The following is a 50,436-nucleotide window of genomic DNA, read 5'->3' on the forward strand; positions in this document are numbered from 1 at the left end:
TTCTAATGTCATATCACGCTATGGCAAACACTTCTCTAATCATAACGTACTCTGATCCTTTCCTTCAGGGCACTACCGTTTTTTATAGACCATCATATTTTTGGCTTTTTGTCAACCTCTTTTACTGGACTGGCGCTCTAGGCGGGTTTACTCTCATCTCGGATTTGTATTAGAGAGAAAGTCTGAACCCGCCCAAAAATTTACTTTTTGGCAATCCTTTCGGTAAACGCGCAACTGGCTTTTTTTCACGCTCGCGGTTATTTTACAGGAATAAATATTATCCAATATTTATGCAACAATGCTGCCGTCAGGCATGATTGTTCTTTTCAAAAGAGCTTCGCCCAGATTAGCTCCCGCCAAGTTCGCACCTCTGAGATTTGCCCCGGTCAAATTCGCCCCTCTCAAATCAGCTTTGCCGAGGTTTACCCACCGAAAATCGGCAGCGCTCAACTCTGCAAAACTGAGATTTGCCCTGAAAAGATATGCTCCAGTGAAGTGAGCTTCTCCGAGGTTAGCTTTAGAGAAATTCGCTGCATAACAATGTGCTTCAATCAATTCGGCTTGAGGGAGATTGGCTTGACTGAGATTAGCACAGTTGAAGTTTGCACCGATCGCATTAACTCGAAACATCACCGCACCGATTAAATTCGCATCACCTAAATCAGTTTGTTGGAGATTGGCACCGCTAATGTCCGCCCCAATTAAATTAGCACCGCTCAAATCAGCTCCTCTGAGGTCAGCCGCTTGGAGGTTTGTGCCAGTTAAGTTAGCTTTAATCAAATTAGTTTCTAACAGTTGCGCTCCGGAAAGATTTGCTAAACTGAGGTTAGATTCGGCGAAGTTTGCCGCAATTAATTTAGCCTTAAACAAGTCGGCTTTACAAAGGTTCGACCGCCAAAGATGCGCTCCTCTGAGATTTGCTTGTGCGAGATTAGCTTCGCTGAGATCCGGTTCTAGATTCGGGTTGAGATTTCTCCACTCAATCCAAGTAACTGCACCTTTTTTCAGGAGCGCTAAATGCTGTTTGTTTGCCATAATTACATCTCCTTTAACGGCTATTCCTTGCGACCAAAAATTGCTGGATTTTCCCTACCAGCCACGCTTTCCACCGCCGCAATTGCTGCCTGGGAACCTGCTATAATATCTCGTTCTGCGCCGCCGAGGTAAAGCCGTCCGAAACTACCGACAGCCTGAACCTCTAAGATGTTAATAGATGCGCCTTTTTCTGCTTCATTGGCCGCCAGCGCTGCATAGGCCGCCGGTTCTACTTCTAAGACGTAAAGCGTTTGTCCCGCCAGCAGCAACTGTCCGCGGCGGGTGCGGTTAATTAATTGTGTTTGGTGGGCGTCAATATTGCGAATAATTTGACTGGAAATCACTCGCGGTTTGATACATTCTTCTCTGCGGACTCCGATGAATTCTAGAATTGCTTTACCTGCGGCCCGCGTTTCCCCCTGCTGACTCGAGTGTACTTCCAGAAGGCCGTACAAGCGTTCGACTATCTGCACTCCCGGGCGCACGGAGGCAGATTTGAGGGCGACATCGGTAATTCGGTTAATTTCGATACCGGGCGAGATTTCTATCCACAGCGACGCATCCCCCGGCAGCGGCAAGAATCCGGCGGCGACTGTACCGATGTATGCTGCGTGCTGCGGCTGCAAATTGTCTAGAAATACGTAGCTGCGTAGCTCTATTCCCAAAAGTTTTTATCTCCGTCGATCGAGTTCCAACTGTTCTCTGTGCAATTGTTTGTGCAATATCTGAGTTTACCTTTTTTTGTCAACAACACCTTGTCTGTTGTCGGGAAATGCCGGAGTGCCTCACAACCTAGTGAGGTGCCAGACCCGCGATTTCTAGTGCCCGAGTGCCTCCGCGAGCAATTTTTAATTTCGTGCGCCTGCTAAAAATTTGATATCAATCTGTAGTTATACGTGGAACTTAGCAATGTTTACTGCTAGAGGTGGATTTAACTTTAAAAGCCGATCGATATAGTTGTGATAGTTAAAGATTTTTCCCAACGCAGAGAGCATTTGAATTATGAAACGTTCTGATTTATCCAAAGCAATCGGTGCAGGTATTATAGCTGCTGGTTTAGCCATAGCACCAGCTCATCTGCCTGCTTCTGCTCAGACAGATACAACTGGCGGTACTAACAGCACCACCACCACAACCACTCCTCGCTCCGATGTCTACAATACAGAAACCGATCGCGATTTTGATTGGGGATGGTTGGGATTGCTAGGCTTGTCTGGTTTGTTGGGTTTGATTCCCCGCAAACGCGAAGAAAATGTCCGCTATACCACTACAACTGGCGACCGCGACCCCGCCGTTCGCACCGACTACCGCTAAGAATCGAGTCTTAGGGCTGTGGGCATGATGCAGGGACGGGATGTTTTAACCTGTCCGACCAGCACAAATAATCATCAAAAAACCTCCATCGGTGGGGTTTTTTTGTTTGACATGATGCGCGATGGAACGACAATAGCACCCTCAAAATCAAGAGACATAGGAGTAAAAAGCAAGTCTTGAACCTGCAGGATGCTTGTTCCACAATTATGGGAGATGTCTAATCAGACATAACCAGACTTAAGATTACTGATATCAAATCCGGTAGCATCGGAATTGTCGCGGGCGGGGGCGGGTTTATTATATTGTAGATTATGGGCAATTATTGTTGGCAAACCCGCCCCTACAAAATTTAACATCATACAAGTCCAAGTCAAACGGAAATAATATTACCTCTTCCTTTCTTCTTCCCTTCTTCCTTCGCGTTCTTTGCGTCTTCGCGGTTCGTTAAATAAAGACTTTTCAGACACAAAAAGACCTTAAAAAATGTTTTTGCCAGAACGGTCAAGCAAATCCAAAATCGCCTGCACCAACTTGTCGGGCTCTAAAGGCTTAGCAATGTGGCGGTGGAACCCCGCAGCCAGGGCCTGCTGATAGTCAATTTCTCCAGCATAAGCGGTGAGGGCGATCGCCGGAACCAGTCCCCCTCGGTCGGGCGCCAGAGCCCGAACCTGCCGCAGCAACATATAACCGTCAGTGTCGGGCATTCCAATATCGCTCAACAGCAAATCCGGCACAGACTCAGCTAAAACCGCCAAGGCATCGGCGGCGTTAGCAACTGCTGTAACACTTGCCCCACAATCCTCAAGCATAAAAACCACCAAATCTCGCGCATCGGCATCATCATCCACCGCTAACACCCTGATACCGCTCAAATTGAAGGATTGTTCCGGCGGCGCAGTTCCCGCAGGACTTCTGTGAGGTTGCACGGGCATCAGGGGTATCCAGACGGTCAAGGTTGCGCCTTGGTCTTCGCCGGAACTGGCGGATTTCACCGTGCCGCCGTGGAGTTCGACGAGATGGCGGACGATCGCCAATCCTAAACCCAATCCGCCAAACTTGCGCGTCATCGTGCTGTCAGCTTGGCGGAAGTAGTCGAATACATAGGGCAGAAAATCAGGTTCGATACCTTTTCCGGTATCAGTTACAGTAATTTGGGCCAAGGTGTCAACCCGATCGAGAACGACTTGGATTTTGCCTCCCGGCGGGGTGAACTTGACGGCATTTGACAGCAAATTCCAGACTACCTGCTGAAGTCTCCCCGCATCCCCCAACACCGGGCCGAGATTCGGTGCAAATTGAGTGCTGATTTGAATCGATTTGACTTGGGCCGCCAGACGCACCGTTTCAATGGCAGCGCCGATGACCCCGGCTAAATCCACAGGTGCAATATTCAAGCTGACCTTGCCTTGCAAAATCCCCGACACGTCGAGCAAATCTTCGATAAGCTGGGTTTGCAGTTTGGCGTTGCGCTCGATCGTCTCTAAGGCGTAACGCTGCTTGTCCGGTGTCAGAATGTTCGATTGCAGCAGCTTCGTCCAGCCCACAATCGGGTTTAAGGGAGTCCGCAATTCGTGGGACAAAACAGCCAAAAATTCGTCTTTGACGCGGTTAGCCTGTTCTGCCTCTTCCCGCGCGGCCTTTTCCCGCGCCAGAAGGCGTTCCCGTTCCGCTGCGGCAAGTTTGCGATCGGTAATGTCAGTGTTGGTGCCGCACCAGCGCAGCACCTTGCCTCCACCGTCGCGAATCGGCACGGCGCGGGAGAGAAACCAGCGGTACGATCCGTCTTTGCCGCGCAAAGGGAAAGTATCTTCCCAGAGTTCGCCTGTTTCAATGCAGCGCCTAAATTTTTCGACAACCCGATCGAGGTGTTCCGGGTGCTGCACCTGCTGCCAGCCCCAGCCCTGCATTTCCTCTAGGGTGGTGCCCGTGTAGTCAAACCAGCGCTGATTGTACCAGAAAATCCAGCCGGTGGCATCTGTCATCCAGGCCAACTGAGCGATGTTGTCAGCTAGAGCGCGGAACCGAGCCTCGCTTTCGTGCAGCTCGTGCAGTGCTCGCGCGTGCAGGATCACCGTCCAGAGGCGAGCCACCACTTCTTGCATCAGCCAAACTTCATCGGGCCGCCAGTGCCGAACCACCTTTGATGTCACCAGCAAAAGAGCCACCCAGCGCCCTTCCTCAAGGCAGGGAACATCGACCAAAGCGCGAATCCACACGGCATCGTAGTTATCGAATAAAGGCGCTGTATGGGGGTAATTAGCGATATCTGAGATGACAAGTGTTTGACCTGCCATAGAGAGAGCTTTCAGTTCTGGGGTCTTAAAGTCTGAGATGGGATAGGTGCCGGCGGCGCTGGCAAGGTCGGACTGGTGCCAGTCTTGCCGGACAATTGCCCGATCGGCTTCTAAATCGATTTCATGCCACATGCAGCGATCGGCATTTAAATATTCTCCCAGACTGTGCATGGCTTCCCACATCATTTCTGCGGGGTCAGAGCGCTGCCGCAAGCGGAGTTCGAGCTCGGAGAGAAACTGCTCGTTGAGTTGGGCTTGTTTGCGATCGTGAATATCGGTATTCGTGCCGATCCACTCGACAACCTGGCCCCCCGCGCCGCGAATTGGCACGGCGCGGGACAAATGCCAGCGTTCCATTTGGTCTGCTGCCCGCCGCAGGCGCAGCTCAAGTTGATAAACTTCTCCGGTGATTTGACATTCTTGCCAGCGGGCAAAAGCTTCTGCCGCATCGGACGGCGGCACCAGGGACTCCCAATTGTTGTGAGCGGCTTCCTCGTAAGACATTCCCAGATATTCCAACCATTTTTGTTGATTGGTAAAACGAATTTCTCCGGCGGAGTCTACGTTCCAAATCAGGTGGGGCAGCGACTCAGCCAGGAAGCGAAAGCGGCGGTCGCTTTCTGCTAAGCTTTCTTCTGCTCGTTTGCGATCGTCAATATCAATCCCGATTCCCGCCCATTGCACCACCTGTCCCTTCCTGTCTTTGACGGGCACAAGTCGGGCTAAATGCCAGCGGTAGGTGTTGTCAAACCTGCGCACCCGACACTCAAATTCGTAGGCTTCCCCTGCTTCAATAGCCTGGGTGCGCGTAGCGACAACTGCTGGCAGATCGTCAGGATGAAATAAGTGCAGCACCGGCGCAGCCAGCGGCAATTCTGGCATCATGCCCGTATAGGTTTTCCAGTGTTGGTTGCAAAACTCTAACCTGCCGTCGGCAGTGTTGATCCACATTAATTCCGGGACGCCATCGGCGAGGGTGCGGTAGAGATTTTCGCTTTGCCGCAGTGCTTCTTCTATTTGCCGGCGCTCGGTTTTGTCCTGCATAATTTTCAGCAAACCTTGCACCTCGCCGGCGGCGTCGCGCAGGGGCCTCACCAGCCCGCTGCCCCAAAAGCGGCTGCCGTCTTTGCGGACGTGCCAGCACTCGTTTTCTGCCTTTTCCTGAGTCAGGGCGATGTGCCTTTCTGCTTCTGCCTTTCTAGCAGCAGAGTCTTCTGGGGTGAAGATGATTCGTCCGTCCTGCCCGACGATTTCAGCTTCGGTATAGCCCAGCAATCTCTGGGCGCCTGCGTTCCAACTGGTAACGTGTCCGTCGGTGTCGGTGGTGAAGATGGCGTAGTCTTTGGCACTGTCGAGAATCAACTGCAGGTGGGTTTCACGATCGCGCAGTGCTGCTTCTGCTTGTTTGCGTTTGCTAATGTCGGTTGTGAAGCCGACAACTTTGGTCGCTTCGCCTTGCTGGTTGCGGATCAAACAGGCGCGTTCCCAAACATCGATCCAGCGCCCGTCTTCGTGCCGGACTCGGTACTCGCTTTCGTAGCGCTCAACAGTCAAGAGTTCTGCCGTCTCGGCTTGGATGCGCGCCAAATCGACGGGATGGATGCGTTCTCTCCACCACTCTGGTGTTGTCTGTGCATCCTCTGAGCGGACACCGACGAGGGAGTACAGTCCCTCGGAACGGTAAACCGTGTTCGCTGCGAAATCCCACTCAAACACGATGCCGTCGATCGCCCTTGTGGCTAGCTGAAAGCGGTTGTTGCTTTCTTGCAAGGCGAGTTCGGTGATTTTGCGATCGGTAATTTCCTGTACCGCGACATTAATCCCGACAATCTCAGAGCCCCTGTCTTTGAGCGGCCACCAATTCTCCAGCCAAGTGCGAACAACACCGGGCTGAGCCTTGGTTTCACCCGTGAGTTCCAAATTCCGCATCGGTTCTCCGGTTTCGAGAACGCGGCCCAACAAAGGTTCGGCTGTGTCTGCCAACTCGGGGACAATTTCGCGCACGGTGCGGCCGATGTGCGCTTCGACGGACAAGCCGTTGATTTCTGCTAACTGCTGGTTGAGCCGCACGTACCGCAAATCTGTATCTAAAACGGCCAAACCGACGGGAGTTGTTTGGTAGAGCGACTCTATCTCTAGAAGTTGACGGCGCACGGTTTGCTCGCTCTCTTGTAGGGCGAGTTCGGCGTTTTTGCGATCGGTAGCGTCAAATAATACTCCGATAAACCGCACTGCTTCGCCTGCGGTGTCGTAGAGATAGCGCCCGAACGATCTCAACCAGCGGATTTCTCCGCTGTCGGCCCGGATGATGCGGTATTCGGGGGAGTAGAGCGATCGGGTTTGCCGAGCTGTTTCTATTGCCTCCAGGACTTGCTTTAAGTCGTCTGGATGCACGCAGTTTTGCCACACAGCCACGGTTGTTTCGCCGCTCGGTACCGGTTCGCAGCCCAAAATGCTGAAATGGGTCGCCGACCAAATTACTCGATTTGTTCGCACGTTTAAATCCCAGGTTGCCATGCCTGAGCCTTCGATGGCGATGCTCAAACGTTCTTCGCTTTGTTTTAAGGCAATTTCAGTTTGTTTGCGATCGCTGATATCTGTGAGGGTACCTACGGCCCGCACGGGATTGCCTGATTCGTCCCAAATTGCTCGCCCTCTAGCTAAAACCCATTTGTAGCGCCCGTCCCGACAGCGGATGCGGTACTCGCAGGAGTAATGTGAGGTTTCTCTATGCAAGTGCTGCTGCCAATTGCTTTGCATTATCTCCACATCATCGGGATGAATGTAGCTCAAAAATTGGCCCAAGTCCTTGAGTTCTTCGGGCTCGCGTTCCAAAATCTCTAAACCGCGATCGCTCAAAATCTGGCAATTGGTTTGCAGGTTGCGATCCCAAATGCCGTCGTTGCTGCCGGCACAGGCTAGCTGCCAGCGTTGTTCGCGATCGAACAAAGCTTCTTTGGTTCGATTGGCGCGATCGATTTGTACGGCGGCAACGGCAAAGTCTGCTAGGGCGAGCGCGATCTGCAAGTCTTCGGCATCGAATTGGCGGTCGGCCTGGTGAGATACAATCCATATTGCCCCCAGCGGTTGATTTTCTGCTTGCAGCGGCACGACTAACGCTTCGGCGATCGGCAATTCTAGCTGCTGCAAGTCGGTAAAGTATTGTTCGGGAGCGAAGTAAAGCTGGGGAGTTTGGCGATCGAACCAGGTTCCTGACAAACGCAATTTGCGGGGTGTGTTTCTATGTTCTGCTGCTTCCCAGGCTCCCGCCAAGGCTTCCCACTGAAAGATTTGTTCGGAACTGGCATTTTCTTCTAGCAAGCAGACTCCCACGCTTCCTGCGGCGCACAAATCTTTAGCGATCGCCACCAGTGTTTTGAGCAGCCTGTGGGGTGAGGTTGCCAATTGTCTGGCCAGCGTTTGCAGCGCTCGGTTTTCTGCTTTTCGATCGTGCGATCGAGGGGTGCGGCGCGACAGTTCATCGGCGATCGGAATATCAGTTAAATTAGTTTGTGGGGTTTGCCAAGCTTCCATCTATTAGTCGTCTCTATGTCTTTCGGTCTGAGCTGGCGATCGTATATCAGCGCCCTCTTAAAGCATTTGCTATAAATTATAGCATCTACCGAAAAACATAATTAGTTATCTCTCTTGGGAATTACTTTTTTGTTTTCAGGCTAGTTGATTGCCTTTGTTGCCTTTACTCTTGTCGCCACCTTATGCACAATTTTATTCTAAAATTGCGCTTTTTTCCAGAGCTAACTCGCACAGAAATTCCGTCTGTGCTGGCTTGGGAAAGTACTGCGATAGTTCAGTCGCTAGGTGCGATCGAACAGCACGGCCACCATTAACCTTTAATTGTAGATGTCCCAGGGCGGCGGTGACAGGTAAAGCGCTGGCAAAGTTGGATGCAAATATTCCCGCTTAGGCTTTGTCGCCTTTGCAGTCTGGCAAGTCGAACGAACACTGCCATTTTCCCGGTACAATTATGCTCAGCGATCGAACGCTTTTAGCAGTAATCGGGGAAATGGCAGACAGTATTTACCATGTTTGATTGCGGAAGTTAGTGTTAATGAATTGCCGCAGCGGACAGCCGCAGGTAATGGAAATGGCGGCGCGGGACATTCATCGCAAATATCAGGATTTTTCGGTTTTTCCGCTGTTTGTTTGGGGGGTTCCAAATGTGGCTGCTGAATTATTAACTGCGAAGGAGTTAGAGTTTGGGATTCACGCGGACGATGCAGAAACGAGTTTGATGTTGGCAATTTTGCCGTCGCAGGTAAAAATGGAACTGGCTGTTACAGAATATCCCAAAAATTTGCCTGGGAGCATCTCATATTTGTAAAAATACTTCTTTTGGCTCCTTCCTTCTGCCTCTTTCCTTCTGCCTCCTGCCTCAAAACTCCAATTTCTAGCTTGGCTGCAAAACTGAGATGCTCCCATTTGCCTTTTGCTTGGCTGACGCGAGAGTTGACTGCAAGCGGTGTGTTGGGCGATGCGACGGCGGCGGCGAAAGAAAAGGGAGATCGTATTCTCGAATCTCTCTCAGACGGCTGGGCACAAGTTATCAAAGATGTTTGCAAATTTCGACAGCCGCGCAGTAATTCGATTTTAGATTTTAGATTTTAGATTTTAGATTGGGGAATTGGGAATGACTGATTGTGTAGGAGTTGGGACTTTGCGTAGAGTTGCATTCTTTTTGAAGGGTGTAATTAAAAATTAAGAATTAAAAATTAAAAATAATTCTAATTTGTGTCAAAATGAGTCTAAGAAAATTTTTGAGTTGGAAAACTGACGATGAGTGTAAATTCTAAATTGCAGCGCGCATTTGAGCAAGGTCGCGCCCTGAAAATTATCAGCGGTTTAAATAATTTTGATGCCGCAAACGTTGCGGCTGTCGTCAAAGCAGCGGATCTCGGCGGTGCTTCCTTTGTCGATATTGCTGCCGATCGAGATTTGGTATTGATGGCAAAACAATTGACAAATTTGCCAATTTGTGTATCGGCTGTGGAACCGGAAAAGTTTGTGCCTGCGGTAGAAGCTGGCGCTGATTTGATTGAAATTGGCAACTTTGATGCTTTCTACGCAGTAGGCCGCCGCTTTGAAGCTGAGGAAGTTTTGCAGTTGACTCGCGAAACTCGATCGCTATTTCCGAACATCACTCTTTCTGTAACAGTTCCCCACATTTTGGCACTCGACAAACAAGTGCAATTAGCAACAGAATTAGTCAAAGCTGGGGCTAACATCATCCAAACCGAAGGCGGCACCAGCGCCCAACCAATTCACGCCGGCACCTTGGGATTAATTGAAAAAGCAGCGCCTACTTTGGCCGCAGCCTTTGAAATTTCCCGCGCCGTATCAGTCCCCGTACTCTGCGCTTCCGGCATCTCCAGCGTCACCGCACCCCTCGCTATTGGAGCCGGCGCTGCGGGTATTGGTGTCGGTTCTGCTGTCAGTCAACTTAATAGCGAAGTGGCGATGATTGCGGCTGTTCGCAGTTTGGTTGAAGCTTTGGCTTTGGTTTCGCGATCGCACTTGGCGGCTTCAATTTAATTAAGCAGGAAGAAGGAAGAAGGAAGAAGGAAGGAAGAAGGAAGAAGGAAGGAGGAAGAAGGAAGGAGGAAGAAGGAAGATTTTTCCCATTCCCCACTCTCCCCTTCTCCCACTCTTCCATTCTTCCCCTCTTCCCCTACCCCTATTTTCCCGTCTTCCAAAACTTCCTTAATAATTGATAAACCACACAGCATAATCATCTAATAACTGATTGTTTGGGGAACTTGCATCAACTGATTCTAAATCTGATAAAGGCAAGGTAAATTTTCTGCAATCGCCGACGCGCTCGACTTTCACAAAAATGTCGTCTTCCTGAATAACTAAATCCTCCAACCGAGTAATTGTAAAGGTATCGGTATAAGAAGGTTGAGTTTTTTTGAGCTTTGCATATTCTTTTTTGCTCCCTTCACCGATGACATATCCTTCTTCCCATTCAAAATCTTCTATGCCGGTAACGTAGCAGGGAAAGTGAAGATTTTGCTTGAGGTAGTCGAGATATTTGATTAAGTTTTCCCTGCTGACATCAATATCTTGAACGCGAAAAATTTTGCTAATTCTAATTTCAAATTGCTCAGCATTAAATTCAGGTTTTGGAGGGAGACGGCGCAATGCTTCGGGCTCGTAGGTTGCGCTCAATTCGGATAATTCCTCCAGCAGGCGCTGAAACTCGTTTACCGGTTTCGGTCTTCTACCTGCTACAATGGTTTCATCAAGCTGAACTGGAGGAAGTTCGGATTGCGAAGGAAGGGATTTGCTTCGATCGGGGCGATCGTCCAATTTAGATTGGTTAACTTTAGACTTGTTAACTTTAGGCTGGTTAAGTTTAGGCTTGTTAAATTTAGGCATCGCTCGGTCTCGCTGGATCGGTTTATCAATAAAGTATATCTTGGCAGAAGTACATTCGTGTCTGATAGGAGGAAGGTGTAATGCAACTACTGAAATCGCCTGATGAATCGCCAGTCTATCAAGGACAATTCGGCGAGTTTACGATTACTCAAAACGATCGCGCGGGAGTGTTTATTTACCGGGCTGGATTGGGGGTGGCGGCGCTGTGTTTTGCGATCGGCACTACTCTGGTGCTGCAACAGGGCGACAACCCGATGGCAATCCAAGCTGTAACACCTATTTTTGCTTGTTTTTGGATAGCTTTAGGCATCAGCTTAGCAACTATTCACATTTACATGATTGCGCTGCACCGAACACTACAGGCGTTTTGGGCGATCGGCGGCGCGGCAGCACTGTTTGTCGCCGTACAAAGCAGCGAACCCTTAGCTTTAGCAGTGTACGAACATCCAGCCACGTTGTGGGGGATTGGCTTTACTTTTGCCGCCTTAAATGGCATTTATTTTAAAGAAGCTTTCTGTTTCAACCGTCTAGAAACTAAGTTTTTGACTCCCGGAGTTCCTCTCTTAATTTTAGGACATATTTTTGGTTTTTTGTCCCCCGAAAACGAACAATTGTTGCTAGGAGTTTGGGCTATTTTGTTTATCATCTTTGCTGTGCGCAAGTTTTTTCAACCGATGCCGCAGGATATCGGGGATAAGAGCGTTTTTGAGTATTTGAAACACCAATAATTTGGGAATGGGGCATTGGGAATCGGGCATTGAGCATTGGGAAATTCTATCACTTTCCCACTATTTCCCTCTTCCCCAGTCTCGCCGAATCTGCCTCCATACCCGAAAACATCTAGAGCGAGTTAAAATGAGAATTCGTCTAATCCGCCGTCGAGAAATGTGGGCAATTACCAGAGAAGGTTGGGTAATTGCTATCATGGGGTTAATCATTGCAATGCTCTTAATTATCACAAATATTCATCCATTCTTGGCAGTAAATGCGCCGATTAAAGCAGATATCTTGGTTGTCGAAGGCTGGTTGCCGGATTATGCGATAAAAAGTGCGCTCGCTGAATTCAAAAAAGGCGAATACCGCCAATTAATTACCACAGGAGTTCCTTTAACTAAAGGCTTCTATCTCGCTGAATATAAAAATTATGCCGCACTAACTGCCGCGACTTGTATTGCGCTAGGATTTGATAAAAACAAAGTAGTAGCAGTACCAGCAGCGAGTGTTGTCAAACACCGCACTGCTGCTTCTGCGATCGCACTTCGAGATTGGCTGGCTGCTTCTGCGCTAAAAGTTGACTCAATTAATCTTTATTCTTCTGGCCCTCACGCCCGCAGAAGTTGGATTGTTTTCAAAGAAGTGCTAAATCCTGACATTAAAGTCGGGATTATAGCTGCAAAACCGCAAGATTACAACCCACAAGAATGGTGGAAATCTAGCGACGGTTTTCGGACGGTAATCGGAGAAATTATTGCTTATATTTATGCCCGTTTCGTTGATTGGAAAGCTTAGTCAGTAATTGTCAACCTCCCTCTTAATTCCCTTCGCGTTCTTAGCGCCTTCGCGGTTCGTAAAAAAATATTTATATAACAGTTTTAAATCTGTGGAAATACAGGACAAGGCTCTGCCGTTTCCTACCATAATTTAACCAAAAATGATAAAATTCTTCTCAGATAAGTTGAGGGCAACTCGTTGTTAGAAGAACGCGCTTACTGGTTAGCATGGTCGCAAATTAACGGCATCGGGCCGATTTTGTTGCAAAGATTGCACCAACATTTCAATAGTTTGGCAGCAGCTTGGACGGCAAAACCAGTGGATTTAATGCGAATCGAAGGGTTCGGGAAGCAGATAATTGAAACTATTGTGCAAGAACGAACTAAACTCAATCCCGAAGAATTTATCGAAAAACATCTTATAAAAAATCCCTGTTTTTGGACGCCCGCAGATCCAGATTATCCGCGCTTATTATTGGAAATTCCCAGTCCCCCACCAGTGTTGTATTATCGCGGTTTAGTTGATGTAAAAGAGAATCAAGGAATTACGCCGACAGTAGCAATGGTTGGTACTCGCAGCCCTTCGGAATACGGCAGAAGGTGGACTCGCAAAATTAGTACGGCTTTGGCTAAAAGCGGTTTTACTGTTATTTCGGGATTGGCCGCTGGTATTGATACAGAGGCTCATACAGGCTGTTTGGAGGCGGGAGGAAGGACTTTCGCAGTAGTGGGGACGGGAGTAGATATTGTATATCCCAAACAAAATGAGAGGTTGTGCGATCGCATTTTGCAGCAGGGATTGGTAATTAGCGAATATCCGGCGGGCACTCAACCCAATAAAACTAATTTTCCCCGTCGAAATCGCATAATTGCTGGCTTAAGCCGCGCTACAATCGTGATAGAAGCTCCGCACAAATCGGGTGCTTTAATTACTGCTTATCAAGCGAATGATTTTTGCCGGGATGTGTATGTTTTGACGGCAAGATTGGATGATGAGCGTTCTTTTGGGTGTTTGGAGCTGCTGAGTAAAGGTGCTCATCCGATTCTGCCAAATAGCGATCGACTCTTAAGCGAAGACAGGTTGTTGGAAATGCTCGGAGCTATGCCAAAATTGGATAATGCGGAGCAGTTGTCGCTATTTCCGGCAAATCCGACGGTTGAAAACCAAGGGCCGCCGTTGGAGCCGGAATTGGCTAAGGTGTTAAGTGCGATCGAATCTGGGTCGATTTCTTTTGATACAATTGTGGAAGCAGCGGGATTGGAAGCGGGAACAGTTTCTAGTATACTTTTGCAGTTGGAATTGTTGGGATTAGTTTCGCAGTTGCCGGGAATGCGATATCAGCGCTGCTGATTTGAAAAGTTAGGTTGAATCGGGTTTTATTCGTTTGATTATTCGGCGGTTGAAACCGCGTCTACACAGACAAAATCCGCCTGCGCGGATTGAAGATTATTCGGCGGTTGAAACCGCCAAGTGAATATGGCCAGGGGATAAGGGATTGCTCCCCCGGCGCATTCAATCTCAAAGCAATCCGAAATTAACGGCACTAATACTGCTAGCCGAAACTCCGGTCAAAGAAGCTAAAATCTCCCCTGTTTGTGCCAACCGGATTAAAGTTGAACCGCTATCTTCGGCAATTGCCAATTGCGAGAAACTCAACCCGTTACCCAATACTAACAAGTCTTTACCGACTTCAAAATCGGTAATCGTATCAGTACCGGAATTGGTAGAGAGTAGGAATTTATCTACTCCCATTCCTCCTACCAAACTATCAATTCCCAAACCGCCCGTCAGCAAATCATCTCCCTTACCTCCGTAAAGAATATCATTACCATCATCGCCATTCACAATGTCAGCACCGCGGTTGCCAAATAAGGCATCATCACCGCTACTTCCCAGGATTGTATCGCTACCTTTGCCACCGAAAATAGTGTCATTCCCCAGATTTCCGTCAATGGAATCATTGCCCCTCATCCCCATCAAGACATTATTCGCGCTATCGCCCGTCAGGATATCGTCGCCATTTGTACCGAGAATTGCATTCGGGGAATTGCTGCCCAAATCTGCATCACCGGTGACAAGAGGAGTGGCAATCCCAGCCGGCAATGTTACAGATTCAATTCTGCTATCTAAAGCAGTACCAGTGTTGTCAGCAACTAGCTGGGAAATTGGTTTATTTCCTGAACCAACTGATTTGAAGTCTTGAGTTGTTGGGCCCAAAGCTACTTGTTGGACGCGGGCAACTGAGTCAGGAATTGATGTTGCTGTTGGGTTGGAGACAGCCGCATCAATGCGCTGATTGGCTGTTGCCATTACTGTCGCGGATTGCGATGTAATTTGGCTGACTTGTTGACTGTTCAAACTGGGGTCTATTTGCTGGATTTTGGCGGCAGCTTGCTGAATGATTGGTTCTAAGGCTGCGGCATTGCTGAGGTTTAAGACTGTACCGGATTGAATTTGATTGGTAATTGAGCTGACAACAGCTTTGACAATATCGGTATTGACTGCACTGGAAGCACCGTCAATCAAAGCGCTGGTTTGAGTGATGAAGTTTTGGACTTTCACCATTGCTGCTAAGACTTGGACTCCGCCCGGTACGTTGTTGTTGGTAGCTAAGATTGGGTCTAAGGTAGTTAGGTCAATGTCAGCGGGGAGAGAAAGGGCTGCTTTGACTAAAGATTGGGCTTCTTCAGGTGCAATTCCTTGGTCGATTAAGTCGGCGACTAAGGTGGTTAGGAGGGTGACAACACTCGCATCTGGTGGTGCGGTGACTGGTGTTTCTAGGGGTAAGCCGGTGGCGGTGTCAATGCCTCCTATGGCTACTAGATTGCCTTCTGATGGGTCGATTTCTCCGTTTTTGTTGGTGTCGAAAATCTCGAAGGGGATGTTGAGATTAAACTCACCGTTGCTGTTAGTGGTGGTGGATGGTTCGTTGGTGTCGAGGACGCCGTTTTTGTTGGCGTCTAGGAAGAGAGTAGCACCGGAGATATAACCGTCAATTACGATGCCCTCAATGGCATTGAATCGCAGGATAAATTCGTCGCTGACACTGGCACCGGCATTGTCCGTTGCTGTCACCTTAATTGGGAAATCGATGTTTGAGAAGGCTTTTGCCGCATCGAAATTCACGCTAAAGGTCCGCGTATTCGGGTCGAACTTAAGCCAATCGGGTGGAATGATGGTGCCGGTATTGGGGTCGAAGGTCAGCCCGGGGGGGAGGAAGTTCGGGTTTAGATTTATCGAGTACGAGTAAGTGAGGCTGTCACCTGGATCGGGATCAGTAAACGTGTCTGGAGCAAGAGTCAAATTGAAGTTGCCGCGGGGATTGGAACGAAGTTGATTGCTGATGGGATTATTCAACTTCGGCGGGTTGTTGTTGAGTATAGATTCAGCATCGATAATTTTCAGACTGGCAGTGTTTTGGGTGCCAATAATGGAATTATCGCGATTGGTGATCCGAAACGCAATTTCTTCTGTTCCCTCAACTTGACTATCCGGAAAAACGTCAATTGTGAAAGTTTTGGTATTTTCGCCTGGGTTAAATGTGAGTTCAGGAAAGAAATTGGGCGGAACGTCCCAATCTGTTCCGAAAGTCGCTGAACCAGTAGGAGGTTCTAGGTACACCCTGGAAAAGTTGTTTAGATTCCCAGCGCGAGTGAGGGTAATTTGTTGCTGAACGATTCCTGTGCGACTTTCATTGACTTGGTAAGTAGCTTCGGAAAAATTAATTGTAGGAGGCCCCTCAGCATCGAAAATTTGCAAGGTAGCAGTATTTTGGAGACCAATAATGGCATTATCCAGATTAGTAAGCTGAAACGCAATTTCTTCTGTTCCCTCAAATTGACCATCCGGTAAGATGTCAATTGTGAAAGTTTTGCTATTTTCGCCTGGGTTAAATGTGAGTTCAGGAGAGAAGGGCGGAACGTTCCAATCAGTTCCGAAAGTCGCTGAACCAGTAGGAAATGGTAGGTTCACTCTGGAAAAGTTGCTTAGATTCCCAGTGCGAGTGAGGGTAATTTGTTTCTGAACAATTCCTGTGCGACTTTCATTAACTTGGTAAGTAGCTTGGGAAAAATTAATTGTAGGAGGCCCCTCAGCATCCAAAATTTGCAAAGTGGCAGTGTTTTGGGTGCCGATATTGACATTATCCCCATTGGCGATCCGAAACGCAATTTCTTCTGTTCCCTCAAATTGACCATCCGGAAAAATGTCAATTGTGAAACTTTTGCTATTTTCGCCTGGGTTAAATGTGAGTTGAGGAGAGAAATTGGGGGTATTCCAATCAGGCCCCCAAGTCGCTGAACCAGTAGGAGGTTCTAGGTACACCGTGGAAAAGTTGTTTAGATCCCCAGTGCGAGTTAGGGTAATTTGTCTCTGAACTGTTCCTGTGGGACTTTCATTGACTTGGTAAGTAGCTGGGGAAAAATTTACCGTGGGAATACCAAGAATCTGATTGTTAGGTTGCGCTATTCCGAAGGGAGTTTCGTTAGAGTTCGGTAATCCGATCGGGAATATGTTTGGGTTGCCTGTTCCTGTAGTGACTGGCGTCGGTGTCGGAGTGCCAGTTGTCGGCGTTGGTGTTGGTGTCGGAGTACCAGTTGTCGGCGTCGGTGTCGGAGTACCAGTTGTCGGTGTTGGTGTTGGTGTCGGAGTACCAGTTGTCGGTGTTGGTGTTGGTGTCGGAGTACCAGTTGTCGGCGTTGGCGTCGGAGTACCAGTTGTCGGCGTCGGCGTTGGCGTCGGAGTACCAGTTGTCGGCGTCGGCGTCGGTGTCGGCGTCAGCGGCAGTATTTGTATTTCTGGTTGCGGTGTCGGCGGTGTCGGCGGTGTCGGCGGCGGTGGCGGTGGCGCTACATCGTTATCCGCGATCGCCACTGTCACCCCTGGAACCACAACCACATTATACTTAGCATCACCGCCACTCACACTGTGAGTGATAGTACCGCTGTGCGCGCCTTCGACAACCGTATCATCAACAGCTTTCACCGTAACGGGTTGAGCGACATTCCAATTATCGGCCGTGAAATTCACAGGGGCGATCGCCTGAATCTGATTACCTGTTGTGAGAGTGATAGTTACAGGGGCGATCGGCTGCGATGTTAACTTGATCTCATAACTGCCATTCGCGCCGCCTTCAGCAGCACTTGTGCTCGCCGGAGAAATGCTGACACCTGCTGTGTCGTTGTCGGTAATAGCTACATTTACATCCTGAACCGTCTGACCGCTATACTTAGTGTCTGTACTCGTAACAGTGTGAGCGATCGTGCCGCTGTGCGTACCTTCGGCTTTGCTATCGTCGGTAGCGGTGACTGTGACTGTTTTAGCAATATTCCAATTCGTGCTGTCAAAGATAACAGGCGCGATCGCATTTATTTGACTTCCGGTATTAAAGTTAATGGTAACAGGGGCGATCGGCTGTGACGTTAACTCGATGCCATAACTGCCATTCGCCCCACCTTCAGTAGCAGTTGTTGCCGTGGGAGTAATAGAAACACCAGCGGTATCATTGTCTTTATTGGTAATGCTAACATCCGCTACATCTTTGTTGCTGTAATTCGCATCTGTACTAACAGTAGCCGCCGTGATTATTTTGTAATAAATATCACCGTCAACAATGCTATCATTAACCCCGGTTACTGTTACTGGTCGCGCTGTATTCCAGTTAGCAGGAGTGAAAGTTATGCTGGCAGGGGAAACAGTTCCCTCGGCAGCATTGTCACTGTTCAAACCGATAGTCACATCAGCAGTCGGCTGAGTATTTAGAACCACAGTAAAGTTAGCTTCGGTGCCAGATTCACCAGTAGTCAATCCCGCCGTCGGATTCACCGTAATTCCCGGAGTTTCATTGTCACTGTTGGTGACGGTGACATCATCAGGATCGAGGTTATTGTAATTAGGATCGGTGCTGACAGCAGCAGCCGTGACTATTTTGTAAGGTAGAGGGCCATCAGCTACTAAATCGTCAACACCACTCACCGTTATTGGTTGCGGTCGATCGTAGTTAGCGGGTGTGAAAGTTAAGCTATTAGTTGAAACTGTTCCTTCGCCTAGATTTGAACTGCTCAAACCGATGGTAACGTTAGCAGTGGGTTTAGAATTTAGTTTGACTGTGAAGGTAGCAGTGCCACCGACTTCACTTGTAGTTAATGCTGTTGGGTTAATAGTAAAGCCAGCTTTGTCATCATTAGTAATAGTTGTGGTAGCGGTAGCAGTGGTAATTGTTGGTGTTACGCCTGGGCTGGTGGGATTGGACAGGGTGACGGCTATGGTTTCGTCGGGTTCAACTAGGGTGTCGCCTAATACATCAAGAGTAATGGTTTTGGATGTTTCATCGGCGGCAAAATTAATGGTGCCAGTAGCAGTAGTTGCCCCTGAAGTGCCACCGATGTTGTTGTAATCGCTGAGGTTTGTAGCTGTGCCGGTAATGGCATAATTGATGCTACTTGCGCCGCCTGTGTTGCCGCTGCGAGTAGCAGTGAAAGTCAGAGGCTTTGTGCCGCTATTGCCTTCAGGAATGCTGGCAGTACCGGCGGCAATGGCATAAGAAACAGTACCGTTGGCTGCAATAGTTAGTGTTGTTTGTTTGGTTGTACCTGCAATGCCTCCGGTGATTGTGCCCAAGTTGAGGATTGCGGTTTCGGCGTTTTCCGGGAGATTGTCGGGTTTGATCGTGACTGCAACATTCTGAGTGAGAGTGGTAGTGCCGGCGGGGAATATAACAGTTGTAGGGGAAATGGTGTAGTCGGAATTTTGGGTGGCACTGCTGCTGGGGTCGATCGCAATTGGTACTGTTACATCAGCAAAAGGAGTGCCGCTGATAGTAACGGGAATATTGACTGTTGTATCCGCCGTTCCTTCCGTCCCGCTGTAAGTAGCAGCCCCAAAATTTGCGACAACATTGAGCAAAATCGAGACATCGTTAGAACCGCTGTTCGCTGTAGCTAAATCGGAAAATCCGTCAGAATTCAAGTCTGCTACTGCTACGGCACGAGGTCCCGTTCCGACATTAAAGTTGGTAGCACTCCCAAAATTTCCTCCACCATCTCCCGACAGAATTGAGACATTGTTAGAACCATAATTGGCCGTAACAATATCCAAATTTCCGTCGGTATTAAAGTCGCCGACTGCTACAGATTCAGGATTAGTTCCCACACCAAAAGCAACAGCAGGGTTAAAGCTATTTGTGGTAGAATTCCACAACAAAACAGAGACATTGTTAGAGCTATAGTTAGCTGTAACTAGATCCGGTTTGCCATCTTTATTAAAATCCCCTACTGCCAGAGAACGCGGATCGCCTCCTACACCAGTAAAGTTAGTCGTAGGGCCAAAATTACCCGTACCATCCCCTTTTAAAAAGTACACGCGATTGAGCACTCTCTTAGTCGCAACTAAGTCAAGATTGCCGTCACCATCAAAGTCTGCTACCGCAATAAAAGTGTCACTTCCTCCGGGCCCTAGGCTAATGTTGGTGGGAGTACCAAAACTACCTGTCGGTGTCGCCAGCAGGATAGAAATTTGATTATTTCCTGTCGCGAGGTCAGTCCGTCCATCTTTGTTGAAGTCTCCCGCAGCGACAAAAGAGGGATTGACTCCGCTAATGTTGGTAGGAGTACCGAAGCTACCTGTACTTGTCCCCGGCCAAATGACAATATTGCTAGAACCGGGTGGCCCCCCACCAGGACTGGCTATTGCTATATCCGAGAAACCGTCTGGGTTAAAAAAGTCGCCAACAGCAATAGATACGGGAAATTCGCTGCTGGAGTTAGGTAGGGGAGTAGCAGTACCGAAGCTGCCCGTACCCGTTCCCAGCAACGCAGTCGCGTTTTTGGTACTGCCAAGATTTCCAACAACTAAGTCAGGAAAGTTGTCTGAGTTCAACTTGCCGACTGCAAGAGAGTAAGCCCCTGTTCCCCCTGCTGAGAAGGTGGTAGCCTTACTAAAGTTGGCAAAAACATATTCGTAACCTGCTAATACTTCGGGTTCAAATACCAGCGGCGTTTCTATTTTCCCGGTTCTGACTTCCAGTTCCCAGTCGCCGCCTTTGGCTACACTTCCGGTGAGGTTTTGGGAAGCTGCAACATTGGTATTTGTGAGTTGGGCGATCCGCTGGATGAAGGCTACACCATCTATATCTAAATCTACATCTAAATCTCTCGCTTGTTCCCCGATACCGCCGGGGAATGAATTCCCCGTCTCATAGCGAAAGTCCTCTGAAAAAAACTGTTTATTGAGGTTGTTTTCAGTCGGTTTCAACCGACTTGAGCTTTGAGACAGGGAATTCATTCCCTGGCGGACTTTCGGACAAGCGCGAGGTGCTGATGCCACATTACAACCGTAAATCAGAATGTCCGCATCAACAGTTAAAGAACTCCGCCACTGCTGCAATTTCTCGGAATAAGCTTCCACATTATCTGCACTCAAGCAGCCATTACCCAGTTGCAAGCTTCCCGGACTGCCGTGAGAAACAATGTGAATGCTGTCTATATTTGTCCGAAGAGCTAAAATTTGAGTAATTTGGTCGATCGCATCCCGGTTCCCATCCAAAACGACTACTTCCGTACCCGGTGTTACCCCCGCGACTAAACTTTGATAATTTTGTACTTGAGTGTCGATAAAGGCGATCGCACTTGATGAAACTTGATTATTTAAATTTGGCATACTGCACCTACTAATAGCTAAAAAAAGACAAGGATTCCCCTGTTTCGCGACTTGCGTCCGAAACTCTTTCTCAAGGTTGTAGTAACCATAACTGTTTTTTCAGAAAATCTATATAAATTTTTCTTTATAAACCACTATTTAATTAAAGTTTTGATAAAGTTGGGAAATTTTATTAAGTAATATTGCGGATGAGCGATCGCGAGGTGGATTTCGTAACACAAAAAGCTTTTAATAGCAAGTGTGATTAGACTGAAATATTAAGAGCGGGATTTTTGATATATGTGCGATGGGGGGGTTTACTATATTATGGGTTTTAGGCAATTATTGTTGGTAAAACCCGTCCCTATGAGTTATCCGTGACAATCTTTAGGGGCGATTCCCTACGGGATAACTTCGCACGCGCGGACTTACTTCAAACCCGAATCTATCCCCCCTAAAATCACCTCAGCTTCCCTGCACAAAGCAGCGTGACAGCAACCGTTACTCGCCAACAATCCCCCCCACTGACTCACATCTCCCCGGTTATATTGCAAAGTAGAACCGTCAAAACGAGTAAATTGACCGCCCGCTTCCGTCAAAATTAATTCCGGCGCCGCCAAATCCCAATCTTTCGGCGCCGACTTGCCCGAAAGCGCAATATAAACATCAGCCTTTTGTTCCACAATTGTCGCAATTTTACAGCCAATACTGCCGACAGCTAGTTGATTTTGACAAGGCAGTTTTTGTAACAATTGATTAAAGCGATCGTCCCGGTGACTGCGGCTGGTTACTATAGATAAATCTGCCACTATATTTCTGGCAGAAACCTGCAATTTTACCGCAGAACCGTCCCGACTTTCCATAAAAGCACCCGCATCGCGGATTGCGTAATAAATATTTTGCTGTTCGGGCCAAGCCACAACTGCTAATATCGGTCTTCCCTCGAACGCTAAAGCAATGTGAACTGCAAATTCCCCTGTCCTGTCAATAAAATCTCGCGTTCCGTCCAAAGGGTCAATAATCCAAACCCAACTTTGAGGTAAGGGTACTTGACCGTTGGTTTTCAAATAAGATTTGTAAGTTTCCTCGCTAAGATAGCCAAATTCTGCATTCCCTAAAGCCGACTGCAATTCGTCGAGAATGTAAGAGTTGACAGCGACATCGGCGGCGGTGACGGGGCCGTCTTTTTTCTCTTGGATGTCAAGATTAGGAGTGTTGGAATCCTGCCGATAATAGGATTGTAGGATATCTGATGCACTCCAGGCGATCGATCGGGCAATTTCGCTGATTTCTTCGAGATTTTTCATTAATTTCTTTTTTTTGAACCGCAGATGAACGCAGATTTCTGTAGGGGCGGCGCCCCCGTGCCCGCCCCGGGGAACCATACATTAGCAATTACCAATTAATATGAGGATATTTCCATTCATAATAATTGGGAAACACAAAATTAGTAAACGAAACCGAAATGCTAACTTCCAAGGATTTTACATGGTGCCACCAACCGACAGGAATAAAGATAGCCTCTCCCGGTTCCAAAATCACTTCAATAATTTTCGCATCTCTGTAAAGCGGGTATTTGTCATAATCGGGATTTTCGCCGTCCACCTTGCTGAAAACTCCGACATGGTTATAAAGCAGAGGTGTTTGCTGCGGAGAAATCAATTTAATTAGTTTGCGACCCGACACTTGAGCTAAAATTAAATTAACTGGGTCATGGTGCAGCGGCGTAATCGTGCCTTTCGGGCCGAACCAAAAGAAAACTCTGCCTTTTGTATCCGTTGGATTGAGGTATTCTGGGAATATTTCAATGTCGTTAAATAGCGGTTTAAATTCCTCTCTTTCCAGAGTTTGGTTGTTAGCAACCATGTAGTAGTCGTTGCTAGGCCCGCCCTTGACCACCATGTCTACATATTTGCGGAACAAAACAATTTTTTTGTGATTTTCTATCTTGATTTCGTAATTCGGGTCGGAATTGCGGTTGGCTTGAATCTGTACCTCTGCATCGCCATATTTTTGCTGTAAATACTCGGGCGTCCACAACTGCAACGCTTTCCAGTTGTGCATGATGTTGGTAATAATTACTGGAGTATTTTTGGCGTAGTAATTTTCAAGAAAATACTCTCGGGAAAGGCTACTTTTTCGTTCGATTGTGCCAAACTTGGAAGACAGGGCGGCTAATTGACTGTTAATCCTGAGATGCGATTCTAATTTCTGCAATAACTGGACGTAATGGCTGCCTGCTTGAAAGTAAGGATGAGAGGATATTTCTCTAACTTCTGCGGTGGCTGTTTCCGCATCTATGCCGGTACTTATTAGGGCTTGAATGATTTCTGCGTCGGGTTGATTTAATAATTTGTTGGCTGCCACCCACTGTTTCATATTGTCGGGGACTTCTTGTTTGCTTGGGGTGAGTAGATTTGGCAAGTTTTGTGTCAGCCATTCTAGGTTAACTTGCTGTTGTTCTGTTAGGGTAATCCGCAAAGGGGGAAGGGTGATACTTAGAGGTTGGGTGTCAGGCATGATTCGGGTATGTTGTTTTAGGACTGTTTGGTTTGGTTTGAGGTTGTTTCACTAATATAGCAATTTTAACGAACCGCGAAGACGCTAAGTGCGAAGGAAGAGAAGATGGAAGTTCACAACTTTTGTCGAGGTTGCTGTCAGGATTTTAACTTAACAAGTGTTGCCACTTCAACTTTTCTAGCTTTGAGGGGTTTTAACCGGATATTTTGGTTAATTTTAATTTAAAATTAACCCTTATTCATCCAGGCGCGGGTTCCGAAGTTTTGGCAGGAATGGGAAGCGATTTTAGCTGCTGCGGTGAGAGTATCTGTAAAGTTGTTATTTTGCAAAATGTAGTGACAGAAAGCGCCGTGAAAAATATCGCCTGCCCCTAAAGTGTCTGTGGCTTGAATTTGAGGTATTTCTATATGACCGCAAGTGCCATTGCTGAGGTATAAAATTGATTTTTCGCCGCGAGTGATGGCAATATGGGAAATTCCGGCTGCTGACAGGTAAGCAAAGACTTGTTCTGAATTTTCGCACTCTGGTGGATGAAAATTTTCAGAACATACCGCCCATTCAACGAAAGGCAATATTTCTTCTAATCCGGGTTTCCAACTGCCACCGTCGAGGACAATGGGAATGTTTTTTGAGTGGGCAAGTTGAGCAATTTCTTGGCTGGCTGCGATTTGATGTCCGTCAACCAGTACAATACTAACGGATGTTAAAATATCCTGGTTAATTGTTTGACTGTCAACTTGCGATTTTGTAGCATTGATGGAAATTACCGATCGATCGCCCGTTGCTTCAGTTACAATAATCGAGGAAACTGGCGGCGAGTGCGATCGCCCGGGTTCCAAATCAATTATCCTGACATTATACTCCGCTAAGTCTGCACGAATTAATTGAGCGATCGCGTGAGTGCCTAAAACACCAGCCCATACCGCCGCATTCCCCAAATAGCTAAAAGTGACCGCAGCATTTGCCGCCGGCCCGCCCGCAGCAATGGTACAATCAGAAGCAACAACTTTCTGATTTTCACCCGGAGGCTTCCCGGCCAAATAAATTAAATCTAAAGTTGCCAATCCCAAAAACAATCCGGTTTTCATATCTGCGTTAATCCGCGTTCATCTGCGGTTAAAAAATCCCACTCTTAAAATGCAAGCGAATCCCAATACAGGAACACTTTACATCGTCGGAACCCCGATCGGCAACCTGGAAGACATGACATTTCGCGCCATCCGAATTTTGCAAGCAGCAGACTTCATCGCCGCTGAAGATACCCGCCATACAGGCAAACTTTTGCACCATTTCCAAATCAAAACGCCCCAAATTAGCTATCACGAACACAACCAACACCAGCGACTTCCCGAACTCATCGACAAACTGCATTTAGGCAAAGATATCGCCCTCGTCACCGATGCCGGAATGCCGGGAATTTCTGACCCTGGATACGAGTTAGTCAAAGCTTGCGCCGATGCTAATATTAACATCATTCCGATTCCCGGCCCGACCGCCTGCATAGTTGGCATAACTGCATCAGGATTACCAACAGAGAAATTTGTATTTGAAGGTTTTTTACCCGTGAAAGGTCAAGAACGCCAACAGAGTTTAGAAGCTTTGCAAATAGAATCCCGCACTATAATATTATACGAATCTCCCCACCGATTGCGGCAAACTTTACAAGATTTAGCAAATACTTTGGGAAGCGACAGACAGATTGTGCTGGCGAGAGAGTTAACTAAAATGCACGAAGAGTTTTGGCGTGGTAGTATGGAAAGTGCGATCGCACTTTACACCAATCGCGAACCCCAGGGAGAATTTACCCTCGTAATTGCCGGCATCCAAACAGCAGCCCCAATATTTTCCGAAGACGCCATCAAAGCAGAATTGCAAACATTAATTGCAGAAGGCATAACTCGTTCCCAAGCCAGTCGCCAGCTAGCGCAACAAACATCCCTCCCCCGCCGCCAAATCTACCAACTCGCCCTCACAATAGGCGACAATGAATCACTAGAACAACCCTTAGATGACTTGTGAATATCTCTCTTCTCTTCTCCTCTGCGCCCTCTGCGGTTAAATAAAAAAAGCTAGATACTCACACTCAGAATTATATGGTACGCGGAAACTACGATCGACAAAAGCCATATTTACGCAACCCCCACATCAACAAACCAATCGCCGAAATTTATGCAGACTTAGACGCCTTTACCTGGGAGATATTTGAAGACCAACCCCACCGCTTCGATACCGTCAGTTTCTACGTCTTGCTTCCCCCACTGTTTTACGAAGGGCGTTTCATCAAAGGAATTTATTTCAGCGAAGCAGTCGAACTCATCAACAAACTATTTCCCCAACTTTCCTCAGTATTTTTCTCCTTCACCTATTCCCCGGGCACTTCCTATTCGTGGGCCCCCATAGCTGACGCCTACTCCAGTTTATACAAAAACCCGCAGCGAGATAAGTGGTTTCGCGAAACTTATCCCGATCGCGCCCACAAACCAATCATACCACTGCAAGACACCGACTTCATCAACGAATACTTAATTTCCCCGCGCAACGTCCCCGCCAAAGACATCGACTTGCTAGCCGTCGCCCGAATTTCCGAAGAAAAAAATTTGCCAATCATAGCCAAAGCCTTAAAAGTTTACCGCCAAAAATATCCGCAAAAACCGATAAAATTAACAGTCGTCACCGGCCATGACTTTGATGCTAGCAACCTGAGAACCCTCGACGAGTACGCCTTAAAAGAATGGCAACAAATAGAGACAATTTTAGGCAATCCCTTGGACTACATTAACTTAGTGCCTAGAGTTGACTACTACAGCGAAATCCCCACATATTATTCGCGGGCGCAAGCATTCGTCCTCGGTTCCCTCCTCGAAGGAAAAAACCGGGGAATTACCGAAGCCATGAGTTGCAACGTACCAGTAATTTGTTTTGAAGAATTCAACCAATACGCCAGAGGCAACTCGCCAGTTTTCCCCGAAGGTGCGGGTCTTTACGCCAAATTTGACCCAGAATCTCTCGCAGATACTATATATACAGTATTAGAAAATCAAACAGAATTTAAGCCACGATATCAGTATTTAAAGCATTGCGGCCGCAAGAACTTTTTCAATACTTGTATAGACAGTTTTCCTTATTATCAGCACAACATTCCCGACTACAAGCCCGGAGATGCGATTAACAATTTGTGGCTGGATTTAGCAGTTCAACAAAATTATCAAGTTAGTTTAAACAGCTTTTTGTATGGAGGTTCTCCCTTGTCTCATATTCGTGGGATAAATGCGATTCAGCACAATCTTGGCGAGTTAACCAAGTTTCAATGACAGATAATTCGGAATGATGAAACCACAGAGGGCACAGAGGACACAGAGGAAGAGAAGAGAGAGATGAATAATTCTGATGTCAACGGATTTGAGATTAGTCTTCATAGCGAGGACTTTCGCTAAAAGCCCCGTGGAATTCATTCCCTAGCGACTGGTAGATGGTCGGCTTAAGTTGACACCAATGCCCGATGCCCTATGCCCGATGCCCTATGCCCTAAGACAATATCCTCAAAAATCTTACTTGCCAAAACTCTAGCCAAATTCACAGGAACAGCATTGCCGACCATTTTGTATCCATCACCAATATACTTGTACTTAAAAATAAACTCATCCGGGAAAGTCTGAACTCTCGCGCACTCTCGCACAGAAAGCCTACGGTAAGGCAGAGGCGAATTGGGGTCAAAAATGCGTTTGTCTTTGCCAACCAAAATCATTTTACTAGCTTGAGGATGGAGAGGTGCGTGTCTGCCGCTTGCCTGAATTGTAAAAGAAGGTTCTGACCAACTTCGGACTCGATTGCGCGACATATAAATGCTGGAAAACCCCAAATCCGCACATTCGTGATTTGGGACAGAATCGTGATAATTATCTAATTTACCCTTAACTGACATAGGGGCGATCGCCTGCAAATCAAAAATCGCATCTTTCAGCGTCAAAACATCGGTTCCAGGTTCGGGAAACTCAAAACCCAAACCCAGAGTTTCCCGATAACCAACAACAATCACCCTTTGCCTATCTTGCGGAACCCTAAAATTTTTAGCATTTAACAACTTGTACGAAACCCGATACCCGATGTCCTCGAACTGCGATAATATATAAGTAAAAGCATCCTTGTTTCTGGGAGCTAAGATTCCGCTAACATTCTCAGCTAAAAAAAACAAAGGCTGCTTGTCCCGCACAATTCTGATATACTCCCAGAAAAGTTGACCCCGACTGTCATCAATCCCCCGTTTCGCCCCCGCTTCACTCCAACTTTGACAAGGAGGCCCGCCAATTATCCCAATACAGTTAGGAATTTCATCAGAATTAATTTTTATGATATCTCTGCGATCTAAAATAGTTTCAGGATGATTGAAATTATACGTATCCCAAATAGACTTATCATATTCATTAGCCCAAACCGGATTAAACCCAGCTAAGCGAAAACCCAAATCTAACCCCCCACAACCAGAAAACAGAGAAATAATATCCAAAGCCACCTTTTTTCACCAGCAATAAATACAATAACTCAATTATAAACCCCTCTTTTCTTAGATATCTCTCTCTTTCTTCTCTCACTCTGCGCCCTCTGCGCCCTCTGCGGTTAATAAAAAAAATATAATTCACACACAAACAGAATTTATCATCCTCCATGAATGCAGAATCCATCCTCCAATCTTACCAACACTTCGGCGTCCACCTCGGTCTAGAAAGAATTCACCAACTTCTCCAAAAACTAGACAACCCCCACAAACAAGTACCCATTATCCACGTTGCCGGCACCAATGGCAAAGGTTCCGTTTGTGCTTATCTCTCTTCCGTACTAACAGAAGCAGGCTATCGAGTTGGACGCTATACATCTCCGCACTTAATCGATTGGACAGAAAGAATTTGCATCAACCAAAAACCGATTTCCCCAATAGCATTGCAACAGTGTCTAGAACGAGTTGTCGCCGCCACCGAAAACAACACCGAAACTCCCACTCAATTTGAAATAATCACCGCCGCAGCTTGGCTGTATTTCGCCGAACAAAAAGCAGATATTGCAGTCATAGAAACTGGATTGGGCGGTAGATTAGACGCGACTAACGTTTGCGAGACACCTCTCGCTAGCGTCATTACTTCTATCAGTCTCGAACACTGGCAAATACTCGGCCCCACCGTGGCAGATATTGCTGGGGAAAAAGCGGGAATTCTTAAATCAAAGTGTCCGGCAGTTATCGGAGAATTGCCAGAATCAGCTAGAATAGTAGTAGAAAAACGCATTCAAGAATTAGATTGTCCGGCAACTTGGGTAAAACCAGCAATAGATTTAGGACAAGGATTCGCCGAATATCAGTTTAATCAAAATGCGGATAAAATAAAATATCAATTGCCGCTGCTGGGAAAAATTCAATTAATGAATTCAGCAATTGCGATCGCAACTTTGCAAATTCTCCAAAACCAAGGATGGCAAATTTCCCCAACCGCGATCGAAAACGGTATCGCCAAAACCCAATGGCCCGGAAGACTCCAGCAGACAACTTGGAAAAACCGCAACATATTAATTGACGGCGCGCACAACCCCGCCGCAGCCATCGCCCTGCGTGAATATGTCGATCGCCTGAACAATCATTCGTCACCGATTAACTGGGTAATCGGCATTCTGGCGACTAAAGACTGCGATGATATTTTGAAAGCATTACTCAAAAAGGGCGATCGGCTTTACCTAGTACCCGTACCCGATCCAAACTCATCATCCCCCGCAGAATTAGCCGCCCTCGCTCAAATTATCTGTCCCGAATTAACTCTCTGTCAAGCCTTCCCCGACTTAACAACAGCTTTAGATGCTGCTGTTACAGGCGACAACCTAACAATCCTTTGCGGTTCGCTTTATCTCGTCGGCTATTTTCTGCAACAACAACAATCCCAAGCTTAAACGCATCAGAATTGTGTTTCTTCCTCCGTAAAGATAGGAGGCCACAATTCCGAAACGGGCAATTCCCAACCGGGAAAAAGTTCTGCTACTGTTAAGATATCGCCATTTCCTAAAACAGTCGGTTCACCTGTAGAGCGATAAATAGTCACTGTTTCTTCATCAGGATCGATCAGAATTCCGACGGTCGCACCCAATTCTATAAACTTCAAAACCTTGGTTTCTATAGGCTTAATGCGATCGCTCTGAGATTTAATCTCAACCACCAAATCGGGGACAAGTTCTCCAAAATAACGCGGACTTTGGCGCAAGCGGGCGGCGCGCACAAAAGAAACATCCGGTGCTTTGACATTCGTATCCGGCATGATGAAACCGCCTGCGGAGTCAAAGACTCTCCCCAAGCGACGGGTATTTATCCAAGCGAAAAGAAAGGCGATGAGACGGCTACTGATTTCACTGGATACGATGTCTGATGGTCCCACAATTGAAAGTCTCCCGTTTTCTAGTTCAATTTTGTAATCTAAACCCGCTTCGGAAAAAAGGGTTTGAACTTGGTTTAAATCTTTGAGTGTCATCGCTGGCATAAGAATTTTCTCCTATTTTGAGCTGAGCTTTGATTTTAACACAAGTCAAATTTCTGAATATTTGAGGAATTCAGGCTATCTTCCTACAAATCCTCAATCAAGCTGAATTGAGAAAGGCGCTCGCACGGGATAAAGAAACTCGGTTTCTGGGATGAGCGATCGTTCTTATCGACAAACATTTACCTCTAAAATAGTCGAGATTGACTTATCCAGAGTTCTCCTCCGACTCCCCCTTGTGAAGAGGCCGTAATTTCATCATTGGATAATAACTTAAAAGCTTATATATGCTTATATATATGGCGGCACAGATTCCCATTATTTAATAATACGTCAAGTGGCCGAAAAAAGCAAGCCGCGAGAGCAAAAAAGATTAATGTTTAATGCCCAATGCCCAAGGCCAAACTTTTGTTAAAATACAAGTTAGTTAAGAAAAATTTAGAGATAGAAGTTTATGAGCAGCCTTATATCGGTGCAAACGCTAATTGAATATATAGAAGCTTTGCCAGCCCAAGAGCAAACTTTACTATTTGACGAGCTTTTCAGGCGAAACATAATCAAGCAGCGTCAGGAAAACATCGATTCTTCTACAGTCAAGGTAGCTGGTGAGTCGGCGATCGGGCAAGCACTAGAAAAGTTTCCAAACACGGCCAAACTTTATGACGCGCTTCGCAAAGCAGACCCGATTATCATTGGAGAAAGAGAAAAGCCGCCCCAGGAAAACACCAAGGAGACAGTCAAGACAAAAACACTCTTAACAGGTAACGCTACCTGCGACATTCGCGCAGCCGATCGCACTAACTTTGGGGGCGACCTCGACAGCTCAACTTATCACATAATCATTAAAAACGAATCAGACACAACAGTCAGTGCAGCGCTGCTGGGATGGCCCGAATGTAAAGCTTTTGGCGAGACGCGATCGCAAGCACTGCAAAACCTTCACGATTTAGTAAATGCCCAGCTAGCCGAAGCTGAAATCGTCTCTGTCAAACTCACGAATAGTCGATCGAACAATCCTTGGGTGAGGTTAGCTGGTAAGTATGAAAACGATCCGCAATATGGTGAGGTATTGGCATACATAGAAGAATATCGCCGCGAACTTGATGCAGAAACTGAAGCCTATTATCGTCAACTAGACGCTGAAGCTGAGGCCAAATGAGCCGATACATACTTGATACGGATTGTTTCTCGCTTTGGCAACAAAACCATCCAATAGTTATGCAGCGCGTCGAGGCTAATGCTAAAAATATTGCTGTTACGATAGTCACAGCAGAGGAATTAATTCGCGGTAGGCTCAATGTTATTAGACAAGCTTCCGAGCTATCGCAAACTGACAAATTGATATTAGCTTACACGAAGCTATGGGATACATTAGAGGATTTGAAAATTCTCAACATTCTGAAGTTCGATCGGGATGCTTGCACTATTTACAAAGAGTTCCGCCGTCAAAGAATACGCATCGGCACGCAAGATTTGCGGATTGCTGCTATTGTACTTGCTAATAATGCTATCCTCGTTACGCGCAACAACCGAGATTTTTCGCAAGTGCCTGATTTAGTGCAGGAAGACTGGACAATTCAACCTTAAAAGCAAGGGGCGAGATCAAAAAAAATCCTGCCCCAGCTTCAATTAAAAACTACCTTTGATCCCAAGCCTTAGCCGCATCAGCCACAGCTTGATCTACCGACTTCTCCTCCAACATTGCCGCCTGCAAATTGTCATAAATCGCCTTTTGCAACTTCTTAACATCCTTGAGAGGCGGAATCAATAGCTCGGCGGAACTCAACCCAGAAGCACTAACAACCCGAGCTCGATCGGCTGCGGGAGCATCAGCAGGAACGCTCTTAAAATAATCGTCCTGTAAAGCCTCAACCGTAGAAGGCAAAACATTAGCAGCCTTAGCAAAAGCCAACTGATTTTGAGAATTAGTGACGTACAGAGCAAACTTGACAGCATCATCAGGGCGCTTGCTGTCGCGGGGCACAACCAAATTCATCACCGCCACAGTCTTCTTGCCTGTTTCTCCCGTAATTTGAGGCGCAGCAGCCGAAACAGCACCAATACTCGGAGCATTCTCAGAAATCGCCTTCAAAAACTGAGGCCCAGAAGCTAACAAAGTAGTTTCCCCAGCTTGATAAAGCTCGATCGCCCTGCGGTGGCCCTGCACCAAAACATCCTGCGGCAAAAGTCCGCCTTTGTACAAATCTACCCAATACTGAAAAACAGCTTTCCCCTTAGCAGTATTAAAAGCAGCCTTGCCTTTAGCGTCCACCAAAGGCACACCCATCTGCACGAAAGATTGCAAAACCTCCGCCGAATCTTCCGGCACAAAAGTCACAAAAAAAGCAAACTTACCAGTCTTCTCCTTCACCTGCTTCGCAACAGTTGCCAACTCGGCATAAGTAGCAGGAGGCTTAGCAATTCCAGCCTTCTTCAACAACTCCGTATTGTAAATTGTCACCCCAGTCGTGAGATACCAAGGAATGCCAAAACTCTTACCGTCGAGTACACTAGCTTTCCAGATATTAGGCAGATAGGTCGATCGAACTTGCTGCGGAATCCGAGAATCCAAATCCAGCCAAGCATTGCGTCCCGCCAACAGCGAAGCAAAATCGGGATTCAGGTTCACCACATCCGGCGCAGTTTTCGCCGAAACCGCCCCCAAAATCTTGCTTTCCATAGCCGACCAAGGAACGTCCACCCAACGCACCTTCACCCCCGGATTTTCCGCTTCAAAACCGGCGATCGTCTTGTTGAAATACTCAGTAAACTGAGGTTGAAGCTGCATAGTCCAGAACTCGATTTCCTGCGTATTATTTGCCTGGGAATTAACAGCGGGCTTGCTGCAACTCACCACCGCCGCCAGCAGCAGCCCCACCAGTCCAAAAACAGCAAACAGTTGCCAAGATTTACGTTTCATAGAATAAAATTTGAGAGTTATCGGAACCGTCAGACAAAAAAGCGTGAAGCGAAGCTATCTTCCCGCAGGGGTTCCCGTTCCCCGTAGGGGTTCCCGTAGGGTAGGGTAGGGAATCGCCCGAATCAAACACGATCGAGTGCGAGAGAGAGTTTTGTACCCGGGCCCCCTAGCGAGTCGGTTTTTGTGCAGAATCGGCAGGTTTTCGGTCGATCGAGCTGGAATTTATTGACATTCGCAGCAGAATAGCTATTGTCAAGTAAATTGGATAGCATAAAATCGGAACTAGCGATCGCGCAACACAGACGGATCTGCGCAGAAGAAGGCGGGATACCGAGATTACAGCACTCTTTCGGCAGTTGGAAACCAACCCTCCAACACGCCTGCGCGCTGAATCAGGCTGGCCAACTACAAAAGAAAAAAATAGCAATTACCGGCGACCCAATCACATGGTTAACTTTTTCAAAGGTCTACTTTCCCAACGCCAGCCAGGAATCGGGATCGAAATAGCCCCAGACCGCATCAACATCATTCAGCTCGAAAAGAAAGCCCAGGCATTAAAATTAGGCATCCTAGCCTCAACAGAAGTTCCAGAAGACTACATACAAGAAGGACAAATAGTCGATCCGCCGGGAATGGCAGAACTAATACGTACCGTCCTCGCCGAAAACAAAATCAAAGCCAAGCGAGTAGCCACAGCCATTCCCGGCCGCGAAGCCGTCATCCGCCTCATCCCAGTTCCTGCAGAGCTCAACGAAGAAGAACTGCGGGATTACATGAACGCAGAAGCAGGACTGTACTTGCCGTTTCCCAGAGAAGACGCCGACGTAGACTATCAAAAAATCGGCCTATTTGTAGATGACGACGGCGTAGAAAAAGTGCAAGTCGTGTTAGTAGCAACCCGCAGAGAAGTTACCGACACATACATCGAAACTTTTAAAGAAGCCGGACTGGTTATAGACGTGCTAGAAGTGACCAGCTTTGCCCTGATCCGCACCCTCAAAGAACAACTGCAACAATTTTCCTCCCAAGAAGCCGCCGTCCTGACCGACATAGAATTTGACAGTACCGAGTTAGCTATAGTAGTGGACGGCATACCTCAGTTCAACCGTACCATCCCGATCGGCACCTACCAAATCCAGACCGCCCTCAACCAAGCCATGAACCTGCCGCCAACCAGAGACACCACCGAACTGCAAGGCATGACCCTGCCAGTCACAGATACAATGGGGGCATCAGGAGACGCCAATCCAGGCACAAATGCGATGATTAAAGTATTGGGAGAACTAGCAGACGAACTGCGCCGCTCAGTAGACTTTTACCTCAACCAGAGCGAAGAACTCGAAGTAGCGCAACTGCTGCTAGCAGGCCCGGGAGCTGCGATCGGCAAACTCGACGAATTTTTTATGCAAAGATTAAGCTTGCCCGCATCTCAAGTCGATCCCATAGAAACCCTAGGACTCGAAATCAGCGAAGAAATTACCCCAGAACAGCGAGCAGGTTTAGGAGTCGCCCTAGGTTTAGGACTGAGGGAGGTAATGTGACCTAACAGTTTTTGATAGAAAAACCGATTTGAGAATTTTAGGTAAAAGCCCATTCCGAAAGAAGAAAGCAGAAGGCAGAAGGTAGAATATTGGAGGTAGAAGGTAGAAGGTAAAAGGTAAAATATCGGAGGTAGAAGCAGCCGCTTCCGTCAGTAGAAGGCAGAAAGTTGTTTCTTTCTTCCCTAAATAAATCCTTCACTTGTACCGGCAATCTTGCGCTGTGTCTAAAATCTAAAATTTCAAATTAAAATCTCTAGCAACAGCCAAGACGGTGAGGAAGTTCTTAATTTCCCAAACCATTGCGGAAAATTGCTTCTTCCTTCCCTACTAGATAACTAAAGCCTTCCTTCCTTCTCTCGCGACGATAACTAAAGCCTTCTCCCTTCTTCCTTCTGCTATAAAATCGAGTGAAGCCATGTACAGCCTAGATATTAATTTTCTCAACGACCGCCCGGACTACAAACCCGTCGCAGCAGCCAAAAGCTCAGCTAAAAAAAGTTCTGGTGGAGCCAAAGACCAACTGCCCCTAATTGGGGCGCTGCTGTTTGCCTTGGGCATCAACGCCGCAGTCATGGGCGCTTGGTGGTGGGCGACTAACGAAAATACCAACTTGGCCAGAGAACAAGCAACCCAAGACCAAAAACTGGCAAACTTAAACACTCAAGCCAACGCCATCAAAGCCATCAACGCCGAAACCGACAAAGTTACCGCCGAATACAAAGCATTAGCCGGAGTATTCGACCAAATTAAACCTTGGTCGGCGATGCTGCAAGACCTCAGTGTCCGCACTCCCGCCGGAGTGCAAATTGCCAAAATCGAGCAAATCGACCCCAGTCCCTCCCCCGTTGCCGCAGCACCCCCGCCCTCCGCAACTCCCGCCGCCTCCCCGGGAGCGAGTCCATCTCCGGGGGCGAGTCCGTCCCCAGCCAGCCCCACCCCAGTTGCCGCTCCCACTCCTGTAGTCGCGCCACAGGCAGCAAAAGTACAAATTTCAGGCATAGCCAGTACCTTTGCTCAAGTTAACGACTTTATGCTGCTAGTCCAGCGCTCTCCTTTCTTCCTCAACACCGACACCAGACTGGTAGCGGCTACATTAAAAAACAATCCCACACAATTACAAGTGCGCAACCCAAACGCAGGAGCAGCAGAACTTCCCAAACTGCGGCCGGTGGTGGAATATAAAATTGAAACGACGCTCAGCCCGACTGGAGCCTCCGAGTTGCTCCCCGAGCTGCGGAGCAAGCAAGCAGACGGGCTAGCAATACGGATAGAAACACTTCAAGAAAAAGGAGTGCTAGAACCACAAAAAGGAGAAGTGAAACAACCATGACAGCAGCAAATGAGTTTATTCCCAGCGGCGGAAAAGCAGAAGAGACAGGGACTCAGGAAATATTCGGCATTAAGCTGACGCCCCAAGTCCAAGCTATCGGCGTCGCGGTACTCGGCCTCGGAATTGCCGGCTACCTCGTCTACCAGTTCGTACTGCCCGAATTCCAAAAAAGCGGCGAATTCAAGCAAAAAATTACCGAAAGCGAGCAAACGCAAAAGCAATTGCAAACTCTAATTCAAAAAGAGGCAGAAGCAAAAGCAAAGCAAGAAGAAGCAAAACAGCGCCGGGCTAACGTGACGGCAATGTTTGCCAGCGACACGGGCGTTACCACGCTGCTGTTTGACATGACCCAACTGGTTAATAGAATCAACGCCGGCGTGCAAGGGGACGACCTCAAGGCTAAAATTACCAAATTTGAGCCGGACATCCCGCCAGCAACAGCAGCAACTGCCGCGCCGGGAACTCTAGACCCTGATATTCTCAGGGATACGTCCTTCGGGCCGTCCCTGGCTGGCAAGCTCAGACGCAAAAAATTTAAGGTAGAGTTTGAAGGCAATTTCGCTCAAACCCGCAATTTTATGCGTAACTTGGAGTTAATGCAGTCGCTGTTGGTAGTGAGGAATTTGAAATCTGAATTGCTAGTATCAACTCAGGCACTTCAAGTAGACTTCTTGAAAGGGAAAATAATCCCTGTGGATCAGCCGCAAACTAAAATTAAAACTGCTTTTGACTTGCACGCACTGCTGCCGTTAAAGCAAGAAGAAAAGCCGCCAACTCCCGCTCCGAGTCCTGGTGCTAAGTAGCGGTATTTGGGCGGATATTAGCTAGGGTTCCAAAAAAGTGGCTTTTTCAGCACTTATCTAAAAGGAACTTATGTAGAAGGTAGAAGGTAGAAGATATAAGGTTGAATCAAAAAATATTATGAAAGCCAGAAAAAGTTATTTTAGATGGCAATCAAAAATTATAGTTTCTGCCGAATTTAATTCTAACTTCTCCCTTCAAAAAAGGCTCGATTAGAGAATCTTTCAGTCAGTTTAGCAGCTAGCGACAAAAGGCTGCGAACAACAAATACAAATTTTAGTTGAGGAGAGAACGTGAAACAGCATCTACGGTTAAGTGGAGGACTCTTATGCAGCGTTGCAGGAGTTCTGATCGCCCAAGCCCCCGTCTTGGCAGCGCCGACTCAAGTCACAGGAGTGCAAGTAAGTCAAGCTAATAATGGCGTAAATATTGTCATGGCGACAGAAAAGGGCGATCGCCCGCAAGTTTTCGCCATCAATAACGGCAATACTTACCAAGCCACAATTATCAACACCCAGCTCCGCTTGCCCGAAGGCAACAGCTTCCGTCAAGATAACCCCGCTCCCGGAATTTCTTCAGTAGAAATCAGCCAGGTAGAGGCTAACAGCATCCGCGTTGTAGTGGCAGGCACCAACGGAGTTCCCAACGGACAAATTGTTCCGGGACAAGGCCAAAGCATCGTCCTCAGCGTTGCCGGACAGGGCGGTACAGCACAGTCTGCCCAAACTGCACCTCCGCCGCCTCCGGGACTGCCGCTGAGCCAAACAGCTCCCCGGCCGGCTCCCCAAGTCCGCACGTCGCAAAACCCAGGCGTGCTGCTGCCAAATCCCGAAGTTACTGTTACCAGGAACGATCGCCCGCCCCTCCCCAGCGAAATACAATCCCAGACCAATCAGGCTGCGCCTTTCCAACCCCGGGCAGTTGCTCCGCCCTTGGGAGATATCGCAGTGTCTAACATCGCCCCCGGCGTGGGAAATATTGAACTGAGTTCGGGAGAACGCATCCCCCGCTTGGTGCTGCGGGATGCCCCAGTCCGGGACGTTTTGGCTCTGCTGGCCCGCGCTGCGGGCTTGAACATCGCTTTTACAGGCGGCGGGGCCCAGGCTCAACCCGGCCAACCGGCTGCAGCACCGGGAGCTGCAGGCTCCGATGAAGGGCCGAAGATTTCTTTGGACATCGAAAATGAGTCGGTGCAAGATGTTTTCAACTACGTGCTGCGGATCAGCGGGCTGCAAGCTAACCGCCAGGGGCGGACGATTTTTGTCGGGACTAGCTTGCCGATCGACTCCCGCAATATTATCATTCGGACTCTGCGGCTCAATCAAGTTCGGTCTACGGATGCAGCTAACTTTTTGAGCGCTCAAGGTGCGGAAACTCAATTGCCGATTACTCGGGTGACGATTCAAACCGTGGGCCAGGGAAATGCGGCGCGGGATGTGGAAATTCGGGAACCGGACATTAAGGCGATCGGCGCTAAGGACGGCAACGGGCCGCTATTGTTGAGGGGACTGTCGGTGCTGGCGGATGCGAGGCTCAATTCCATCACTTTGGTCGGCGACCCGCGCAAAGTTGACATGGCTGTGGCTTTCTTGACACAGCTAGATTTGCGCCGCCGTCAAGTCGCTGTGAACGTCAAGGTGATCGATATCAACTTGTTGGGAGACAACAGAACCAACAGCAGTTTCTCTTTTGGAATTAATAACAATTTCTTCGTCAATGACAATGGGGCGGCAACTCTCAATTTTGGCGGCATCAATCCGCCCAGTGGCGATGATGCCCGAAATGGGATCCTCGCTCGACCGATCACAGGCAACCCCCTAGGAACCCCGGATGTTTTCTACGATGCGAACGGCCGGCGTATAGTGCCGTTTACAGGTCAAGGTCTCCTAGGTCCCGGCAAAGGCGTGTTCCTCGAGCCGACAGCCCCAGTTACTAATGACCCCACGCGAGTTGGAATTACGGATTACGAGCCTGGATCGACAACAGGCTCAGGAAGTGCAGACTTCGGCTTGTTCCCGCTGTTCCAGTATCCGAGGAGGTTCCTGTCGGCGTTGCAGGCAACTATTCAGAGCCGGAATGCCAAAATCCTGACCGATCCGACTCTGGTGGTTCAAGAAGGAGAAACGGCGAATGTGAATATTACTGATGAGGTGATTACTAACATCACGTCCCAAACGCAGACTACTGGAAATACAAGTACCCAAACGGTGACTGCTGTCAAAGACAGGGCTGGTTTGCAGTTGGGGGTGGCGATCGATCGGGTTGACGATAATGGCTTTGTCTCTCTGCGGGTGAACCCGATTATCAGGACACCCGGCAACACTCAACAGCTTTCGACTGGCGCGAACACCAATCAGATCACTCTGCTGGGCGAGCGCTCGTTGCAATCGGGGTTAATTCGCCTGCGGGACGGTCAGACTTTGATTGTTTCGGGGATTATCCGCGACGAAGAACGGGTTACAGCGAACAAGATTCCGATTTTGGGAGATTTGCCGATTATCGGTTCGCTGTTCAGGAGCACCAATAAGACCAACCAGCGGGCGGAGTTGATTGTATTGCTGACACCGCAGATTTTGGACGATAGCGATCGATCGAACTTTGGCTACCAAAACAACATTAGTCCCGACGCCCGCCAACTGTTGCAGCGCAGTCAGCCCGTCCAACCGAGGCAGTAGTCAGTAGTCAGCAGTCAGCAGTCAGTAGGAATAAATTTAGTTTTGCCCTTGACAATTCAGACTTTATTCCTTCTGACTTATGCCTTTTTTCCTGAGAATAACAAAATCAGAAGGAATAAATTTTCCTTTAGCCCTTGACAAATGACATTTTATTCTTTCTATTTCTGCTTTTTTTCTGCTTTCAAATCCACTGAGGCGAGAAATCTTCTCTCCAAGGTGGTATTTTTTTACCTAAATTTTGGGATTAATAAAAAAAATTGTCCAAATCCATATAAATTAAAGGTTCCACCGATCCATAAAGGTCGGCAAGACTTTAGAATAATGCAGTGAAACTTAGATGCTGTGGGGTTTTCAGCAATTAGAAACAAAAATTCCTTTTCTGACCAATTACCCTAGGGTAATTGGTATTCAGCAGGAGTTCTTAATTGGGGAAGCGGACAGGAGCCATCGGGAACAACCCAAACCTCCGAACCCAAACTCCAATGCAGTTACCACTCACAGCTAATAGTTGAACTCTGTTTAACGTATTTTGCAAATCCCAGAAGGAGTTCGGAATGAACAAAGGTGAATTGGTTGATGCAGTCGCGGAAAAGGCTAGTGTCACGAAAAAACAGGCAGATGCCGTTTTGAGTGCAGCCTTGGAAGCAATCATGGAAGCTGTCTCCGACGGCGATAAGGTGACGTTGGTCGGTTTTGGCTCGTTTGAGTCGCGGGAACGCAAGGCCCGGGAGGGTCGCAATCCCAAAACTGGCGACAAGATGGAAATCCCGGCAACCAGAGTTCCTGCATTTTCCGCAGGGAAGTTGTTCAAGGACAGAGTTGCACCGCCGAAAAACCCCGAATAACTGGCGAACTGAGTCTTGATTAGACCTGTGCACGGTGGGAATTTAGCTTGGGCAGCCGCACTGGCAGGCTGCCCTCCCTCTGCTATTCTCGATTTTTCTGCCAGTATCAGTCCTTTGGGCCCTCCTGAGTCGGCATTGAATGCGATTCAAGCTCACTTGAGCAGTCTGACGGCTTACCCAGACCCGGATTATGGAGAGCTCAGGACTGCTTTGGGTGAGGCATTGAGTGTTGACCCGGATTGGATTTTGCCGGGGAATGGTTCGGCGGAATTGTTGACTTGGGCGGCTTGGGATTTGTCGAAACTGGAGGCGACTTATTTGGTGACTCCGGCTTTTGGCGATTACTGGCGGGCTCTTTCGGCTTTCGGGGCGAAGGTGCTGAAATGTCCTTTGGAGCTTAAATTGTTGGATGCCGAGCCCGGAAGCCGGTTAGTAACGGATGATTTGTCGGTTTCTAACCGTTCCCTTGTCTCCCCTTCTTTCTGTCTCCCGGTTCCTCTTGCTCTCGATGCCCATCGACGAGGTTTGCTGCTGAACAACCCCCACAATCCTACGGGTTTGCTGTTCGCTAGGGAGGCTATTTTGCCTTATTTGGAGCAGTTGGGTCTGGTGGTGGTAGATGAGGCATTTATGGACTTTCTGCCACCGGAACAACAGGAGAGTTCGATCGATGCTGTTGAGGAGTTTCCGAATTTGGTGATTTTACGATCGCTCACTAAATTCTATTCTCTGCCGGGACTGCGGTTGGGCTGCGCCATCGCCCATCCCGATATCCTCCGCCGCTGGCAGTTGCAGCGCGATCCTTGGCCTGTGAATGCTTTGGCTGCTGCTGCTGCTGCTGCTGCGGTGCGAGATACTGTTTTTGAGCGGCAAACCTGGGATTGGCTGCCTGTTGCTCGCCGAGAGCTGTTTGAGGGTTTGGCTAATTTGCCTGGTTTGCAGCCTTTTGCAGGGGCGGCTAATTTCTTGTTGGTTGAGTCGTCGGTGTCGGTTTCTTCGATTCAAAAAAGTTTGTTGGAACGACACCGGATTTTGATTCGGGATTGTTTGAGTTTTCCTGAGTTGGGCGATCGGTTTTTTCGGGTGGCTGTGCGCTCAAGGGCTGACAATTTGCGGCTGATTGCTGGACTTGCTGAAGTCATTAGTCGTTAGCTGACGGTTGACGGTTGACGGTTGACGGTTGACCCTTCGACTTCGCGAGCGGGCATCGCTGTTGGCTGTTAACTGTTAACAACCAATAAAAGTTGACAAACCGATTTTATTGGTCGTTTGAGCGGACATCCCCAAGAAACCGGGTTTCTACGATCGATCTTGGGTTTTGTAGCGAAGTATCTAGGAAGAAACCGGGTTTCTACGATCGATCTTGGGTTTTGTAGCGAAGTATCTAGGAAGAAACCGGGTTTCTGACCCAGCGCGCGGATCGTCCTAAACTACTAACTAATGACTGATGACTGATGACTGATGACTGATGACTAATGACTACTGACTGCTTTATTTATGCTTGATTATGATTTAGTGATTATTGGTGGAACTGCTGCCGGACGCTATGCAGCTTTGACTGCAACTGGTTTCCGGGCTCGCGTTGCTTTGGTGGAACCCCTAAGTAATTCGCAAGATTTGCCGACTGGGGGGAAAGAGTCGATCGACCTTGGTTTGAGATACAGCCAAACTTTGAGCGAGGCTGCTCGTTTTGCCCAGCAGATCGGCAGCCAGCAGTTGGGGGTTCGCTGGGAAGCGGCTAATTCGTCCCTGCCCATCAAATTGCGGTTTGACGGGGTTCTCAAGTGGGCCGAGGGTGTTGTTTCTAATCTGTCAGAAATTGATTCTCTGGGCGTTTTGGCTGCTCGCGGTGTCGATGTTATTTTTGGCAGCGGCGAGTTTGTTGCCAAACCGGATTTGGCTTTTGTTGTCGGCGGCAGGAAATTGCGATCGCTCTGTTATTTGCTAGCTTGTCCAACTCTGCCAACGATTCCCAATATAGAAGGACTTTCTTCTGCTGGCTTTTTTACTTCCGAAAGTGTCGGGGAATTAGCAAAACTTCCACAGTTGCCTAAAAGTTTGGCTGTCATCGGTGCCGATCCCAGCGGTGTCGAAGTGGCTCAAACTTTTGCTCGATTAGGGGTTGCTGTTACGCTTGTGGTGAAGGGTTCGCACATTTTGACGAAAGAAGACCGAGAGGCTGCTGGCTTGGTTCAAGCTGCAATGGAAGCTCAAGGAGTGCGGATTCTGACTGCTACTGAGGTGACTCAAGCTAGGGTGATTGAGGGTAAAAAGTGGATTCAAGCTGGGCCTAGGGCGATCGAAGCTGAGGAGATTTTTCTGGCTGCAGGTAGAGGGCACAATTTTTCATCGTTAAATCTCGAAGCGGCTAGGGTTAAATTCAGCGATCGGGGGGTGATTTTAAATGAAAAGCTGCAAACAACTAATCGCCGCATTTATGCGATCGGCGATGTTGCTGGGGGTTATCCGTTCCCTCACATCGCTAATTGCGAAGCTGCAGTTGCTGTGAAAAATGCTTTGTTTTTGCCGCTGTTTCAAATAGATTATCGCGGGATTCCTTGGGCGATTTTTTCCGATCCGCAATTGGCGAGAGTTGGCTTGACTGAAGAGCAAGCAAGGCGAAGGTTTGGAGACGATCTCATTGTTTGTCGGGAATATTTTAAGAATGTTGAAAGAGCTCAAATGTGCGGCGAGACAACTGGTTTTTGTAAGATTGTCGGGCGTCGCAACGGAGAAATTTTGGGAGCGAGTATTGTGGGGCCGCAAGCTGCTGAGTTGATTCACGCGATCGCTTTGGCTGTGCGTCACGGGATGAAGGTTGAGGCGATCGCCGAACTTCCTTATATTTGGTCGAGTTTTTCGGCAATTAACGGTCAAACTGCTGCTGTTTGGGAGTCGCAGCGCTTGGGCAGGAACACTTTTATGCAAAATTTGTGGGAGAATTTGTTTCACTGGCGCAGGTATTGGAAGTAAAAAAATCAAAGGGGTAATTCGCAATTGGTAATTGTAAGTATGTGAGCGACCGAATATAATTGACTTGGGCTATTTCCCTAGTCTGCTTCTGAATTTTGCCATTTAATGCCTGATTCACTTATGAGATTGGCGCAGCTTGTTTTGGCATCTGGACAAATACAGCGTATTCCAGGTTTATGAAGTACACACTCCTAACCGGGTTTCTTTAAAGTTCTCGCATCATTACTGATTCTGTTGCTAGAAACCCGGTTTCTCGCGATCTACATTTACATGAGATATGCTGTAATTCGGCTGGCGATCTCATGAATCCCGAATCCCAATTTATCCCAAATCTGACACACAAACTCAATTTCTTCTGCTTCCCGCTTGAAATTCCGCTCCGCCCGAATTGTACTAATGACATTAAAATCTCACCTAAACTAGACATTAAGATTTAATAGGCGATCGCATTCAAGCATCGGTTTTAAAAATCCTCTTAATTACCTGATTAGCCTCTTGAATTCCTCTTCTATCAACTGCTGGCTTTCAATCAGCCTTAGCCTCCTTCATCTTCTACTTAGTCTTAACTCAACTATAAACAGCTCTTGCATAAAAAATTCAAATATTATTTTAAACTCGCACTTTCATAAGTTGAGCCACAAAGTATATTAAGAAAAATGTAATTCACTGAATACCACAGCAGAGCGAGCGAAAATAGTAGATAGTAACTCTCAGAAGCTTCAGACTTGATAGAAGCAGTAGGAATACGTAGATATGACTGAGATCACAAAACTTTTCCTAGGATATCACATTAACGAGCAAATTTACGCAGGAAATCGAACTCTAGTTTATCGCGGCGTTCGGTGTTCAAATGGGCAACCCGTCGCGATCAAACTGCTGCGAAAAGACTTTCCCAGCTTCAACGAATTGGTACACTTCCGCAACCAGTACGTCATTGCTAAAAACTTAAATATCCCCGGCACAGTCAAGGCATACAGCCTGGAGAGCTATCATAACCGCTATGCTCTAGTGATGGAAGACTTTGGCGGAATTTCCTTAACTAGCTACCTTTCAACTATTGCATCCGCGAGCAACGAACCTCTAGAAGGCTTGCCCGTTAACGAGTTTTTTCCCGTGGCGATTCAAATTGCCAGCGCCCTGGACGGACTTCACCGCCACCGAGTCATCCATAAAGACCTCAAGCCCGCCAACATTCTGATTAACCCGGTCAGCAAAGAAGTCAAGCTGATTGATTTGAGTATCGCTTCCGTGCTGCCGCGCCAAACCCAAGAAATTCAAAATCCCAACGTCCTCGAAGGCACTTTACCCTACATATCTCCCGAACAAACTGGGCGGATGAACCGAGGCATTGATTACCGCACAGATTTCTACTCGCTAGGAGTAACATTCTACGAATTACTAACAGGAAAATTACCATTCCAAACAGACGACCCAATGGATTTGGTACACTGCCACCTCGCCAAACAACCGCTGGCAGCCTCAAAAGTTAACAATAGCGTTCCATTGGTGCTGTCTCTTATTGTTAGCAAACTGATGGCGAAGAATGCTGAAGACCGCTATCAAAGCGCCTTGGGACTCAAGTACGACTTAGAAACTTGCTTATCCCACTCGAAACAGACAGGGAAGTTCGTTAACTTTGATTTAGGGCAGCGAGATTTGTGCGATCGTTTCATCATCCCGGAAAAATTGTACGGCCGAGAAAGCGAAGTATTCTCCCTGCTAGCAGCCTTTGACCGGGTGAGTGCGGGTAGCAGCGAAATGATGCTCGTTTCCGGTTTTTCTGGGATTGGTAAAACCGCTGTAGTCAACGAAGTTCACAAACCTATCGTGCGGCAGCGCGGCTACTTTATTAAAGGCAAATTTGACCAATTCCAGCGCAACCTCCCCTTTAGTGCATTTGTCCAAGCTTTTCGCGACTTTATGGGACAATTGCTATCGGAAACAGATGCTAAAGTTGAACAATGGAAATCGAAGATTTTGGCAGCTTTAGGAGCTAGCGCTGCGGCGATAGTTGAAGTCATTCCCGAACTCGAACGTATTATCGGACCGCAACCGCCAGTCCCAGAACTTGCTGGCAGTGCGGCGCAAAATCGCTTTAATTTGTTGTTGGAAAAATTCATTCAAGTTTTTACAACTAAAGAACATCCTTTAGTGATTTTCTTGGATGATTTGCAATGGGCAGATTCCGCCTCGTTAAAATTAATTCAACTGCTGATGAGCGATCTTGATAACCGCTATCTATTATTAATTGGAGCTTATCGAGATAACGAAGTGTTTGCAGCGCATCCGTTGATGCTGACTTTATCGGAAATTGAAAAATCAGGAGCCAAGACGAATACGATTACTTTAGCTCCTTTACAACAGTCACATATTAATTTTCTGATTGCAGACACTTTAGTTTGCTCGACAGAGTTAGCTGCACCTCTGACAGAATTGGTGTATCAAAAAACGCAAGGTAATCCCTTTTTTGGCACGCAATTTCTCAAGTCATTATATGAAGATGGACTGATTGAGTTTAATTTTGAGCTGCGTTATTGGCAGTGCGATATTGCCGCCGTGCGCTCGCTAGCAATCACCGATGATGTGGTTGAGTTTGTGGCGCTTCAGTTGCAAAAGTTGCCAAATCAAACGCAAGAAGTCTTGAAGTTAGCCGCTTGTATTGGCAATCAGTTCGATTTAGGGACTTTAGCAATTGTTGATGAAAAATCCACCGTAGAAACCGCATCCGCTTTATGGAAGGCACTACAAGACGGGCTAATTTTACCCATTAGCGAAGTTTATAAGTTTTATCAAGCAGAGGGGAATAGCGAATTAGTAATCGGTAATGGCAAGGAATCTCAGCAATTACCAATTATCCCTGACCAAGTACCCAAATATAAGTTTTTACACGATCGCATTCAACAAGCTGCCTATTCCCTGATTCCGGAAGACCAAAAGCGATCGACTCACTTAAAAATCGGTCAACTCTTATTACAGAATACGCCAGAAATTGAACGAGAAGAAAGAATTTTTGATATGGTCAACCACTTGAATGTGGGAGCAGAATTAATTACCCAAGAGGCAGAACGAAAGCAATTAGCAAGTTTAAATCTGGTTGCTGGAAAGAAAGCCAAAGCTGCTACCGCATATTCTGCTGCGGTTGAATATTTCAATGTTGGCAAGGAGTTACTGACAGCAAATAGTTGGCTCCATCAATACGCACTAACATTAGGGCTGTATACAGAAGCAGCAGAGGCGGCATATCTAAGCGGTGACTTTGACCAGATGGAAAAATTAGCATTAGTCGTGGAAAACTGTGCCACAACCCTACTGGACAAAGTGAATCTGTATGAAGTCCAGATGCAAGCTTATATAACGCAAAATAAGCTACATGAAGCGCTGAATACGGGGCTGCAAGTTTTAAAGCAGTTGGGGGTAGAGTTTCCTTCCGAACCCAATCCGGCTGATATTGGGCAGGCATTAGGGGAAACAGCGTCAATTTTGAGCGGAAAGCAAACTGAGGACTTAATCGATCTCCCTCAAATGACAGATCCCCATCAACTAGCAACTATAAAGATGCTGTTAAGTCTATTTGTTTCTGCCTACATAGTGCTGCCGCCACTGGTGCCTTTAATAATAAGCAAACAGGTTAATTTATCCGTCCAACATGGAAATGCTTCTGTGTCTCCCTCTGCTTATGCTTTATATGCTTTTTTCCTCTGCGGATCTGGAGATATTGAGCAGGGCTATCAGTTCGGTCAACTGGCTTTACGTCTATTATCAAAGTTGAATGCCAAAGAAATCCAAGCCAAGACATCCGCAATGGTGCATTCTAGTATTCAACCTTGGAAAGAACACCTCAGAAATACCTTAAAACCTTTGCTGTCAGATTATTCTTGTGGGCTAGAAACCGGAGAATTAGAATTTGCTGGTTATGCTATCTTTCAATACAGTTGTTACTCGTATTTTGTTGGCAAGCAACTAACCCAACTCGAACGAGAGATCGAAACCTACGCAGAGGCCGTTAGCAAAATTAACCAGCAAGCAGCACTTAATTATCAGAAAATCTGTTGGCAAGCCGTCTTAAACTTGATAGGAAGAAGCGAAAATCCATGCCATTTAAAGGGAGAAGCCGGCGACGAAGAGACTATGCTGCAACTGTATCAGCAAACTAATAACTACATGGGAATTCATTACTTATACATACAAAAAATTGTGCTTTGTTATGTATTTGAAAATTACCCAGAAGCGTTGAAATGTATCGCTGAAATAGAAAGTTATTTGAGCGCAGGTACAGGGCAGGTAACTCTTGCCATCTTCTATTTTTACGATTCTCTAGTGCGTCTAGCAGTGTATGCCGATACTCCACAGTCTGAGCAGCAGAAACTTCTCGAAAGAGTACAAGCTAATCAAGAAAAAATGAAGAAATGGGCGGATCATGCCCCAATGAATTTTTTGCACAAATTCTACCTAGTTGAGGCAGAACGGCATCGGGTTTTAAGAGAAAAAGTAGAAGCGATAGAGATGTACGACAAGGCGATTGCCCTCGCCAAAGAAAACGAATACATCAACGAAGAAGCCGTTGCTCACGAACTCGCTGCTAAATTCTATTTGGAATGGGGGAAAGAAAAAATTGCCAAACCCTATTTAATTGATGCTTATTATGCCTACGCAAAGTGGGGAGCCAAAGCAAAGATTGACCATCTAGAACAGCGCTATCCGCAACTCATTACTTCTATCCTGCAAAATGAGCGAACTCGCCAGAATCCTAGCGACATGATTCACTCATCTAGCAATAGTGAATCCTCCCTATCTAACAAGAATAGAACAATTATCGGTAGCACCAGCAGTTCGGAGTTAGTAGATTTGCCGACAGTGATCAAAGCTTTTCAAGCTCTCTCTAGTGAAATAGAACTAGAGCAATTGCTAACTACTTTGATGCAAGTAGTAGTGCAAAATGCCGGAGCACAAACCGGAGCATTAATTTTGGAGGAAGGTGGAAATTGGAGAGTTGCCGTACACTGTACAAATCGCCAAGATTGTCATTTGCAATCGCTTCTAGTTGAAGAAAGCAAAGCAATTCCTCTAAGCATAATTAACTACGTCAAACGTACAAAAGAAATCCTGGTATTCGATCGTGCCAGCACTCAAACCACCTGGGCTGGCGATCCTTACATGATTGAGCACCAACCCAAGAGCGTTTTATGCACTCCGATTCTCCATCAAGGCAAAGTAATGGGGATTCTGTATTTAGAGAATAATCTCACAACGGGGGCGTTTACGCGCGATCGCGTCGCCATCCTCAACATCCTGTGTTCCCAAGCAGCAATTTCCTTACAGAACGCCCGACTCTATCAACAATCCCAGGAATATGCCCAAAAACTAGAGCTTTATCTTCACGATCTCAAACAGATGCAGTTGCAATTGGTGCAGGGTGAGAAAATGTCTGCTCTCGGAAATTTAGTCGCAGGGGTAGCCCACGAAATTAACAATCCCGTAGGCTTTATCGCCGGCAACTTGCAACCTGCTCAAGAATACCTACAAGATTTGTTCGAGCTAATCGATGTATATCAAGATAGTTTTCCCAAGCCAGGAGCTAAAGTTGAAGAAAAAATTGAGGATATAGACTTGGAGTATTTGCGAGAAGATTTGCCCAAATTGATTGGCTCGATGCAGGAGGGAGTCGATCGCATCCGCAATATCAGTACGAGTTTGAGAACGTTTTCGAGGGCAGATAGCGATCGACCAGTTGCTTTCAATATTCACGACGGACTCGAAAGCACTCTGCTGATTCTCAAGCACCGTTTAAAAGCCAGCGAGTTTCGCCCTGCCATTGAAGTTGTGAAAGAGTATGGTGATTTGCCCCTCGTGAAATGCTTTCCCGGACAGTTAAACCAGGTATTTATGAACGTACTCGCAAATGCCATTGACGCTCTGGAGGAGTCAAATAAGGGGCGCAGTTTTAGTGAAATTAAAGCCCGACCCAATCAAATCACGGTTCAAACTGCTCTGAGCGAAGACAACAATCAGGTTTTGATTCGGATTAAGGATAATGGAGAGGGGATGTCGAACGAAGTCAAGGAAAACATCTTTAACCACTTATTCACAACCAAGTCTGTGGGTCAAGGAACTGGATTGGGATTGTCTATAGCCCGCCAAATTGTTGTGGAAAAACATGGAGGTACGTTACTCGTGAATTCCTGCCTGGGCCAGGGTTCGGAGTTTGTGATTTCTATTCCGGGGTGAGCATTTCGTAGTAGGTCTTTAGCGCAATTAGCGCCGCCTCGCAATTACAAGCCACGTTATTAGAAGAAACAGGAAACGGACCACCGGGAACGAGCAACAGGCTAGGGGTTTTCGCGCTAGGAACCACAGCACTTCCGGGTGTTATGAGGTACAATAAGAATAGATTAAAAAAATACACCAATGAAAGCATATTCAGTAGATTTGCTTTCCAAAAATAGTAGCAGCCCATCAATATCAGAAGTTGTCGATCAGAAAAACAGCAGCGATATTTTCCGCCAGTAAAAGTTTAGTTCAAAAACTGGTCAAGCAACAAAAAATCGAGGGTAATTTACAGCCAAAACCCAGGGTTAAACCCAGATTCAGTCATTTAAATAATGCGTCAAAGCAATTAAGAGAAATAGTGGCAGCACATCCCGATGCAACCTTGGTATAATTGTGTGAGTTATTCGCCCAAAAGACAGGAAATTGGGTAGGCAGAACAGCAATGTGTAGTGCCTTACAGAAGTTGGGATTAAATCGTAAAAAAAAACAGTCAGGAGTAGTCAAGCAGGCACAGAAAGAGTCATGAAGTTAAGATTAGAGTATTGGGAAAAAGTTAAGGATATCGAGCCAAAAAATCTAGTCTTTTTAGATGAGACTGGAGTATTACGCTTGTTTAAGCAGAAGTCATGCTTCCAACTAGGGACTAGAGCCTATGCGGTCAAACCTTTTTATCGAGGCCAAAAAGTCACAGTAATTGGTGCAATTAGTCTCACCCAAGTAGTGGCATTAATGACCATGGACAACTCGATGGATAGCCAAGCATTTGAGGTGTTTATCGCTCAATCTTTAGTGCCACAATTGTGGTCTGGAGCAGTAGTATAGTCATTTCAAATAAATGTGAGACAAATGCAAGATGATGTAAAATCAAGAAAAATTGTTAAATCGGAGCAGAAA

The 50,436-nt window shown here is 47.2% G+C and carries 30 protein-coding genes and 1 pseudogene; 20 read left to right on the forward strand and 11 right to left on the reverse strand.

Annotation, left to right across the window (positions count from 1 at the left end; genetic code table 11):
• Positions 1–288: 288 nt before the first annotated feature.
• Together QUA99_RS21225 and QUA99_RS21230 are read right to left on the reverse strand one after the other, a co-directional pair.
• Positions 289–1,035, reverse strand: a complete 747-nt coding sequence (locus QUA99_RS21225; protein ID WP_333240627.1) for a pentapeptide repeat-containing protein — start codon at positions 1,033–1,035, stop codon at positions 289–291.
• 20 nt (positions 1,036–1,055) lie between these two features.
• Entirely contained in the window at positions 1,056–1,700 is a 645-nt protein-coding gene (locus tag QUA99_RS21230; protein WP_333240629.1) for a hypothetical protein, read from the reverse strand.
• A gap of 337 nt (positions 1,701–2,037) precedes the next feature.
• On the opposite strand from QUA99_RS21230, the gene QUA99_RS21235 reads away from it, so the two are divergent.
• Positions 2,038–2,349, forward strand: a complete 312-nt coding sequence (locus tag QUA99_RS21235; protein ID WP_333240631.1) for a WGxxGxxG family protein — start codon at positions 2,038–2,040, stop codon at positions 2,347–2,349.
• Positions 2,350–2,825: 476 nt separating this feature from the next.
• Here the strand turns inward: QUA99_RS21235 and QUA99_RS21240 are convergent, their stop codons facing one another.
• Complete coding sequence (locus tag QUA99_RS21240) at positions 2,826–8,177, reverse strand: PAS domain-containing protein (protein WP_333240633.1); 5,352 nt, start codon at positions 8,175–8,177, stop codon at positions 2,826–2,828.
• A gap of 182 nt (positions 8,178–8,359) precedes the next feature.
• Here QUA99_RS21240 and QUA99_RS33215 point away from each other — a divergent pair.
• Positions 8,360–9,269 (forward strand): annotated as a pseudogene (locus tag QUA99_RS33215) (creatininase family protein).
• Between the two features lie 168 nt (positions 9,270–9,437).
• The gene (locus tag QUA99_RS21255) at positions 9,438–10,193 is read left to right on the forward strand and encodes a DUF561 domain-containing protein (protein WP_333240638.1); all 756 of its coding nucleotides are present in this window, start codon (positions 9,438–9,440) and stop codon (positions 10,191–10,193) included.
• 168 nt (positions 10,194–10,361) lie between these two features.
• On the opposite strand, the gene QUA99_RS21260 is transcribed toward QUA99_RS21255, so the two are convergent.
• Positions 10,362–11,039: a calcium-binding protein gene (locus QUA99_RS21260; RefSeq protein ID WP_333240640.1), complete on the reverse strand. Its 678-nt coding sequence runs from the start codon at positions 11,037–11,039 to the stop codon at positions 10,362–10,364.
• A gap of 80 nt (positions 11,040–11,119) precedes the next feature.
• Between QUA99_RS21260 and QUA99_RS21265 the strand changes: the two genes are divergently transcribed.
• From QUA99_RS21265 to dprA, 3 genes are all read left to right on the forward strand, one after another.
• Complete coding sequence (locus QUA99_RS21265; RefSeq protein WP_333240641.1) at positions 11,120–11,767, forward strand: DUF2301 domain-containing membrane protein; 648 nt, start codon at positions 11,120–11,122, stop codon at positions 11,765–11,767.
• A 127-nt stretch (positions 11,768–11,894) separates the two neighbouring features.
• Positions 11,895–12,548, forward strand: a complete 654-nt coding sequence (locus QUA99_RS21270; protein ID WP_333240643.1) for an ElyC/SanA/YdcF family protein — start codon at positions 11,895–11,897, stop codon at positions 12,546–12,548.
• 180 nt (positions 12,549–12,728) lie between these two features.
• Positions 12,729–13,880 carry a DNA-processing protein DprA gene (gene dprA, locus QUA99_RS21275; RefSeq protein ID WP_333240644.1) on the forward strand — a complete coding sequence of 384 codons (1,152 nt, stop codon included), beginning with the start codon at positions 12,729–12,731 and terminating at the stop codon, positions 13,878–13,880.
• Positions 13,881–14,048: 168 nt separating this feature from the next.
• Here dprA and QUA99_RS21280 read toward each other — a convergent pair whose 3' ends face one another.
• The 4 genes from QUA99_RS21280 to QUA99_RS21295 all read right to left on the reverse strand — a co-directional run bounded on the left by QUA99_RS21280 (position 14,049) and on the right by QUA99_RS21295 (position 24,772).
• A complete protein-coding gene (locus QUA99_RS21280) occupies positions 14,049–21,185 on the reverse strand; it encodes a DUF4347 domain-containing protein (protein WP_333240647.1) in 7,137 nt (2,378 codons plus the stop codon).
• A 407-nt stretch (positions 21,186–21,592) separates the two neighbouring features.
• Positions 21,593–22,471: an inositol monophosphatase family protein gene (locus QUA99_RS21285; protein ID WP_333240648.1), complete on the reverse strand. Its 879-nt coding sequence runs from the start codon at positions 22,469–22,471 to the stop codon at positions 21,593–21,595.
• A gap of 88 nt (positions 22,472–22,559) precedes the next feature.
• On the reverse strand, positions 22,560–23,684 hold the full coding sequence (locus QUA99_RS21290; protein WP_333240650.1) for a cupin-like domain-containing protein: 1,125 nt from the start codon (positions 23,682–23,684) through the stop codon (positions 22,560–22,562).
• Between the two features lie 227 nt (positions 23,685–23,911).
• Positions 23,912–24,772, reverse strand: coding sequence for a sugar kinase (locus QUA99_RS21295; protein WP_333240651.1), 861 nt, complete (start codon positions 24,770–24,772; stop codon positions 23,912–23,914).
• Between the two features lie 49 nt (positions 24,773–24,821).
• Here QUA99_RS21295 and rsmI point away from each other — a divergent pair, with 49 nt between their 5' ends.
• Together rsmI and QUA99_RS21305 are read left to right on the forward strand one after the other, a co-directional pair.
• Positions 24,822–25,703 carry a 16S rRNA (cytidine(1402)-2'-O)-methyltransferase gene (rsmI, locus tag QUA99_RS21300; RefSeq protein WP_333240654.1) on the forward strand — a complete coding sequence of 294 codons (882 nt, stop codon included), beginning with the start codon at positions 24,822–24,824 and terminating at the stop codon, positions 25,701–25,703.
• A 74-nt stretch (positions 25,704–25,777) separates the two neighbouring features.
• Positions 25,778–26,995, forward strand: a complete 1,218-nt coding sequence (locus tag QUA99_RS21305) for a glycosyltransferase (RefSeq protein WP_333240656.1) — start codon at positions 25,778–25,780, stop codon at positions 26,993–26,995.
• A 167-nt stretch (positions 26,996–27,162) separates the two neighbouring features.
• Here QUA99_RS21305 and QUA99_RS21310 read toward each other — a convergent pair whose 3' ends face one another.
• Positions 27,163–28,194 carry a DNA cytosine methyltransferase gene (locus QUA99_RS21310; RefSeq protein ID WP_333240659.1) on the reverse strand — a complete coding sequence of 344 codons (1,032 nt, stop codon included), beginning with the start codon at positions 28,192–28,194 and terminating at the stop codon, positions 27,163–27,165.
• Positions 28,195–28,346: 152 nt separating this feature from the next.
• Here QUA99_RS21310 and QUA99_RS21315 point away from each other — a divergent pair, with 152 nt between their 5' ends.
• Entirely contained in the window at positions 28,347–29,612 is a 1,266-nt protein-coding gene (locus QUA99_RS21315; protein WP_333240661.1) for a folylpolyglutamate synthase/dihydrofolate synthase family protein, read from the forward strand.
• Positions 29,613–29,617: 5 nt separating this feature from the next.
• Here QUA99_RS21315 and QUA99_RS21320 read toward each other — a convergent pair whose 3' ends face one another.
• Positions 29,618–30,193 (reverse strand): Uma2 family endonuclease, encoded by a 576-nt coding sequence (locus QUA99_RS21320; protein WP_333240664.1) that lies wholly within the window; start codon positions 30,191–30,193, stop codon positions 29,618–29,620.
• A gap of 451 nt (positions 30,194–30,644) precedes the next feature.
• Here QUA99_RS21320 and QUA99_RS21325 point away from each other — a divergent pair, with 451 nt between their 5' ends.
• Positions 30,645–31,349: a hypothetical protein gene (locus QUA99_RS21325; protein ID WP_333240666.1), complete on the forward strand. Its 705-nt coding sequence runs from the start codon at positions 30,645–30,647 to the stop codon at positions 31,347–31,349.
• Positions 31,346–31,777, forward strand: a complete 432-nt coding sequence (locus QUA99_RS21330) for a type II toxin-antitoxin system VapC family toxin (RefSeq protein ID WP_333240667.1) — start codon at positions 31,346–31,348, stop codon at positions 31,775–31,777. Before QUA99_RS21325 ends, QUA99_RS21330 begins: the two co-directional genes overlap by 4 nt.
• Before the next feature lie 49 nt (positions 31,778–31,826).
• Here the strand turns inward: QUA99_RS21330 and QUA99_RS21335 are convergent, their stop codons facing one another.
• A complete protein-coding gene (locus QUA99_RS21335) occupies positions 31,827–33,110 on the reverse strand; it encodes a sugar ABC transporter substrate-binding protein (protein WP_333240669.1) in 1,284 nt (427 codons plus the stop codon).
• Positions 33,111–33,556: 446 nt separating this feature from the next.
• On the opposite strand from QUA99_RS21335, the gene pilM reads away from it, so the two are divergent.
• The 9 genes from pilM (at position 33,557) to QUA99_RS21380 (ending at position 50,364) form a co-directional block, all read left to right on the forward strand.
• Entirely contained in the window at positions 33,557–34,651 is a 1,095-nt protein-coding gene (gene pilM, locus QUA99_RS21340) for a type IV pilus assembly protein PilM (protein ID WP_333240671.1), read from the forward strand.
• Between the two features lie 415 nt (positions 34,652–35,066).
• Entirely contained in the window at positions 35,067–35,981 is a 915-nt protein-coding gene (locus QUA99_RS21345; RefSeq protein WP_333240673.1) for a PilN domain-containing protein, read from the forward strand.
• Entirely contained in the window at positions 35,978–36,784 is an 807-nt protein-coding gene (locus tag QUA99_RS21350) for a pilus assembly protein PilO (RefSeq protein WP_333240676.1), read from the forward strand. The genes QUA99_RS21345 and QUA99_RS21350 overlap by 4 nt, the downstream gene beginning before the upstream one ends.
• Before the next feature lie 291 nt (positions 36,785–37,075).
• Entirely contained in the window at positions 37,076–39,457 is a 2,382-nt protein-coding gene (locus QUA99_RS21355; RefSeq protein ID WP_333240679.1) for an AMIN domain-containing protein, read from the forward strand.
• Between the two features lie 554 nt (positions 39,458–40,011).
• Positions 40,012–40,302, forward strand: a complete 291-nt coding sequence (locus tag QUA99_RS21360; protein ID WP_333240681.1) for an HU family DNA-binding protein — start codon at positions 40,012–40,014, stop codon at positions 40,300–40,302.
• Between the two features lie 15 nt (positions 40,303–40,317).
• Entirely contained in the window at positions 40,318–41,454 is a 1,137-nt protein-coding gene (cobD, locus tag QUA99_RS21365; protein ID WP_333240683.1) for a threonine-phosphate decarboxylase CobD, read from the forward strand.
• A 345-nt stretch (positions 41,455–41,799) separates the two neighbouring features.
• A complete protein-coding gene (locus QUA99_RS21370) occupies positions 41,800–43,275 on the forward strand; it encodes an NAD(P)/FAD-dependent oxidoreductase (RefSeq protein WP_333240686.1) in 1,476 nt (491 codons plus the stop codon).
• 753 nt (positions 43,276–44,028) lie between these two features.
• Positions 44,029–49,500: an AAA family ATPase gene (locus tag QUA99_RS21375; protein WP_333442016.1), complete on the forward strand. Its 5,472-nt coding sequence runs from the start codon at positions 44,029–44,031 to the stop codon at positions 49,498–49,500.
• Between the two features lie 564 nt (positions 49,501–50,064).
• Complete coding sequence (locus tag QUA99_RS21380; RefSeq protein ID WP_333245886.1) at positions 50,065–50,364, forward strand: transposase; 300 nt, start codon at positions 50,065–50,067, stop codon at positions 50,362–50,364.
• Positions 50,365–50,436 lie beyond the last annotated feature (72 nt).

The organism is Microcoleus sp. F10-B2, assembly GCF_036704965.1.
Classification (GTDB): Bacteria; Cyanobacteriota; Cyanobacteriia; order Cyanobacteriales; family Microcoleaceae; genus Microcoleus.

Coding starts and splice junctions, on each gene's coding strand:
- QUA99_RS21240 (WP_333240633.1), bottom strand. CDS start 8,177: ATGGAAGCTTGGCAAACCCCACAAACTAATTTAACTGATATTCCGATC.
- QUA99_RS21360 (WP_333240681.1), top strand. CDS start 40,012: ATGAACAAAGGTGAATTGGTTGATGCAGTCGCGGAAAAGGCTAGTGTC.
- QUA99_RS21315 (WP_333240661.1), top strand. CDS start 28,347: ATGAATGCAGAATCCATCCTCCAATCTTACCAACACTTCGGCGTCCAC.
- QUA99_RS21335 (WP_333240669.1), bottom strand. CDS start 33,110: ATGAAACGTAAATCTTGGCAACTGTTTGCTGTTTTTGGACTGGTGGGG.
- QUA99_RS21375 (WP_333442016.1), top strand. CDS start 44,029: ATGACTGAGATCACAAAACTTTTCCTAGGATATCACATTAACGAGCAA.
- QUA99_RS21295 (WP_333240651.1), bottom strand. CDS start 24,772: ATGAAAACCGGATTGTTTTTGGGATTGGCAACTTTAGATTTAATTTAT.
- QUA99_RS21350 (WP_333240676.1), top strand. CDS start 35,978: ATGACAGCAGCAAATGAGTTTATTCCCAGCGGCGGAAAAGCAGAAGAG.
- QUA99_RS21345 (WP_333240673.1), top strand. CDS start 35,067: ATGTACAGCCTAGATATTAATTTTCTCAACGACCGCCCGGACTACAAA.
- QUA99_RS21280 (WP_333240647.1), bottom strand. CDS start 21,185: ATGCCAAATTTAAATAATCAAGTTTCATCAAGTGCGATCGCCTTTATC.
- QUA99_RS21260 (WP_333240640.1), bottom strand. CDS start 11,039: ATGCCTAAATTTAACAAGCCTAAACTTAACCAGCCTAAAGTTAACAAG.
- QUA99_RS21285 (WP_333240648.1), bottom strand. CDS start 22,471: ATGAAAAATCTCGAAGAAATCAGCGAAATTGCCCGATCGATCGCCTGG.
- QUA99_RS21255 (WP_333240638.1), top strand. CDS start 9,438: ATGAGTGTAAATTCTAAATTGCAGCGCGCATTTGAGCAAGGTCGCGCC.
- QUA99_RS21225 (WP_333240627.1), bottom strand. CDS start 1,035: ATGGCAAACAAACAGCATTTAGCGCTCCTGAAAAAAGGTGCAGTTACT.
- QUA99_RS21330 (WP_333240667.1), top strand. CDS start 31,346: ATGAGCCGATACATACTTGATACGGATTGTTTCTCGCTTTGGCAACAA.
- rsmI (WP_333240654.1), top strand. CDS start 24,822: ATGCAAGCGAATCCCAATACAGGAACACTTTACATCGTCGGAACCCCG.
- QUA99_RS21305 (WP_333240656.1), top strand. CDS start 25,778: ATGGTACGCGGAAACTACGATCGACAAAAGCCATATTTACGCAACCCC.
- QUA99_RS21370 (WP_333240686.1), top strand. CDS start 41,800: ATGCTTGATTATGATTTAGTGATTATTGGTGGAACTGCTGCCGGACGC.
- QUA99_RS21320 (WP_333240664.1), bottom strand. CDS start 30,193: ATGCCAGCGATGACACTCAAAGATTTAAACCAAGTTCAAACCCTTTTT.
- QUA99_RS21325 (WP_333240666.1), top strand. CDS start 30,645: ATGAGCAGCCTTATATCGGTGCAAACGCTAATTGAATATATAGAAGCT.
- pilM (WP_333240671.1), top strand. CDS start 33,557: ATGGTTAACTTTTTCAAAGGTCTACTTTCCCAACGCCAGCCAGGAATC.
- QUA99_RS21235 (WP_333240631.1), top strand. CDS start 2,038: ATGAAACGTTCTGATTTATCCAAAGCAATCGGTGCAGGTATTATAGCT.
- QUA99_RS21270 (WP_333240643.1), top strand. CDS start 11,895: ATGAGAATTCGTCTAATCCGCCGTCGAGAAATGTGGGCAATTACCAGA.
- QUA99_RS21265 (WP_333240641.1), top strand. CDS start 11,120: ATGCAACTACTGAAATCGCCTGATGAATCGCCAGTCTATCAAGGACAA.
- QUA99_RS21290 (WP_333240650.1), bottom strand. CDS start 23,684: ATGCCTGACACCCAACCTCTAAGTATCACCCTTCCCCCTTTGCGGATT.
- QUA99_RS21380 (WP_333245886.1), top strand. CDS start 50,065: ATGAAGTTAAGATTAGAGTATTGGGAAAAAGTTAAGGATATCGAGCCA.